Origin of the sequence: Pseudoalteromonas denitrificans DSM 6059, assembly GCF_900112265.1 — a bacterium.
Taxonomy (GTDB): Bacteria; Pseudomonadota; Gammaproteobacteria; order Enterobacterales; family Alteromonadaceae; genus Pseudoalteromonas; species Pseudoalteromonas denitrificans.
In genome coordinates this window covers 1-56,197 of record NZ_FOLO01000036.1, presented here as the reverse complement: position 1 = coordinate 56,197, position 56,197 = coordinate 1, and the positions used below count along the sequence as shown (strand labels likewise).

Genomic DNA, 56,197 nt, shown 5'->3' with positions numbered 1-56,197 from the left:
CTCTGTTACCGCTCGACTTGCATGTGTTAGGCCTGCCGCCAGCGTTCAATCTGAGCCATGATCAAACTCTTCAATTAAAAGTGTTTTTTGAATAACTTAACAAGTAAGTATTCAGCTCAATGAATTCTGTTTTTGATATTATTTATTGGATAGTTGAAACGTTTGCGTTTCGACATAATAAATAACGTCGCATATGACTGTGTAGTCACTCCATTGAAACTTTCGAAAAAGTTAAAATGTAAAACATAATTACAAATGAGACTCTAATTTTTTGTTACCGTCTAAACCGAAGTTAAGAAGGTAACTTAGAACTCAATCTGCAAGAGTGCCCACACAGATGATTACTTAAATTTTTAAAGAACGTTTCAAGCTTTTTGGCTAGCGCCGTTTCGCTTGGGGTGTGCATAATACACCGTGATTATTTTGAGTCAAGACTTAATTTAAATTCTTTTTGAAAAGTTTTCATTTCAAGTTTTAATCAACTCTACCAACCTAGCTAACTTGCTACATCCCTTTAAGAATGTTGCTTGCCGTCTGTGTCGGTGGAGGCGCAGTATAGAGAGATCTCGTTTTAGCGCAAGTGTTTTTTTGATAAAAATTGAAAAAACAAATTGTTTGCTCATATAACCAACGAAACGCCCTAAAATCAGACGTTTCATTGGCTAAAACCAGTAATAAGTAGTTTTTATTTAAATTGAGTTAACAACTAATGTTTATTTTACAAAAATTTCCATTTCTTCACCTATTTGTTTACGCATTTCCATTAAGCGCACAGCAGTATCATGCTGCTTGATATCAGCATCTGTTTCAGGGACCCACTTTGGTATCTCAATCTTTTGCCCTGTTTCATCTACTGCAACCATAATAACAATACAATGTGTTGTTATACGTCTATTAAGTGACTTTGGATCGCATGCTGTTACTTCTAATGCAATATGCATAGATGATGTACCGGTATAAATCACTTTTGCCTCAACCTCAACTAAACTACCAACATGTATAGGAGCAACAAAACGAATTCCACCAGCATAAGCAGTAACACAATAACGACCACTCCATCCAGCTGAACATGCATAAGCCGCTAAATCAATCCATTTCATTACAGCGCCACCATGCACTTTACCTCCAAAATTAACATCTTGCGGCTCGGCTAAAAATCTTAATGTGATATCTCTTTGTGGTTTTTTCATGAATGACTCTCTGTGATGCTTAATGAAATAAGCTATTTTTCAACTATATAAAGTATTATTTAATAATAGAACAAACTTAGTCAAAGCATAAAGCAATAAATCTGATATTATATAGGGTCGAAATGGCCTAAAAGTACAGCTTTGTGCTCAAGGTCTATTATATAACGATTGAAAAAGATCAATTATAGGAAAAGCACCTTGAGTCAAACCACCTTTACATCCGTCAAGTTACAACCTGCCCTTATTGAGAACCTAACTTCTCTGGGTTATAACAATATGACGCAAATCCAAGCCGAAAGTCTGCCCCATGTTTTAGCGGGTAAAGATGTAATAGCACAAGGAAAAACAGGCTCAGGGAAAACAGCCGCTTTTGGTTTAGGTATATTAGAAAAGTTAAAAGTAAAACAATTTCGCATTCAATCTTTAGTATTATGTCCAACCCGAGAATTAGCAGATCAAGTTGCAAAAGAAATTCGTAAACTGGCACGTAGTATCCACAACATTAAAGTCTTAACAATTTGCGGTGGTATGCCATTTGGACCTCAAGTTGGCTCTTTAGAACATGGTGCACATATAATAGTAGGCACACCAGGTAGAATTGAAGATCATTTATATCGCGGTACACTTAACTTAGATAATGTAACAACTCTGGTACTTGATGAAGCTGATCGTATGTTAGAAATGGGTTTTCAATCTGCTATTGATGCCATAACAGATGCAACGCCAAGTAACCGTCAAACATTGTTATTTAGTGCAACCTTCCCTGATTCAATCAAAACTGTTTCTGAACATATTATGGTTGATCCTGTGATGGTCAAAGTGGCCTCTTCCGATAACAATACGAATATTCGTCAATATTTTTATAAAGTTGAGAATAATAAACAACGCTTAGTCGCACTTCGCTTATTGCTTTTAAAGCATCGTCCCGAAAGCTGTGTTGTATTTTGTAATACAAAACTTGAAACACAAAGAGTATCTGATGAGCTCAATAACTTTGGTTTAAGTGCACTAGCATTAAATGGTGATTTAGAGCAAAGAGATAGAGATCAAACTTTAGTACGCTTCACCAATAAAAGTGTCTGTATTTTAGTCGCAACTGATGTTGCAGCTCGCGGTTTAGATGTAGATTCACTTGATATGGTGATCAACTTTGAAGTTGTCCGTGACCCAGAAGTACATGTACACCGAATTGGACGTACAGGCAGAGCAGGCAAAAAAGGCACCGCTCATTCTATATTCATTGAAACTGAAATGCATCGCTTTGAAAAAGTATCTGAATATATGGAAAAAGAGTTCGATATTTCAGTATTACCTCCATTTAGCATATTAGAAAAACCAGGTTACAAGCCTGATATGGTGACATTGCAAATTGATGGCGGTAAAAAGCAAAAAGTTCGCCCTGGTGATATTTTAGGTGCATTAACAGGTAAAAATGGCATTGCAGGTAAACAAGTTGGCAAAATAAATATGTTTGATAACTGGGCTTATGTTGCCGTACATAAAGATGCGTCTAAGCCAGCACTTGCAAAATTATCAGAAGGGAAATTGAAAGGTCGCTCTTTCAGAATAAGACGTATTAGATAATTACACATAATCAATTTTGTATTATCACCTTAAAAATTAGATATTCATTCAATACACAGAATTTAGGAAATAAAGCTCATGGCACAAGAAAAGAAATTTGATTACAAAGTTATTCAAGACGGTGAGAAATGGCATGCAGAAATAACACGTCGTGTTTCAGCTAGAAAAACAAGCGTTTCTAAACGTAAAAAGGGTTTTGAATCTCAAGAAGCTGCCCAGCAATGGGGCAAAGAACAATTAGAAGTCTTTTTACAAAATTTACAAGAGCGTAATAAACGTAAAGCAGATAAACGTGTTGTAAGAAATGAACTTGAAGCTAAAGCAGCAGAAAAAGAAGAAGAATATAAAGCAAAACGTTTAGCTGCTCGCCTAGCAGCTGAAGAAGATCAAGAACAAGACGAAGAATAATTAATCCGTGATTTGATAGGAAAAGGGCTTAAGTTTAAGCCCTTTTTTATTTCTGATTGTTAAGAAACTCATGAACTGATTTTTTAGGTGTTTTTATCAATTTCTTCACTAATGAAAATGATATATCCTTTAGACCATAATCTTGTTTTATATCTTCTAGCATAGTTAACCAAAGTTTAACTGTCATTTGAGAATCATATAAAGCACGGTGAAAACCACCATCAGAAGGAATATTTTTATAACGTATTAAATCTCCCAACTTATGAGTGGGCGCATTTTGGTAAATTCTTCGCGCCATCAGCATAGAGCAGGCAAATTGCCCAGAATAACTTTTTGATAATAATGCCAACTCTGCATCTAAAAAACGTTTATCAAAGGAAGCATTATGAGCCACCAAATTTGAATCGCCAATAAAGTCTGAAAATTCCCCCATCACTTGAGCGCATGAAGGCATCCCCTTAAGCATGTGATTACTTATTCCCGTATAGTCTTCAATAAAGCCAGTAATACGAAACCCCGGATCCATCAATTGGGAAAAAGATTCCGTTATTTCACCATTTTTAATTTTTACCGCACCAATTTCTATCGCCCTATCTCCCATATTTGGAGATAAACCTGTAGTTTCAAAATCAAGTACAACTAAAGAATTTGCCTGCATTGCTCAGTTACGTTCATAAAATTTTTGTTCATTTTACTTATTATTAGACCTTCATACTAGATTATTCACATTTACTTACGTTTGCCTTTTGTGGCAAGAAAGTAAAAAGTGTAATTTCTATCAGTGATATAAAATAATTTAATAAAGGAAGTTACCAATGAAATTCTCACGTATTTCTCTGGCCCTAATATTTGCAATTGCTGGAAATTGTTCTGCTTACGCCGCAGACAAAGACAAAAAAAAGAAAAAAGATAAAACACTCACGGAATTATTAGCTAATAAAATTGAAACCAAAGGGCTTTTAAACTTTTATCAAGATAAAAAAACAGGCAAAACTTTAATGTTACTCAATGAGAGTCAGCTCAATTCTCCTATTTTATATTTTGCCCATACAGTCAACGGTATTACAGATGCGGGCCATTTTAAAGGCGCATACAGAGAAACTAAAATAATTGAATTTAGACGCCACTTTGACCGCATAGATATCATAAGTAAAACTCCCATACATAAATTTGATCAAAATAGTCCAATCAGCAAAGCGCAAGATGCCAACATTAGTGAGGCAGTTTTAGCCAGTATTAAAATAGAGAAAGAAGAAAAAGGACAATTTGCACTTAAAATTGATAAATTATTTTTAAGTGAAGCGCTACACAAGGTATCTCCCTGGGCACGAGTTGACGATAAAAAAAGCAAAAAAACGATTTAAGCTAGGAAAGTTAAACGACAAAAAATCACGTATCGTAAATAAGCGTAGTTATGACAATAATGTAGATATCGTAGTTGATTATGTCTTTAATAATGCAAATCCAAGTATTTATGGTTCTAGTGCAGTGACAGATCCGCGTTCAGTATCTATAAAAATACAACATTCATTTGTTACCTTACCAAAAAACGATTTTAAACCTCGCCTTGATGACGCTCGTATAGGCTATTTTACCCAGCAATATGACCAAATGACTTCAAGTGAATGGGCTCCCTATCAAGATGTGATCAATCGCTGGGATCTAAAAAAGAAAGACGCTTCGGCAACATTATCTGAGCCAATCAAACCTATCGTTTGGTGGATAGAAAATACCACACCATATGAATGGCGCAATACGATCAAAGAAGCAGTTTTAAGTTGGAATAGTGCATTTGAAAAAGCCGGTTTTAAAAATGCAATGCAAGTTAAAGTACAGCCTGATGATGCAAAATGGGATGCTGGCGACATTAATTATAATGTTTTACGTTGGACCTCATCACCTAAACCACCATTTGGCGGTTATGGCCCCTCATTAGCCAACCCACTTACAGGTGAGATTATGGGTGCCGACATAATGTTGTAATTCGTATTTATGAAAAACCGTTGGGTTTACGACAAACTATATAGTCAAGGTGCCACCAGCTTAACTGATATTACAACTAAAATTGAAGGCCTTAACTGCAGTGCAGGTCACGCATTACAACAAGGGTTGATTTTAGGGAAAACCCTAGCAAGTGGTTCATCAATTCAAGAAAAAGCTTTATTAGATGAAGGGCTACGCATGTTAATTTTACATGAGGTAGGCCATACCTTAGGGCTGAACCATAATATGAAAGCCTCTATTTTATGGGACGAAAAAGACGTTCACAAAAAATCACTCACAAAAGGTATATTAACAGGCTCAGTAATGGATTATACACCCGCTAATATCGCACCGATAGGCATAACACAAGGCGATTATTTTCAGGTAAAATCCGGTCCTTATGACTTATGGGCGATTGAATACGGTTATTCAACTGCTTTAACGGATAAAATAGCAGAACAGCAAAGACTTAATAAAATATTATCTCATTCAGCAGACAAAGGCTTAGCATTTGGTAATGATGCCGATGATATGCGTCCCCAGGTCTTCATATTGATCCTAGAGTTATGATCGGAGATATGTCATCAAACCCAGTAGCTTATGCGACAGATCGTATGGCTCTTATAAACCATACTTTTGATGAGTTAAAACAAAAATCATTGACTGATGGAAATTCATACCAACAATTATTAATTTCAACGAATGTTTTATACGGCCAATATAAAAGGCAAGCAGAAATAATCTCCCGTCAAATTGGCGGGGTTTATGTTGAACGACATTTTATTAATAACAACTCTGCTAATAGGCAAACTAAAATACAACCCTATACACCAGTACCAAAAGCCACACAAAAAGCTGCAATGGACGCATTAGCTCAATATGTTTTTGCGCCAGATACATTAGCAGCAATAAAACCGCTTTATACTCATTTACAACATCAACGCCGTGGCTTTAGCCATTATGGTAAAAATGAAGACCCGAAAGCACATAAAATGGTATTAAATGTGCAAGTATCAGTATTAAATCAATTATTACATGCCAATGTATTACAACGTATTTCGGATACTAGCTTATATGGTAATGAATATGATTTAACAACTTATATGAAAGATTTAACTGCTGCTATTTTTATAGATGAAAAGTCGTAAATTCAATGAGTCAAAATTTGCAAATTGAATATGTGCAAAGATTAATAAAAATTGCAGGTATAGGGAAAAAGTCCAAGTATGATAATTTAGCTAAAACCTCGGCGCTTTATCAGTTACATACTATCACTCAACAAGATACCTCTTGGGGGGCTGATGAGGCAACTAAAGCACACAAAGCGTATTTAGATTTAATCATTAAAAAAGCGTTAGAGGCTTAAATTAATATAAAGATTGAATGTAGCTCATATTTTGATATACATTCAATCTTATTAAAGTACTTCATTTACGACCACAACAAGGCTGACCTGCTTGGGTCGGTGGGCAAGGCACTGAGCCATAAAAGCAAAATACACAACAATCATCTTCTAGCGGTTTTAGTCGTTTTTAAAAGCCCTGCATTCATAAAACCACTGACAATAATTTCTTGGCATTTCTAATAACACTTTAAACCACATTGTGGACAAATTAGTTTTGAATTTTTAATAATATGCATTTTTTATTTACTTAGCTTAAAACCAAACTCATGAGGCTTAACGATATAAGATAATAAAGGCTTTTTAATTTGAGTGATCACATTACCTAATACAACACACAATAAACCTAAGGTTGAAAATATCGTCCATTGGTAATTTTCAAATATGCTAGAAACAACTAATGCCACAATAGGTGTGATCACTAATAGATATGCAGCATTATTGGCACCTATTCTATCAACCAATAATAAGTATACTGTAAATCCTATCACAGTGGCTGGAACCGCCAAATATGCAAGGCTCGCTAAATAACGTAGCTCCAACATAATTTCAAAATTCAAATCTTTAAATAAAATGATCATAAATAAAGCGGCACAGCCATATAACATGGCATAACTTGTCGCAGTAAAAGGTTGCACATTATTTTTAGTATTGCGTATGCTGATCATATTGCCAATAGAAAAACACCAGGTACCCGCTAAAGCATAAAACAAGCCTAGCAAAACTTCTTTCGACCAATTGGTTTGCAATAAGTCTCCTGCAAATAAACTGCAAATCCCCATTAATCCAATAATGACACCTAACCAAAAATTGTTATTAGGTGGAGTTCCATAAAAAATTCGACCATGTATCGCATTAAATATAGGTGCTGTTGCCATTACAACTGCGGTTAAACCACTGGCAATATAAGCTGTAGAGCTATAAAAGAATAAAAAATTACAACAAAATAAACACAAACCTTGTAATGCAAAAAATTTTTGGTCTGCTTTATGTACTCGCTGTAATTTATTAAATAGCTTCCCAATAACAAACATCACTACGACAGCCAAAGAAAATCGATATAAAATAGAGACTTCCATTGGTACATTACCTTGTTGCCACTTTATGGCAATCCAAGAAAACCCCCAAACAAAAATCATCAAAGCATATAATATCGCCGACATTAGATTCTCACTTATCAAAATGCTAAAAATTTATTATCAATCAATATATATTTCATTTCTGTCATTATATTTTGAAAATTAACACGATATTGCGGTTATTATGATGCTAAACCTTGAGTGACTAATACTTAAACGTTAGGCTTATTTCATGAGCAAATTTATTAAAAAACCTATCAGCTTTGAGCTATCAAAAAAAACCTGTGTAAGACATAAATCTTTAACACAGGGGTTAACGTGGGCTCATTACCAAAATGAACATGAACACCTCACTTATGAAAATAATAAACAACATACTTTAAGCATGTATTTATCTGGTGGGCATGGCACTTTTAGAACCGACATAAATGCAAATAAAGGAGCTCCTGGTCGATTTTGCTTAATGCCTAAAGGGTGTGAGAGTGAATGGCAGGTAGGTGAAACGCAACAGTTCATGCATTTATATTTTGATGATACCTATATAAAACGTTTAGCATTAAGAGTATTTGATATAGACCCCAGAACAATTCAATTACCTGAACTCACTTTTACTCAAGATTTAGGGTTAGAAGCTTTATTTCGCCACAATATGGCAACAGCTAATTGGCACACATCTGACTCTCAGCTTGCAATAGAACAAGTCACAGATACTATTTTAATCTCTATGTTACAAAACATGAGTAATACAAAAATTAAATCTCCCTTAAAAGGAGGTCTATCACCAAAAATATGTGATCTTATTTGTGATTTTATGCATGCAAACTATCAAAGACAAATTTACTTATCCGAACTTGCTGATCTAGCGCAGTTGAGCGAGTTTCATTTTTGTAGAATGTTCAAGGAAAGCATGGCACAAACACCACAAGAGTATTTAACATCAGTCAGAATTGATCACGTAAAATATGAACTTGCCCACTCACGTTTAAATTTAGCTGACATTTCACTAAAAGTGGGCTTTTCAAATCAAAGCCACATGGGCCGGTATTTCAAAAAGCTAATAGGTATATCGCCGAGAGAATTTAGAAAACAGTTATAGTTTTCAGACAGTTAAAATAGTAGCTACCTCTTACATGGGTAACCACTATTTAATTCAAACAACTATAGCTAGCTAGAAACTTGATTACTAAGCCAAGTAGCATACACTTCTGAAGTTAAAAATCCGCTAGCCTCCTCTAACGTTTTAATTTCTTCTTCTGTCATTTTGAAATTAAACTTAGCATTTAAAACATCAATTACATCTAAACTAATAGCATAGTTTTTTGATATAAAACTGACTTGTAATAGAACTATAAAAGCTTCAGTATTATAAGGTTCTGCTATTATTGCATTAGTAGCAGCAGCATATGAACGCTCAAAAGACTTTTCATATGCATACAACAGAGCCAACTCACTTTGCATTTTACTATCTTGCAAAGCATGCTCGGGTAAGGTGAAAATTGATTTTATTGCTTTCATGTAATTTTTTTTCTCAAAATAATGACCTTCGAATGACAAAGAGTCTTTATTAATTTTTTCATAAAACTTAACCACTTCAGGCCAAAATAACTGAGCTTGTATTGCTGGCAGCTTACCCATCATTCGCAATAGAAATTCACCTATAACAAGTTCTTTTTTTAGACTGCTATCTAATTCTTTATAAATAGATTGAAAAGTATCAAAATCGCCTTTTTTTATCGCACTAAATAACTCTTTTAAAGATTTAACTTCGTGTTGTAACTCTTTATCTCTTGCAGTATTTAGCATTAACTCTGATATTTGGTAAACAAAATCAATAGCCGAATACTCAAAACTTAAAGAATGCTGGTCCACTATTTTAAAATCATCGTGTGTTAAATATATATCAAGGTAATTATACCCTTCATCACTATTCAAACGATAATGTGCAATATAATCACCATCAATATCAGTTGTTGAAAATAAATATTGCCAAGTAAATAAATTAGAAACCCCCATTAATGCACTCAAATAATTAGTCGCTAATGTATTACTTAATTTATAAGCTTTATTTTGTGTATTTAATAAATAAGGATGCTTTAAATGAATTTTTTTATTAATCGCCTTAATATTTAATTGCTGTTTTAAAAATTCAGTATCTTGTTCATTTAACGCCTTTTCTAATAATTGATTAAATTTAAATATCGTTAATTTTGGATCTTTTTTACTAAACGAATCGCTAACACTCGATAATGGCACTTCTTTAGTTGTGACACATGCTTGCAAATAAAAACACATAACTAATAAAGTTAGTTTAATAAATAGTTTCACTTTAAAGTCCTTGCTTTATAATTTTCGCTGATTGATATGTTTTTAATGTAGTCATTAGATTTTTCATAGACTTATAGCCAGGATCTTGAGTTACATTAGATATACCATTTGAATAGCTCATCTTATTACTTATTTTTTTCAATAAGCTAATATGTTGAGGCACATCTGAAACATGGACCGTATCATTTTTACTACGATAAATATTTTCCACGGTCAACTTCCTATTGTCATAAGACAAAGTAGACGAAAAATAAATATATTCATCTTCATGCTTGCTTGACAAATCTTCGACATTAAAATTTACATGTTCTGGTAATTGCAATGTTACTTTATGCTTGGATGAGATTGGCCCATAAACATAAAGTGGCTGCTTTCTTTTTATCATATGAGGTAGCACCACATATTGATTTGAGTTATCCGCAAATAAAGTAAACTCAGCTTGGTTATTTTTATTTAGAGCCCAAAATTCAGGAAGTAAGTATGATTCAAATAGCGTTATCACATTATTTACCTTATCGTCTTCAAATATCATTCCATCAAGCTGTTCAATGTCTGGATAAACTTTTGCGTAATAATTAAGATATTGATTTACTAGCTTTTGTTTTCCGTGAACTTTTATACGATAACGTAAATTATCGGCTTTATTGCCTTTAGCTACAGTTTTGATTTTCCATTGTACTGCAGAAAAATAATCAGGTGCAATTAAGTTTTCTGTTATAGAGATTTCACTTTCAGATCCCACCCGATCTTTAAATAATGTTATACCGCCAGCTTGATGATTAAGCAGTAAAGCCTCACCGTAGTTAGGTTGAAATTTACTTTCTAAATAATCACTTTGATGCGTAATTGTAGGATCAATCCAATAAACTTTATTTTTATATTCTATTTGAACAATAACATGGTCAAAGACCGCGTGAGTAGGTAAATAATCAGATACATGCCCCTTTGAAGTGCTTGAAACGAGAGCAGGGTAAGCTTTGACTCCTATTTGTTTTAGCAAAGTCACTAATAATAGAGTTTTATCTTTACAGTCACCATACCTCTTATCAAAAACATCATTTGGTGCATGTGGTTTATGTGAGTTTAAGCCAAACTCTAAACCTAAATACCTCACTTTATCCTGAGAAAAATGTATCGCTTTATTGATAGCCTCATCAACCTCTAAAGCCTTTAGTTCTGTGATAAACTGCTGTAAATCTTCTGAAAAATCACCTTTAACATCAAATAAGTCGTTGGCCCAATTAGATACTTGCTCCCAAGATTCGTACTCTGAAAATTGAATACTTGGATAAGGATCATACCAATCAGGTAAACTATCTTCTTCTACCACCGCTGGTGTATTAAACTGTGATATTTGGTAGCGTCGACGATCTGATGTTGAATCCTTTATAATTTCTGCCTCGACACCTTTTATCTCAAATTGCAAAACTCTATCAATTGGCATATCTACATTTACATGTATTAAATCCACTGCAATATTACTGGCTAATGAAGCAAACCAAGAGAATTTATCACCCAATATTGGGTTCTTACCTATTATTGTAAAACTGTAATCAACAACATCACCTTCTCTTATGTTATCAAGTAATATTAAAGCCTCAACATCTCCTGAATAAATATTTTGCTTCTGTTGGTTTTCTACATTAATAACTTGAATATCCTTCGATTTTAAAGTGTAAATATTCCTATTATCTCTTATTACTTTTATTTCATGGATATTCAATGTTTGATAAGCAGGACTAAAACGAATCCGAATATTTGACTGAGAAGCAATTGCTGAAGGATCTGTCAACGAAAAAACATAACGTGTATAAGCTTGTTGAGACTCTGTAGTTTTAACTTGAGAATCAATTAAATAATAATGGCTCGGTGCTCTTAAACCTTTAACATTTAATAAGTCAACATCTTGCGGAACTATCCAATCGGGAGTTTGAACAATGTGAACCTTTGGCTTAATACTATTGATCTGTCCTTGAGCAAGCCCTGTTGCTAGTAAACATACCAACCCCAACATTATAAAGTTCCAACTATCTTTAAACCTTAGCATCTCAACTTCCTTAAAATAAATTTCGCAGGAGTGTATATTTATTAGAAGACAATCGAAAGTACTATCTTACAGCCTAGTACTTTACTTCTTGTTCATCTAAAAAACCGTTCTGCATTTACCCCCTGTAATAAAGATAAAGTTGTTAATATTCCTGCCGTATACATTAGGATCATAGATAATTGGGAAACCTGCGGGAATCGACTTAAAAAGTTCTCCCCCCAAGTAATATTCGGTATCCAGATAAATGCTGTTCACTGTAAACTCTTGTGTTGAATATTTATTTTCCATTTGATTCATCCAAGGAAATAGTTTCGGCATGAATAATATCAAAGAATAACTTTACCTTAGATTTTCTAATTGCTTAACCAAACTCTTCAACTCTGAAATATTTTGATTACGATTAAATAAAGTGAAGAAATAAAACACTCATTAAAATAAAAAGTATTGACTAACACAAAGACCTAACTGATAATCATTATCATTGATTACCAACCTCCTGACTCCGGTGATCAATAACTCTATAAACTACTTGCTACATAAATTTTATCGGTGACGGTCGATATAATGCTCCAAAAAAGCCCTTTAGGGCTTTTTTATTTTCTAATATTGGAAAATAAAAATAACGTAGTTTCGTCAATGCTCACTATAGTTTATAGATGTTCCACTGATTCGTACTCTTATGTTTTCTTTAAAATATCATTTTCTAATTTTACTTCCATTACTTCAACTCATAGCCTGTGAGTCCGATAATAATAACCAGGAAAACAAGCGTTCAACTCCTTACTCCTACCAACAGCCAATCAATAATAATGACGGTTGGCAAACAGCAAGCCTAAATGAGCTTAATATTGACAGTGCACCTTTAGTTTCTCTGATGAAAAACATCAATAACAATGAAAACGGCTATCGATATATAGATTCTATTTTAATAGCAAAAAACAATCGTTTAATTTTCTATGAGCAAATTAGAGAACAATTGGATTTCACCGATAACTGGGGTAATAATAAAAATGTAAATTTGCACATCCTTAATTCTGTGACTAAAAGCTTTACCAGTGCATTAATTGGTATTGCAATAGACCAAGGTTTCATCCCAAATACAGAGGTAAAAGTATTCGATTATTTTCAACATAAGTCTTTGAATAATAATTGGGATAACCGTAAAAATGAAGTAACCCTGAAAAACTGGCTTACCATGCGCCACGGATTTTTATGGGACGAGTGGAATGTTTCTTATTTAGACTCTAACAACCTAAATAGTCAGATGAATAATAATAATGATCCCATTCAGTTTTTATTAGACAGACCTATGGGTACTAACCCCGGTGAAAGTTTTGCTTATTCAACTGGCATAAGCTTTGGCATAGGTCGAATTTTACAACTTGCTACAGGATTAAGCGTAACTGAGTTTATGCAACAAAACTTATTTGCTCCTTTGAATATCACAAATTTTGATACTTGGTCTTTAGATGACCAATTACACACGGGGAGTGGTTTATATTTAAATACCCGAGACATGGCTAAATTTGGTCAATTATTTCTGGATAAAGGAAAGTGGCAAGGTCAACAGGTAATATCTGAAGCTTGGGTTAATGAATCGACGACTCAAATCATCGACAAAGGTAATTGGGGATATGGTTATCAATGGTGGATGACATCCTATGATGTTAATGGAGAAAAGCTTGAGACTTTTTATGCTGATGGATTTGGCGGTCAATATATTTTTATATTTCCGAAAATTAATGTCGTAATAGCTATTACTGGTAGCGCTTATGAACCAGAGCAAAGATCACAAAGAAACTTAACCCAAGTTTTAGAGCAACATATTTTACCTGTATTAGTAAATTAAATAAGGTAAAATATATAAAAATAAATTGAGACACCTGATGAAAAATCATTCCACCAAAAGTGAACTGAAGATTATTCCACTCGTATTATTGGCTATTGTTTTAGTGGTTGCAGGACATTTTTTAATGAAACCTATTTTTCATAATACAGCCTGGGTTGAGTACTCTTTAGCATTGTTACCTTTTATTTTAATTGCCTTGGTTATTTGGGCCTTTAGAATTGCAATAAAAAATGAAAACAATAATGATGACCGGACTGATTAGTATTTATGCAATCTTTACCACAATCATCAGATCCGACACTATCCCCCGCCTAATTCACCTTTACAAGATGAAATACAAAGAAAAGTAACGATTTTAGCGATTGCTAATAATACAAAAAATGAAAATTTTAGTTGTGAAAATAAATCTCTAAAACTTGATACTGAATTCAAATCAGTAAATAACTAAACCTAAACAAGTCGATATCCACAAATTCAACTAACTCCCGATTTTAAGTGGCAATCAAATATAGATGAATATAAATCTCTAGGCGTAAAACAGTGCATGCGTTAGCATATGCAAAACTAATACGATGAAAAAAGTATGGATGTAGAAACAAAATGGCTAAGAGATTTTTTGATGTTAGCGCAAACAAAAAATTTTTCGCGCGCCGCGCAACTTAGGCATATAACACAACCTGCTTTTAGTCGTAGGATCAAAGCACTTGAAACACATCTTAATTGCAAATTAATAAACCGCTTATATCAACCAATAAAACTCACAAAAGAAGGTTTATTATTTGAGCAAAGCGCACTAAAAATAATAAACGAATTAGATTTTAGCTTAGATCAATTACATAAAGCTGATGATAAACAAGTAGATTTAACGATTTCGGCAACCCATACATTGTCATTGGGTGTATTTCCATTATTGGTTCAACATTTAAATCAATTAAATGATCAGATAAATACCAGCCTAAAAGTTGCAGATGCCGATGACTGCATTAATTTACTCAGTAATAAAAGTTGTGACTATTTATTAGCTTTTAGCGATCCATTGCTGGCAACGCATCAAGCAGACTCAATTTTACTTGGTACAATAAAACTACTTCCTGTATGTAAACCCGACGATAATGGAAAAGCACTCTATAGCTTAACAGACCATTCGCAAAAAGTGCCTTTCCTAGCATATCAATACAATATTTATTTAGGACGTGTAGTCAATCAGCTACTAAATAACAATCGACAAATACTTAAAATGCGCCAAATATTAGAAGCACCTATGGCTGACACTTTAAAAATGATGGCCATTCAAGGTTTAGGTATTGCATGGATCCCTGAATTTAGTATTTATGATGAACTAGCCAACGAACAACTTACTATTTGTGGTGAAAAAAAATGGCACCCCACTTTAGAAGTCAGGCTTTATCGGCATCATGATCAAAAAAAACTACTTGAACCTCTTTGGCAACATTTAATGGGGTTTCAGCTATAACTTAAGTTAAACCATCTTATGCTGATTCAGCATAACGTCATATCAAAAATGGCATTGGTCAAAATGAACATTAAAACCTACCTTAGCATCACATTCATATCCTAAGGTTCATCATGGCTCCAAACTCTCTTACAAAACGCTTAGAAACTGACTTACTTGGTAGCATGCAAATTTCTAACAATGCTTATTATGGCATTCAAACGCAACGTGCTATGAATAATTTTAAATTATCAGGTAAAAAATTAAAACAGTATCCAGAACTTATTCAAGCATTAGCACATGTGAAATCAGCCTGCGCAACAGCCAATAATAAACAAGGCTTATTAAATAATAATAAAACCAATGCCATCTTAAATGCAGCCAACAAGATCATTAATAAAGAATATGACAACCAATTTTTGATCGATATGATCCAAGGTGGTGCAGGCACTTCAAGTAATATGAATATTAACGAAGTCATCGCTAATATTGGTCTAGAGTATATGGGGCTTGAAAAAGGAAAGTATGAACAGCTACATCCCAATACAGATGTAAATATGTCGCAATCTACTAATGATATTTATCCAACAGCAGTGCGTTTATCTATTTTATTAAAACAAAAACAGCTACTGACAGAGGTTACTTTATTAGCAGATAGTTTTCTTAATAAGTCAGTACAATTTAACGACATTCTTAAGCTCGCCAGAACTCAGTTACAAGATGCGGTACCTATGACCTTAGGCCAAGAGTTTAAAAGTTTCGCTTCAACTTTACGTGAAGATGTAAAACTCATTACTAATACCTCAAGATTACTAACAGAAATAAACTTAGGCGGTACAGCTGTTGGTACAGGCATCAATACACAACTCGGTTACGGTCAATTAGCAATTGATGCTCTGTGTCAGTCAACTAATATTAGCTTTATCACAGCCAATGACTTAGTAGAAGCAAGCTCTGATATGGGTGCATTTGTAATATACTCCGCAACATTAAAACGTTTGGCGCTTAAACTTTCAAAAATAGCCAATGATTTACGTTTGTTAAGCATGGGACCTAGAGCTGGATTAAGTGAAATTAACTTACCCCCTCGCCAACCAGGAAGCTCAATTATGCCAGGCAAAGTGAACCCAGTTATTCCTGAAGCGGTGAGTCAATGTGCTTATCAAGTTCTAGGGAATGATTTAGCGATTTCAATGGCCGCAGAAGCTGGACAATTACAGTTAAATGCCATGGAACCTTTAATTGCGGTTAATATATTAGATTCTATTACATTATTAACCAATGCTATGCATATGTTTAGAACATTATGTATTGATGACATAACAGCAAACTCTGAACGTTGTCGTGATTTATTAGATAACAGCTTAGGTTTAGTGACGGCACTTAACCCCTATTTAGGCTACGAAGCCGCAACTAAAGTGGCTAAGCAAGCATTAATAAGCGGCGATTCTATTATTAATTTAATTAAACAACAAAACTTATTAACCCAGGCTCAATTAGATGACATTTTACAACCACACAAAATGACTCAACCAGCTTAAACCTATGATTAAACCCACAATACTACTTAAAATATTGTTGTGGGTTATACACAATTGAATTCTAACTCCCCTTTACATCACCACATTTAATTTTCTTTTGTGCAAAATGATAAACATTATTCACCAACACATAACTACCAGAAATAATGGCTGTTGTTGGAATTAATATAGGACTTAAGATCAACCCTGAAACCGAGTAATACGTGTTCGTTTCTTCTGCCACATTGGCAATGCGTAATGTTTTTTTATCGCTCGATAATTCACAATGCAGTTTATTTTCTTCAATATTTACGGGCATAACTGCACAACCAACAGCCCATAATAAAACACTAACTAAAATAAATAAGCGAATCATTTTATTCTCCTAATAATTATTATTAGTGAATATACAAGATCTAAAATAAGTTTCTGTAAGTATTTGTTATAATATTCTCTAGTAAAACCAGTCGCTAAAACTATTCTTAGTTGTAATAAAACGTAAGTCGATTTTGCATTTTCAAACATTTTTTTACGCAACAAAAGCAAACCTCAGTGATAGTATCTCCTTCAGATATTCAACGGGGATTTCACCATGAAAAAAATTATTTCTATTGCACTCTTAACTAGCTTATTAGGTGCCTGCGCACATCACGATGACGTTGTGCCAGATGCCAGTGGTACACATTACATCGCACTAAAAACGGCTTCAAAAGATGAAGCTACTCGTGAAGCTTTTAAACAAGCCAGTCATTTTTGTGAAGAAAAAAGTAAAAAAATGTTTGTTGTGAATCAACAGCAATCATATAAAGGTGAAACCGATGAACAAAGCTACATAGAATCAAAACATAACTTAAATATAGTGAGTGGCATTAGTACGGCTATGTGGGTTTTTGGTGATGGACATGTTGATGATGCAGGAGCATTAGTTGCGATAGGTAGCGCTATTGGGGAAGCATCTTTAGGAAAACCTTATTTAACTAACGTTACTTTCAAATGCTCTTAAGCATATAAAGTAAATTAATTTTGTATCTCAATACCATAATTAAAAGTTTCAAAAAATATCATGAATAGCTCTACAGCCTCTTACCCTTTTAAACCGTAGAGCTCATATATTTTTATTTCAAAATACCCGTCAGCATTATCGCTTTAAATCCTTGAACAATGAGAGCTCCCATGGTCTCATTGCCAATAATAATCCCACATGTTGACGCTTATTTAACGGTAATACGGCATCATCTTGATTTAAAATTGCAGCCTCTTTTGTCAATTGATTCAGTTTTCGTTGGATAATATCTATGGAAGATTGTGAATAGGTACCACGTAAATAAAAACGAAAACTATTAGTGGCATCAAATGTTGAAGACATAAATTTTGCGATCACATCTTTTTCCATAAAACGCTCAAGTGGGCCATTTTTTATCCATCTAAAATCTTGGGCAATAAGAAGCTTATAATTATTATCAGGCAGTAGTTGAATCATTTTAAGTTTATCTAATTTAGCCATTAAGCGAATGCACTGAAATTCATCTATTTTATAATGCGCAACGATCTCAGAAAATGTCCACGAATCTCGTACACAAGCAGCGACTAAAAATAATTTGGTATCTGCAACTAATTCTTGTTCTTGCTCTATGGTTAGTTGAGTCAGTTGATTATTTTGTTTTTGTGCAATTAAAAATAAATCAGACAAACTCATGCTAATTAGAGCACATATATCTTCTAGTCTTTCTAAGGTAAAACTATTCGTTGAGAAGATACGTTTTATATTTGCTTCGCTCATATCAAGATTTTTTGCAATATGCTTATATGTCACTTGCTGCTGTCTTAATAACTGTTTTAGGGTATTACTGATTTGAATTATTTGGCTCATAATTAATACACAGGCAATGAAGTAGCGTAATAATATACTTTAAGTTGCAAGTGAGTATACAAAAAACAACTAAGTTTACAGTTTTGCTACCAAAAACTATTATTCACCTCGTCAATAACAAGCGAGGTTTACAATATGAAATCACTTAAAACACTATTCTTATTTATTTTATCTTTAACAGCATCAAGTGTGATGGCTGATAATTCAGCACAGCATACGAGCAAAGCAAGTAAACATTCAGTACTGGCAGTGACACATGGGCTTGCATCAACAGCAAAAATAGCCAGTGCTACAATTGCTGTGCCTTTAGTGATAGTTGGCAGCGCAAGTTTATCCGTAGGCACGAGTATCGCTACGAGTGCTATAAGCCATGGCCCTTTAGAAATCACTGAAACAACAATTACAAAAGATCCAGCTCCAAATATGGCAATGCAATTAACTAAGGAGCAATAATGAATATTTTTAAGCAATTTATTTTCATCTTAATTCTATTACTGCCAGCATTAAGTTCAGCTGGTAGTGCTGGTAAGCAAAAAGCAATTTTAGAACCTGAAAAAATAATGACTTTTGCAAAAAAAGTAGAGAAATATGCAGCAAGTCAAGGTGCACGCGCTTTTATTATCGCCCGAGCAGGTAGGCCAGAAAAAGATTTACCAAAAGGCATTCAATTTACGCACACTGCTATTGCTGTTTATTCTCAGATCACTCTAAATAATAATGAGCAAGTTAAAGGTTATGCAATTCACAATCTGTATCAAAAAGTAAGTGAATTAGATAAAAGCACTTTAATTGTTGATTATCCAGTCGATTTTTTTTGGGGAGTACAATCCTTAAAAGCAGGTATTATTATTCCAAAACCTGAACTACAGAACAGGATAATCAATATAATTAGCAGTGGTAAAAATAAGCAATTACATAACAAAAACTATTCTGTCATTGCAAATCCATTTAATGATCAATTTCAAAACTGTACTGAACATACACTGGATATTATAAATGCATCTATTTATCAAACAACTGATATTAATAGATTAAAAAATAATGCTAAACATTATTTTAAACCGCAGAAAGTTAAAATAAACCCAATTAAACTGATGTTAGGAAAAGCCTTTATGGCTGATGTAACAACTCGAGACCATGAAAATAAAATTTATACTGCAACATTTACAAGTATCGGACGCTATTTAAGTGAAAATAACCTTCTAAGCCAAGCAATAATATTAGAAGCAAATAAACAAGTTCCTTTAATTTAAGTTTTACATTTATATAAAAGCAAAATAAAAAAGAACCTTTCCCTATAGGTTCTTTTCTCCTATTCTAAAATGTAAATATAAATGATTCATTAATACTTACATCATAAGTAAATGGGCAACAAGCTTATTTTTTAACAAAAGAGAGGTGAGGTGAAGTTAATATCGAATAAGCGCAAATCTTGGTTAATATATTTAATTTTAGCAATCTCTTATACGATATCAGGGTTGTTTCTCTCAAATATCGCCTCTCAAACTCAGGTGGTTTCTGTTTGGTTACCTGCAGGTATAGCCTTAGTTGGTTGTTATTTGTGGTGGTGGCGTTTTATACCTGCATTATTTATTGCTTCTGTATCCTTTAATTTTTTTACTCATGCCAATGCTAAATCTTTTAACTTAGTTTCAAACATGAGCCTTGAAATAACGATAATGGCCTTTGGCGCTTGCTTACAAGCTATTGTTGGTGCTTATATTTTACGATATAAAATCGGAAATCCACTCAAGCTACAGTCGGATTTTCGCGCCTTTGCTTTCATTTTTATAATAGGCATATTAGTCAGTTTAATCTCCCCCAATATAGGTGTATTTGCTTTAAGCCAATTTAATCCAAGCTACAATTATGACAATCATTGGCACAATGTTTTTTTATGGTGGCTAGGTGATTCACTGGGCGTATTACTTGCAACTCCGTTTTTATTAAGTTTTTTAAACTTATCAAAACTGAATGAACAAAAAAGAAAAGCACAATTCTTAGTACTCACAACTGCTTGCTTATTATTTATTTTTGTTACATTAACAGCGCTTTTATTCTCATCTAGCAATCGCGAAAATGCGAATCAACTTGCAAAGAAAGAACTTAAGGTGATTGAAAATAGCTTGTATAGACAGCTAAATAATAGTTTAGTAAGTATACAGACACTCGCTAATTTTATTCAAACATCGCCATCTATAGATAGACAGTCTTTTAAAGTTTTTGCGAATCAAATAATGAAAAATGAAACCAGCATTCAAGCTATGTCTTGGAATCCGATAATAGAGCAAGAACAAATCAGTCAATTTGAGAATACATTATCAGAATTATATTTAAAACCTATAAAGATCAAAGGGAAACAACTACGGCCAGAAGATCCTTTAGTTGTTGTTAAATTGATAACTCCAGAGTTTGAAAATAGAAATGCGATTGGCTTTAACGTTTATTCTAATCAAAAAAGAAAATCTGTTTTACTTAACGCACAATTGCGTCATCAACCTATGGCAACTCCAATTATTCAGCTTATTCAGTCAACCAAACCTGAAGCTGGATATTTACTATTTGCACCTGTATACCAAATTAATCCAGTTACAAAAAATAGAGAGTTAAGAGGATATGCAACAGGCATTTTTTTAGTAAAAAAAATTATAAATCATATATTTGGCTTATCACAAAATAAAATGTTTGATTATGAACTTTATGAAAAAGATGCAAAGAAAAGTTTTTTAACAAATACAAAAAATACTTATGTTAGCCTTGATAAAACAGGCGCAATGAAATCTTTAGTGTTTAATTTAGCGGGTCAGGTTTGGCATATGAATTTAGTACCAAATAAAGAGTTTTTAAGTCACTATCAAAGTCGCTTAGAAGTATTATTATTTATTTTTCAATTAGTCATAACATCATTTGTTATGTTACTAATTTTACTTATGAATAATCGTCAAACCATCTTAAATTCTCTAGTAAAAAAGAATACTAAAGCACTCAAAAAAGCAAAACTGCAATCCGAAAATACAAGCTTAGCTAAAAGTCGGTTTTTAACCAATATGAGCCATGAAATAAGGACACCCCTTAATACCGTAATTGGATTTACACAACTTTCAAAGCAAACCCATAATCATACTGAACTGATTCCTTTTATAGATAAAATTGAGTTTTCTGCAAAAAACCTATTAGACATAATAAATGACATATTAGACATAGCGAAAATGGAGTCTGGAAAGTTAACTTTAGAGCATAACCACTTTGATATGCACGCTTTATTAAATCGCATAAATTTTTCATTTGAATCAACTGCAAATGCAGCAGGAATTGGCTGGAAAATAAATGATAATTTACCTAAAAACTTATGGTATCAAGGAGATAATATTCGCATTGAACAAATACTCACAAACCTGTGCAATAATGCCATAAAATTCACACAGAAGGGTGAAATACTAGTGGAAGCACAATTAATCGAGTTAAATCTTACCGTTGCCCACTTAATTTTAACAATCACAGATACCAGCGAGGGCTTAAAACCCGAAGTTATAATTAATTTATTTAATTCGTTTACTCAGACTGATTTCAGTCCTTCAAAACGATTTGGCGCTACAGGGTTAGATTTAGCGATTGCAAAAAAACTAAGCCACCTAATGAATGGAGATATAACGATTCAAAATAAACCAAATCAAGGCTCGACCTTCACCTTCCACATGAAGTTAGAAACACAAAAACACCCTCCTGAATTAGCACAAAAAACAACATCAACAGACTTAACGAATTTAAAAGTATTAGTTGCAGAAGATGACCTAAGTAATCAAACTCTAATAAAAGCTATGCTTGAGTCTTTTCACATCATTCCAACATTGGTTGAAAATGGGCTAGAAGCAGTAAATATGGCAAAGACTAAAGAGTTTGATTTAATTTTAATGGATTGCCAAATGCCAATTTTAAATGGCTACCAAGCCACACAAAAAATAAGAGAATCCCCCAATACACAAAATATACCTATCATTGCATTAACAGCCGATGTCATGCCTGAGGATAAAACCCGAGCACTCGATGTGGGTTGCAATGCTCATTTATCTAAGCCTATTGATATAATAAAATTACAAACCTGTCTAAAAGAACATGCACCTTAAAACTTGTAAATATCATAGTTCACATCCTTAATGCTTTTCAGCTTGCAAAAAATAATTTGCAATACGCAAAAAGCTAATATCAATTTCCAATAAAACAAGTAGATGAAACTTGGTATCAAGTATGCACTCCTTTAATGTGCCTTTCTTATAGGAGAGATAAAATGGCTTATTTACCTTTAAAATTAAATTTTCCACAAAACCAAGACGCTACAATTAATATGTCTACACCGCCAAAATGTATTTTGGAAACCTTAACACTTTTAAAAAATGAACCAGAAAAAGATGACGTTTTAAACTTAGTCTTCGAAGGAGAAGAAAATTTTATTCTTGGATATAACTAATACCACTTCGAACTTAGGTTAAGCATTAGGGAAATAACTCCCTAATGTGTAATCTTTATACCTGAGATGTAAATTCTCTTATTTGAGATAAAGAGGCAGCTCCCACTTTAGTATCAACTACTTTTCCATGTTTCATTAATAAAAGTGTTGGAATTCCTCGAATACCAAACTTGACCATTAGTTCTTGAGCATTATCAGCATCCACTTTAACAACTTTTAAATCATCACGCTCCTGTGAAATTGTATTAACAATAGGCGCTATCATTTTACAAGGGCCACACCAAGGTGCATAAAAATCAACTAATACATTGCCATCATAAGCTTCTACTTCTTGTTCAAAATCATTTGCTAATACTTCATTTACTTGTGACATAGAGATACCTTTTTATAAGTGTATTGATTTAACTTGCTTGCAGTCTAATAAAATTAAATGGTTTTGATTAGTCACTATAAATTAAAAACATTGTCCTATTTATAGAACAATGCTTTAATTTACGTTTTAAATACAGCCAATGAGGTGGATGATGAAAGCAAGTCTAGATGATTTATATATGTTTGTAGTATTAGTCGAATCAGGATCATTTACCCATGCAGCACAAAAACTGAATATGCCAAAATCTAAATTGAGCCGCCATTTAGTGCAATTAGAAAAACAACTCTCGAGTCAGTTACTTATTCGTACCACCAGAAACCAAGAGTTAACCCAAAGTGGCCAATTGCTCTATCAAGCAAGTAAACCCCATATTGAAGCTTTAACTAAAGTTGAAGAGGAAATAGGCTCTTTTATTAATGAACCAAAAGGACAGCTCGACATATTATTACCTTTAGAATTTTTCAATAAAATCATTAGTGAATTAATTACAGATTTTGCTAAACAATACCCAAAAATCAACTTAACATGTTCTCATTATTCAGGTGAAACTCCTAAAATAAATCAATCACATGATCTCACTTTTGTTTTGCATGAAACACCACTACCAGCATCAAATTACATCGGAAAAACATTATTAAGCTTCCCTCAATCTCTATTTGCATCCCCTGACTATGATACTTCAAAATTAAGGTATCCCGAAGAGCTGATCAATGAATCATGCATTTTGTCTGCAGCCCATGAACAATGGTTATTTAGAGATAAAAACAACTTACAAGTCATACCTATAAATGGACGCATTGTTTTTTCTAGCCCAGAAATGCGCTTAGAAGCAATTCAAAGAGGCCTAGGCATCGCTAAATTACCTGATTACACTTGCCAAAATAATGTGAGACTTAATAGAGTTTCACTCAGTAAATCACCCGTAGCACAACAACTTAGTGTCTTGTATCAAAGTCGTAGCATGCCATTAAAAACACGTGTTTTTTTAGATTTTTTTCAAAATAATATTGGTCGATTGACTTAAAGTTTTTGAATTTTCAAAATTGAAATTTGCTCAACATCAAAACCTTAATCTTCTTGATCAAGCACCTAGGTCACTGTTAACATTAATTTCACAAAAAAAAAGAGTATCAAATGATAAAAAAAGCCTTCAAATGGATAGTGTTTTTATTTTTAACCTTGCTCATTATAGCGGGAGCATTTGCATCACATGAATGGTATGCAGACAAACCTGTTTTTTTAAGATCACTCCTTGATAGAAGCATGATCAAAGTGGCTTTTGAAAGCCCAGAAACACTTACTTCCTTAGGTTTTTTAGAGTCTGTTGGTATTAAAAACCATAATGCTAATCTTGATAATGATAGCCCAGAAAAAGCAGACGAATTATTTGCCTTAATGAAACAAGTTAAAACAGGCATCAAAAATTTTCCAAATGAAGAGCTAAATAAAGCGGATAAATTATCAAAAGAAATTGCATTATATTTATTAGATTTTGGTGATGAACTCGAACGTTTTAGGTACCACAATTATCCTGTTAATCAATTATTTGGCATTCAAAATGGTTACCCAAGTTTCATGGATGCACAACACCAAGTAAATACAGTTGAAGATGCAGAAAATTACATTTCACGATTATCTAAAGTAAAAACTAAATTTAAACAAAATCTACAAGGTTTAAAAATAAGAGAAAATAAAGGCATTATTCCACCAGCCTTTGTCATTGACCGTGTATTAAAAGAAATGACAACTTTCGTAGCACAACCCATTGAAGATAATATTTTATATTCATCTTTAAAATCAAAGATGGAAAAAGCACAAGAGATATCAGCCCAAGAACAAAGTCGTATTTTAGCTGACGTAAAAATACAAATGAAAAAATCCGTTCACCCTGCTTACCAAATATTAATAGACTATTTTATCGCGTTAAAGCCTAAAGCCAATACAGATGATGGTTTTTGGCGTTTACCTCAAGGTGAAGAAGCTTATGCATCATCACTTAAGTTTTTTACCACGACAGATTATACCCCAGATGAAATTCATGAAATGGGTTTAGCCGAAGTTGTTCGCATTCAGTCAGAAATACTCACAATACTATCAGAACAAAACATAGCAACAGAACAAGGGTTTACTCAGGCTATCGAAACTTTAAAAGAAAGAGAAGAGTTTTATTATCCGGATACAACAGCAGGTAGAGATCAAATACTTGCTGACTACCAAACTATTTTAGATGAGATAAACGCAGGATTAGATCTGGCTTTTCGTATTCGTCCAAAAGCAGGCATGAAAGTACGCAGGATCCCTGAATTTAAAGAAAAAACAGCCCCCGGAGCTTATTATCAACAACCTTCTATTGACGGTAGTCGTCCAGGCATGTTCTTTGCGAACCTTTATGATATAAAAGCAACCCCAAAATATAGCATGCGAACCTTAGCTTATCATGAAGGTATTCCAGGTCATCACTTTCAAATAGCGATAGCAATGGAACTAGAAGGAATGCCACTGTTTCGTCGTATGTCGCCTTTTACAGCTTATACTGAAGGTTGGGCATTATATGCTGAGTATTTAGCATGGGAATTAGGCTTTGAAAGTGACCCATTCGATAATATTGGTCGCTTACAAGCTGAATTATTTAGAGCTGTGCGTTTAGTTGTAGATACTGGATTACACCATAAACGCTGGACACGAGAAGAATCAATCCAATATATGCTTGCCAATACTGGTATGGCATTAACCGACGTAACCTCAGAGATTGAACGCTATATTGTAATGCCAGGGCAAGCAACCTCTTACAAAGTTGGCATGATGAAAATTTTAGCCCTGAGAGAAAAAGCCAAAAAGGCATTAGGAAAGCAATTTACTTTAAGAGATTTTCATGATGTTGTACTTAAAAATGGTGCAGTACCATTAAATATTTTAGAGCGATTAGTTAATCAATATATCGAACGATTACAAAAGATTGCCAAAAGTTAAATTAAACTCTTCTCAATATTGAGTACAAAATATATTGTACTCAATTTCATCCACACTAAAACTGATAACTCATACCAGTTGTGAATGTTGTAGTATCCAAATCACCCATATCAATAAATTGAATCCCAGCATTTAACCCTAATCCAAAATCCCAGCGATATTGCCAGCCCGCTTCCGCAAAAACACCAACGCCATTGTCATCATCTTTTAGTACATTTTTGTAGCTGAGCTCATAATCATAAAATTGCGCACCGAACTTAGCAAATAGGCTATTACGTTGACTAAGTTCAACATTTCCTTTGGCTGCAACAACATAATTAGTAAATTCAATCTCATCATCACTCCAAAACCAAGTAGAGTCACACCCCCAATCATCATCATCATCATCATCATCATCATTATCATCATTATCACAATCCCAATCCCAGTCAGCACCTCTATTAATACCCACCTCGACAGCGAACCGATTATTTATTCTGTAGTTATAATAACCATATATTTGAACTACGCCATCATCATCAAAATGAGCTTTATCATAATCAACACTTCCTAATGACCACTGAGCGCCAAAAGTATGTTTTTTACTTGGTTCAGTTGAACTTGCATCATTTTGAGCGTATGAAGAAATGCTTAACACAGTAGCAAAAAGGCTTGGTAATATAATTCTCGCTTTCATATAATCCCTTGAATATTTAAATTAATGCGCCCTAGTATATAAAAATTTCAAACAGTAAATTGTTTGAAATTGTAACCGTTTACAACCCTGAATCTATTAATAATTGAGAGAGTGCTTTTAGCCCTTTACCTTTATTACTTATTTTCCATGCTAAAAAGCATTCAGAGTCATCATTCCTCCCAATATTTAATTGTAACAACTGGCCACTTGATAAATAATATTCGATACGATGACGAGGTAAATAGCCAATACCTAAACCAGATAACAGAGCTGTTATTTTTTGATCTATATTTTGTACGTAAAGTGTTTTTTGACTATCAATCAAACCCGCAGAGCGCGTAATATTAATTTTAGCTGTATCATGTGTAACAATTCGCCTCATACTTTTAAGCTCTGCTTTTAAAGCGTGTTCATCATTGGCTAAATGAGATTTAGCATGACTTTTCGCTATAACAGGTATCATTTCTATCAATTTTAAAGGCACGGCCCTATATCCTTTTTGTAAAGGAACAGGGCTTGGCGCACCAACAATTAAGTCAACATCATCATGCTCTAACGCATCCCAGCCACCACTTAATACACACTCTCTAACATCAACTTCAATTGTTGGATGGCTATCTAAAAATTCAGATAAAACGATAAAAAATAACTTTTGATCAACAATCGACTCAACTGCAATTTTTAATTTAGCTTCCCAACCAGTCGCAACTTGCTTTGCTTTGTCAGCCAACTGATTAGCAGCCTGTAAAATTAAACGGCCATCCTCTAGTACCACTCTTCCTGCAGCAGTTAATACGGCCCGCCTTCCCTGACGTTCAAATAAAGTAATATTGAGCTGCTCTTCAAGTTTTTGTACCACATAAGATAAAGCTGATGTCGCTTTATTCAACTCTTCAGCTGCTTTTGCATAGCTTTCACGTCTATCTATGGCATCTAAAACAGTCAATGCCTCCATTGTGATTGGGTTTTTAGTCATTTTAAACCACCGAAAACTGTTCAAATATTTTGAACATTTTAGTCTAAAAAACACTGTTTGTTGATTTTTTATAATCAATATACTGGTCACATAAAATACACAGAGGAATAGAAGATGACACATTCAACAATAAAACAATCAATACACAACATTACAACATCTAACACAGGTTTAGATACCCTAGCATTAAGATTAGGCGCTGGTTCAATCTTTTTTGCTCACGGTGCACAAAAGTTATTCGCTTGGTTTGGTGGATATGGACTTGAAGGAACAGGGGGTTGGATGGAGTCTATAGGCATAACACCAGGTATATTAATGGCAGGCATGGCTGGTTCTGCTGAATTTATTGGCGGTCTATTACTTATATTTGGCCTATTAGTTCGCCCTGCTTCATTTGTTTTAGCAATTACAATGTTAGTCGCTATTTTCACTGTTCATATCGACAACGGGCTATTTATGAGCAAAAACGGATATGAATTTGCGTTAGCATTACTGATTATTAGTATTAGCTTAGCATTTAGAGGTGCAGGTAGCTTAAGTGTAGATAAATTATTAACTAAAAAACTAGGGGTATAGTCATGGGCTTAATACAGAATGGTCAATGGGTTGATACTTGGTATGAAACCAAACAAAACAAGGGTAACTTTCAACGCCAAGCAAGTAAATTTAGAAATTGGATCACACAAGATGGTAACCCAGGGCCAACTGGAAAATCCGGATTTAAAGCAGAAAAAGGACGCTACCACCTCTATGTTTCATTAGCCTGTCCTTGGGCACATCGCACCTTAATTTTTAGAACATTAAAACAACTAGAAAGCTATATAGATGTAACCGTTGTTGACGCGCTGATGGCTGAAAACGGATGGGAACTAAACGACCCACTTTATGATTTTAAATATTTATATCAATTATATTTAAAATCGGATGCTGACTATGAAGGCCGTGTGACGGTTCCTGTACTATGGGATAAAAAAACACAAACCATCGTTAGTAATGAATCAGCTGATATTATTCGTATGTTCAATACAGCGTTTAATCAGTTAACTCATAATAAAGGTGATTATTACCCAACAGCATTACATGGCGACATAAATCAAGTTAACGAACGTATTTATGAAGATATTAATAATGGCGTATACCGTAGTGGCTTTGCAACCACACAAGAAGCTTATGAAAATGCTTACCATCAACTTTTTGATGCACTCGATTGGGTAGAAAATATTTTATCAAAACAACGTTATTTAATTGGTGATACGATTACTGAAGCGGATTGGCGCCTATTTACAACCTTAATACGTTTCGATGCTGTTTATCATGGTCATTTTAAATGTAATAAACAAACACTAGCCGATTACCCTGAAATAAGTGGTTATATACGTGAGCTTTATCAAATTAAAGGAATAGAAGCGACTGTAGATATGACACATATTAAAAACCATTATTATATGAGCCATACCAGCATTAACCCTACTGGTGTAGTACCTATTGGCCCTGAACTTAACTTTTTGTTACCACATGAGAGAAATACCAAAACAGCACTAGGAGGTGAAAAATAATGCGAGAATTAAACCAAGTCATTAACGCCATTGCAGCACAAGATGGTGACGGCGTTAAAATTCATCGCGTAGGTGGGCAATACGCCCATCAATTTTTAAATCCTTTTTTAATGTTAGATGAAATAAATTCGGATGATGCCAGTGATTATATTGGTGGTTTCCCCTCTCATCCCCATAGAGGTTTTGAAACTATCACTTATATGAAAGCTGGAAAAATGCGCCATACAGATCATATGGGTAATAATGGTGTAATCGAAAGTGGTGACGTACAATGGATGACTGCAGGCAAAGGAGTCATACATTCTGAAATGCCAGAGCAGGAAGATGGTTTATTACACGGATTTCAAATTTGGTTAAATTTACCATCCAATGAAAAGTTAAAGCCTGCTGCATACAGAGATTTACGTAAAAAAGAGATCCCTTTGATAAAGTTTAATACAGGTGGTCAAATTAATGTTATTGCTGGAAACCTTGTTATAGGGGAGCAAAATATAACAGGGCCTTTACCTAAACTTTCAACTCAGCCAGTATTTTTAGATTTAGAATTAATATCAAATGAAGCGATAGATCTAAATTTTAATAACCAAAATCCTGCATTAGTTTTTATTTATCAAGGCGCCTCAACAGAATTAGAATATCGACAGATAGGCCGATATACATCAGGGGAAACCTTGTCTATACAAGCAAAAAGTAAAGGATTAAAAGCACTGATATTAAGCGGTACACCATTGAATGAACCAATTGTACAATACGGTCCATTTGTGATGAACTCCAGAGAAGGCATCAACCAAGCGATAACCGATTTCCAAAATGATAATTTTATATAACTTATAATACCGCCAGAGTTTTGATTTCAAAGTTTTTTATAGCGAGTTTATCGAGTATACTCAATTTGATATGTTCGCTTTTAAAAGGCCATTTAATGAAAGGCATTAAGGTAGCAGTGGAGCAATTGCAACCCGGTATTTTTATACAACTGCCATTAAAATGGTTTCAACACCCTTTTGTTTTAAGTCACTTTAAAATTAAATCTGCAGAACAAGTTAAAATTATTAAAAGCCTAGGCATTAAATATGTCATTGCTTTTCCAGCTAAAAGTGATGAAAAACCGCTTCCTACTCAAGATATTTCACTCGACCAAATAACTGATGATACTGAAGTTGAAGACCTAAAAGACGAACTGACTTTATTAAAAGAACAAAGAATTGAAAAGCTAAAAGTATTTCGAAGGGAGATCAATCGTACAGAAAAAAACTTTCAACGCTCTATGTCGCATGTAAAAACAATCATGAAAGATATTCGAAGCCGTCCTGTACAAGCAATTGAACAAGCAGGTCAATTAATTGATGAAATATCAGAACAATTACTTAGCAAAGGTGATGTTGTATTACATTTAATGAGCGAGTCCAAAGAAGACGAAGGACTTTATTATCACTCATTGAATGTTTCTATTCTAGCTATGTTATTAGCAAAAAAGAAAGGTTTAACTAAAGCGTCATTGTCTACTGTTGGCATGGCTGGGTTATTTCATGATATTGGAAAACTAAAAGTTCCAACTCAAATTTTAAGGAAAACGGAACCACTCACAGCTCCCGAAGAAAACTTTTTAAAATTACACCCTAAATATAGTGTTGAAATATTAGAACTAGCAGAATCTTTTGACGAAAAAGCCAAACTCATCATTGAACAACATCATGAGTTTTTTGATGGCAGTGGCCACCCAAAAGGCCTGAGTAAATCCCAACTAGATCCATTAACTCACATTTTAAGTGTGGTAAATAATTATGATAATTTATGCCATCCCCAAGATATAAAAAAAGCAAAAACCCCATACGCTTCTTTATCTCACTTATTTAAAAAAGATAAACATAAATATGAGCCAGAATCACTTGGACTTTTAGTTAAATTATTGGGTATTTACCCGCCAGGAACAGTTGTTGAACTAGATAACGGTCAGCGCGGATTAGTTATTTCCGTAAACCTAAATAAACTGCTATTTCCAAATGTTTTGCTCTATGATCCTGCAATCCCAAAAGAACAAGCAGTGATCATAGACTTAAACGAAATAGAAGATATAAAGATAATTAAAGCACTCAATTTAAATCAGTTAGAGCCAGAGATTTATGAATATTTAAGTCCCAGAACTCGGGTTAACTATTATATTGACCACACTGAAAACAAATAGTCTAAGGCTTTAAAAACTCTGTTGTTTTAACTACTTGCTCTCGCTCTGAAAAACTCAACATTTGGCTCGATAAAGCACCACTATTCCCTGTTTTATATATTTCAGCTAAGACACTTTTCATCCCAGCCATAGCAGCCCGTTGTAAATCAGATGGTATTATAATTAACTGATAGCCCATTTCCTTTAAGTGCTCAGTAGATACTAAGGGTGTTTTACCACTATGAAACATATTGATCAATTTAGGGCCGGGCACTTGTTTTGCTATTAACTCTATTTGCACTAAAGTTTCAGGAGCCTCAACAAAAATCATATCAGCACCCACTTCAACATATTGCTTGGCTCTATCTATAGCATCTTCAAAACCCGTTACAGCAATAGCATCTGTACGCGCAATGATCATCATATTACCAGCATGTTTTTTAGCTACAGCTATTTTTTGAATCATTTCTTCTATACTTATAAGTGATTTACCACCTAAGTGACCACAACGTTTCGGAAACTGCTGATCTTCTAAATGAAGTGCTGCTACACCTGCATTTTTAAATAACTCAACCGTACGTTTCACATTAATTTCATTACCAAAACCTGTATCTGCATCAGCTATTACAGGTAAATTTGTTGCACCGGTTATTTGACGTAATCTGTCACTTACCTCAGTTAAAGTGAGCAGACCAATATCAGGCACTCCTGTACTACGTGCTATTGCACCACCACTTGCATAAACAGCACTAAAACCAGCTTGCTCAGCCAAACGTGCCGACAATCCATCAAAAATACCAGGAGCTGTGACAAGCTCTTGCTTTTTAATTAAACTATATAACTCATTGTTATTCATAATCATTACCAATATGTTAGTTAGGTTAGCAAATATAAGTGTAATAATTGCTTTGTTTCATAAACAGAATATACTGACACCTAATGTCTTTCTTACTAACAAATGACTATTTATGTCTTCAAAAAGACAGCAGTGGCTGCTATTTAAACCTAGGTTAAGTATTTTTAGTACTCTTCCCTACCCTGTATTTATGAAAGCCAAAGATCTTCCTCCACTAGGTAAAATTATTGGTCATAAACACAACTGGGATCAATTGGTTTATGCTGTTTCAGGGTTATTAGAAGTGAATAGCATTAATGGAGATCACCTTATTCCTTCCGGCCAGGCGATTTGGATCCCTGCAAATCAGCTACATAGCATAGCGTCAATTCATGGTGCCCAATTACGTAGTGTGCATTTACAAAAAGGTTTAATAAAGCAACTAGATAAAGAAATTACAGTATTAAAAGTTGATAATTTAGTACGTGAACTCATAACAAAAGCGAGCGAATTTCCTTTTTCCGAAACGATCAATGCTACTTTTAGTAAACAGCAAATCAGACTGCTTAATGTATTGGTTGATGAAATAGCACAATTGGAAGCAGTGCCTTTATGCCTACCATTATCAAATGATGCTTTGTTATTGCCTATTTTAATATGGCAACAACAAAAACCCGAGAGCAATAAAACATTGCAAATGTGGTCTGAAGAACTCGGTGCAAGTACTAAAACAATCGCGAGGAGATTCGATTCAAAACTTGGCATTAGCTTTAGTAAGTGGCGAGAACAACTAAGATTACATAAAGCAATTCAATGGTTAAGTGAAAAACGTCCTGTAACCGATGTTGCACTAAGTTTAGGTTATGATTCTTTACCTGCCTTTATACAAATGTTTAAACGTCAAACGGGAACTACACCTGGTAAATTTATTAAAAATTAACTTTTAAAATCACTCAATGAATTATTAGCGACGTTTATGACTTAAATTATTGCAATATAAAAATAAACCTCCTTTCACTTAACGTCCTATTATTTTCAAACAACCACATCCTACAGAATAATAAACTCTCTTTGTCGTTTTTTCACTAAAACCTGTCGTTCCCTTACTAGGAATATTAACAATTAATTATCATCATTTAGATCGCGTTTATTTAATACAGCGCTATAAAACAATGATAACTAATAAATAAAGGGTAAATTAATGAAACTATTTACAAAGCTAGCAATTGCATTTACTGCAATAGTGAGTGTTTCTGCAAATGCAGCAAAACCACAACTTGAAGTTGATGTAGGTGTATTAACAACAGAAAATGGCAATGTTAATGCAACACTGACAATTACTAATAATGGTAATGGCCAACAAAAAATATTAGCTTGGTATACAGATCTTGAAGAAGAACATATCTTTAAAGTAGAAAGGGATGGTATTGAAGTCGACTTTTATGGTCCTCATTTTAAACGTCAGGCTCCCACAGAAAAAGATTTCATAAAATTAAAATCAGGTGAGAGTTTAAATAAAACATTTGAACTCTCATCTTTATATGACATGAGTGAAACAGGGAATTACCAAGTTACTTATGATGTTAAGTCATTTCATTTATTTACTAATAAAGGACAGTTAAACAAAGCTGAAAAAATGAATGTTGACACTTTAACTTCTAACTCTGTTTATTTATGGTTAGAAGGTATTACTTCAAAAGGTGCTTCAAATAAAGGGAAGCCTGGTGGTGGAAGCGATTCAGGGGATTGTATTGATGGCACTTGCTTTACAGGTCGTTGTGATAATGGCCAAAAAACTGAAATTTTGAGCGCTTTTAATGCTGCGGATCAGCTTACAAACAACTCTGTAGCTTATTTAAATTCACATTCTGCAAACAATACCTCAGCACGTTATGAAACCTGGTTTGGTGCAGCAACTTCATCTCGTTATAATACAGCGACGGCACATTTTAATGCTATAAATGATGCGATTGATACTAAACCTGTTACTTTCGATTGTAGCTGTAAAAAAACATATTATGCTTATGTTTACCCAACTCAACCTTACAAAGTATATTTATGTAAAGCATTTTGGAGTGCAAATGAAATTGGAACAGACTCACGTGCTGGTACTATCATTCATGAGTTAAGCCACTTTAATGCAGTTGCCGGTACTGACGACGTTGTATATGGTCATAGTGGCGCTCAAAATTTAGCAGATTCAAATCCAGTTCAAGCATTAAATAATGCCGATAGTCATGAATATTTTGCTGAAAATACACCAAATCAAAATTAACTTAAATATTTGATAAACGTCATGCAAATAATTCAACATAAAACGAAGTTGTCTTATTTGCTTTCTATTTATATACCCAAGCTACTTAAATATGCGAGTTTCAGTTGGAATTAAAAACGATTTAGGCAAGGCATTGATAGCAGAGAATGGTCACTCCCTTGTCAAAATCAATAACGCAGCATAAACCGTTTTTAAAGCAACCTTTTAGGCGTTTCACAGGAACTTACTCTCTGCGTTTCAACTTATTAAAAGGGAAAAACATTTCTGCAAAGTTGCGCCTTGATATTAAGTCCTTGTGAAACGCTGAATTCTGCATCTTGAAGTAGTTTGGGTATAAGTATTACAATAAAAAGTAATTTAATTTCAAATAGCTAACTAAAACATTGCGAACTATAAAATTGTGACTTAAAGTAGAATAATGAAATTTTTTCTATTCTGTCTGTTAATAATTAACTTCTCTTTAGCCTTCGCAAAAGAGGAGCTACTCGTTGTTACTGAAAATTGGCCTCCTTATAACTATTTAAATAAGCAAGGTAAGCTAATAGGTGATTCAACTAAGGTGATAAAAGAAATATTAGCCCAAACAGACATTACATATAAGACACATGTTTATCCATGGGCAAGAAGCTTTCAAATCGCCGCACATCGTAAAAATACGTTAATTTATTCCATATATAAAACAGATGAACGGGCCAATAAATTTTATTGGTATTGCCCAATCACCAGGCCGACTCCTATGCATTTTTATAAAATGTCAAAAAATACTTCAATTCAAGTTAACAACATAGAACAAGCAAAACAATTTGTAATTGGTTTAATAAGAGGAGATTGGAGCCAAGCATATCTACAAGACTTAGACTTTAAAGTTGGTGAACAGCTAGACCTAGCAGCTGAAATGTCAATAAATACCAATAAGTTGATAGCTGGGCGTATCGACCTAATTATTAATTCAGATCTAGGCATGGCATTAGAATTACAGAAAATGAATTTGCCAATAAATTCTGTAACTAAATTATTTACTATCGATTTATCAGGTCAAGCAGAGATATGCATGGCTATTAATAAAGACTCATCTAAAGATCTTATTCAAAAAATCACTTTAGCTTTTGAAAGTTTTAAAAATAGCCAAAAATAAAAACTACATTAACAGTATTACTCATCAAACTTTGCGAAATCGACTAAAGTTTGCCCTGACATTCTGTAACTAACCCACTCTTCTTGTGCCTTTGCCCCTAAAGAATCATAAAACGCTCTTGAAGGTGTATTCCAATCTAAACAACTCCACTCAAAACGACCACAGTCATTTTCAACTGCAATTGTAGCAAGCGCCTTTAATAGTTTTACTCCTGCGCCTTTGCCTCTATATTGTGGTGAAACATATAAATCTTCCAAATATAATCCAGACTTGGCCAGCCAAGTCGAATAATTATAAAAATAAATAGCTGAGCCAACAGCATGACCATCAAGTTCGCAAATTAAAGCTGCGACATTGCTATTGTGAGAAAATAAGCTGTTTTTTATTGTGTCTTCAGTGGCAAGTACTTCATGCTCTGCTTCTTCATAAACTGCGAGTTCTCGGATAAATTTCAATATTAATGCGGCATCCTCAACGGTTGCTTTTCTGATTGTTAATTCACTCATAACTTTTCCAATATCTTTATAAAATAATGATTAGTGATAATCATAAAATTTAAACCAACATGACACCAGTGCATATAAATCAGATGCAAATGCATAAATTTCACATCTAGAGCTGACTGATTATTATAAGTTATGCAATAATTTACTAGTTCTTAATCTTAATTTATCGTTAAATGAAATAAATAACGCATAGAAGCTCGAGTATGTCTCAAGAAAAAATTGATTATTGGCATAACCCTATCTTGCCAGATATGGAGCTTAGCCATGCCCGTTTTCAAAATTTTGAATTTGAGCAACATGTGCACCTTGATTATCATGTGGGAGTTGTAACACAAGGAGGTCAAAAATATTCTCATAAAGGTGAGAATTATCGTTTACATAAAGGTTATATATCAACTTTAAACCCTGATGAAAGTCATAATGGACAAAGTATAAATAACGAAGCGTATCAGGCTTATGTAATGTCGATACCTGTAGATTATGTAACTCAAATTGCAACTGAACTTAACCAAACAGAACATTTTTTTTCAACACCACTCAACCAAACGCAAGATTTATATAGTTATTTTTTAAAGTTGCATCATATACTTACACAACCACATACATCCTCTAATCAGTTACAAATAGAAACGAGTCTTATGGCTTTTTGTACTGAGCTTTTCATGCGTTATGGATCGCACAATTCACTTAACCCAATAGGGATTTCTTCATTACATAAAGATTTTAGCGACATTAAAGCAAGGTTTCATGATGAAATGCACCTTTCATTTGGATTAGAAGAATTATCAACATCAGTTGGTTTGAGTAAATTTCAGTTTTTGCGTCAATTTAAATCAGCAACAGGTATGACACCACATGCATATTTAAAACGTGTTCGGCTTGAATATGCGAAACGCGCATTAGCAAAAGGTAGCACTGTAACTGATATAGCACATAAAGTTGGTTTTTTTGATCAAAGCCATTTCAATAAAGCTTTTAAGAATGCATTTTTAATCACGCCTTCTCACTTTCAAAAACAAGTAAAATAGCGTTATTTTATGCAATTTTTTACAATCCTTAAAATGAACTATGATGCAAACTAGTATTCTATAACACAAAAAGACTCTTTGGATTTTTCAATGGAAATACAACTTTTACTCTCTTTAGCTGTGATCCACAGCGTTGCATTGGCAAGCCCCGGTCCTGACTTTGCGCTTGTTGTAAAGATAGCCAGTCAAGAACGTCGTACTACCGCTATTGCCGCAGCGATTGGAATTTCTGTTGCTATATTATTTCATACATTGCTGAGCTTGACTGGAGTGAGCTTACTAATAAAAAGCTCTGACGTTTTATTTGTTATTGTGCAATTGATTGGTGCAAGCTACTTAGGTTGGATGGGCATCAATGCCATTAGATCTGCGCTTAATAATTGGCGTAAAAGCCAAGTGACTATTATTAAGAATAATAAAACTTATCAATTATCCATAAAAAAAGGCTTTCTTTTAGGCTTGTATACTAATTTGTTAAATCCCAAAGCTTTTGTATTTTTTATTACACTATTTTCAACCTTGATCACGCCTGAGGTAAATCTAATAACTAAAATTTCTGCTACCATTATTTTACTTTCATTATCATTGCTTTGGTTTATATTAATTGCTTTTGTATTGTCTAAACCTAAAATACAGCAGCAAATGCAAAAAGCCACTCCTACAATTAACCTGATTACAGGTATTTTATTTTTAAGTGTGACGATTGTTATATTGTCAGGACTTAGTTAGCTTTTATTTTTAAAGTTAATACTCGCTATATACAAGATCAAATACTCCTAAAATAGCAGTTTTAGTGAATAGAAAATTAAACATATAACTTTTGGAATTTAAGAATGAACTTACATCAACTAGATTTAAATTTATTAGTTATATTTGATGCACTGTATCGGCATAAATCTGTATCTATGGCAGCCAATGAAATATGCCTTAGTCAATCAGCATTTAGCCATGGGCTTTCTAGATTGCGAAAACGCCTTAATGATGCGCTTTTTATTCGCATTAATAATGTAATGGAGCCCACTTATCGTGCTCAAGAAATGGCAATACATTTAAATAAAGCACTGCCTTTAATGTTTAATGCCATTAATGAAACAACACGCTTTGATCCAGCAACAGATACCTCTGAGTTTAAATTTTCAGCCACCGACTATACTGAATTTAGTTTATTGCCAAAATTAATCGGCAAAATAAATAAAATTGCTCCCAACATCAAAATCAATATTATTGCAGCAAAAGAGCAACATCCTCTTACCCAACTTGAAAGCTATGATGTAGATTTTGCCTTAGGTTATAGCCATAAAATTGAAGATTCAGCAATCATTGATAGCCTTACTTGGTTAAAAGACAGTTATTGCACCATAGCAAGAAGCAATCACCCAGCATTAAAAAATGGGCTCTCTTTAGATAACTTTTTACATTTAACTCATGTAAGAGTCTCTCCTTGGGGTGAAAAGCAAGGCGTTGTTGATCAGGTACTTGCACAACTAAAACTAAGCAGAAAAGTGGCACTTCAGCTACCCAGTGTATTAGTAGCACCTCACACTGTGTTACATTCAGATTTATTATTAACAATTCCAAGGGTAGTTGCTGAACAACTTGCAACTCAAATAAAAATACAAATATTTGAGCCACCAATTAGAATTCCTGATTATCATTTAAACATGTACTGGCATAAAATAAATTCAAACAAAGCAAGTTTCAAATGGATGCAACAACAAATTATAAGTACTAATAAAAACATTTAAATATTCAATCAACTTACCGGAGATTTCATGCTTAGGAAATTAGCGTTTTTATTCATATTATTGACACCCTTTTTCAGTCATTTAGCCATTGCCCAAAAAATAAGCTCACTCGCACAAAATACAGCAAACTATGCTGCTGAGATTTATCAACAAGATATGGTAAATAGCTTAAAAGCGTTAATAAAATACAATACAGTCGCAGTGGAGGGTATGCCTTCCACTGCTAATCCAATACATATCGCGTTTAAACAAGCCCTCAAAAATCAAGCTTTAGCTTTAGGGTTTGATTATCAAGATCATGGTTATGTCATGATTATCGGATTAGGCAATAGTAAACAAAGAGTTGGCATCATTACTCATGGTGATATACAACCCGTAAATGCAACTAAGTGGGCTAAATCACCATTTGAATTAGATTTAACATCTGAACCAGGTAAATTAATTGGGCGTGGTACAGAAGATGATAAAGGACCTATATCGAGTGCTTTATATGCAATGAAAGCAATTAAAGATAAAAAAATAAACCTAAAAAAGCGATTGGAACTTTATATTTATATGGCTGAAGAGTCAGATTGGGACCCTTTAAAAGAATTTATAAAAAATCATGATTTACCGCAAACAAATATTACTTTAGATGCAGAATACCCAGTTGTAACGGCCGAAAAAGGCTACGGTACAATTCAAATGACCTTTCCGACACATAAAATCAATGATAAAACGCTACATATAAGTGCTTTTACAGGTGGTTTTTTTGGTAGCCAAATTCCAGAAGATGCGCAAGTTATTATTGAGAATGCCAATCAAACTTTGCTAAATAATATTCAAACAATAGCGCTAAAACATCCTAAGATGAAATACACATATCAATGGAAAAATAAACAGTTAACAATAACGGCTTTAGGAAAGTCAGCACACTCATCTAAACCTGAAGCAGGTCTCAATGCCATTACTCATTTAGCTGAGTTACTTTCAATGCAGGATTGGCCTAACAACGCCAGTGGTGCATTAATTAATTTTGTTAACGAAAATTTAGGCACTAACCTTTATGGTGATAATTTTGGTGATATTAGCTACCAAGATGATTTTATGGGGAAAATGACTGTTTCCCCAACAGTTTTAAAACAATTAACGGATGGTATACAACTTAAAATAAATATTCGTCGTCCAAGAGGGAAATCAACAAAAATGCTTGAATTGCAAATAAATCAGGTAATTCAAAAATGGCAAACAAAACATAATATCAACTTATTAGATTTAAAAAATGATATTGAAGCGCCCTTCATTCAAACTAACGCACCACATATTAATACTTTATTAAATGTATTTTCACATTTCAGCGGCATCCAAAATGCGAAACCTATTGCAATTGGCGGAGGTACAAACTCACGATTATTCCCTAACGCGGTCAGTTTTGGCCCTTCAATGCCAAATACTGAATATACAGGTCATTCAGAACATGAATTTATTACGATGAAACAATTTGTACTCAATTTGAAAATGTATACAGCTGTAATGATTGAACTGGCCAAATAACGTTAACAGCCTGAATTGAGTTATTTCAAATCAGGCCAAACCACTTTAACTCTTTCTATTTTTTTCTTATTGCACCTGCGCTTAAATTGAATTGCTTTTTAAAAGCGCGAGAAAATGCAGATTCAGATTGATAGCCAATATTTAAAGCAGTTTTTGCCACGCTTTCTCCATTAATTAGCATTTTCCAAGCAAGTTGCATCCGCCACCAGCAAAGATATTGCATGGGTGTCCAACCACTAACTTGTTTAAAGTTTTGCGCAAACCCAGTTCTTGACTGGCACGCAATACTGGCTAACTGCTCTAAATTCCAATGCCTATCTGGTGCTAAGTGCATTGCTTTAATCGCAGCAGATAATTTAGCATGGGCATATAAGGCTAAAATTCCAACTTCCTTTTCATTATGATAAATGTAATGACGTATTGCATAAGTAAAAAGCAACTCAGATAGTTTATCTAAAATTACTTTAGAACCCATATTATTCTGATAACTTTCAACTTGAATTAAAGTTAATAAATGCCTTAACCAAGGTGTATCTACATCATTTTTTACTATTAAAACAGCAGGTAATGCATTAAGGAATTGTTGACTTGCTTGATGAGAAAAGTGGACTTTACCACATAACATTCCCACTCCAGGTAAATCTGATCGGAATGGTAAGTGTTGCTGCTCTCCAGCCAAAGCTTTTAAGGGCCTCATTGAATGTGGCATTTCACTGGGAAAGATAACTAAATCACCACAACTTAATTCATAAGAATCACACTCTGGTATCTCTAATAAACACCCAGACTCTGTTGCCATATGAAAGCAGGTCTGACCAATTTCATGTTCGTTGATCACCCAGTTACCGCATACCTTTGCATTATGATAAACCGAAACTTCTAACTGCATTAATCTAAGTAAATCGCCTAACGCTTCCATTTTTGTACTCTAAAGCATGATTTGTGAACTATATGTCATTCAGCGTACCAAATAAAAAGATTAAAGTATGGTCTGTTTACTAGAATTTATTTAATTACTTGGAGAAATATTATGACTGACTTTACTTTCCACACCCTTGAATCAAGTCAAGGCGAAACCAAAGAGCTTTTGTCTTCAATCCAACAAGGATACGGATTTTTACCTAACCTATTTGCTTACATGATAGAAGCTCCAACAAGTGTACAAGCTTATTTAATGTTGAATGACTTATTAGCCAAAACCAGTATCCCTATGCCACAATTGCAAGTTGCTTTATTAGCTGCAAGTATTGAAAATAAATGTGATTTCTGTACTGTTGCACATCGCGCTATTGGAAAACAAATGGGTGCTGAACCAGCATCATTAAACGCACTTAACAATGGCGATATAATTGAGAGTGATAAAGATCGAGCCATAGCTGAATTTACGATTTCTATGATTAAAAATAGAGGTTTCGTACCAGAGAAAGATACACAAGCATTTTTAAGTGCAGGATATACACAGCAGCAAATATTAGAAGTAATACTTATTGTAACAATTAAGACATTGTCAAATTACAGCAACCATTTTACTCAACCTAAACCTAACGCTGAACTTCTAAATATGCTTTAAGGCTGCCACTTTTAAAGCTCGTATTTTCTTCGAGCTTTAATATTCAAGCTTTCATTTACAAACATTTGCAATTTACTTTTATCTTTACCTGTTATGGGACATTCAGATATTCTTATTTAGTTTCAAACATTATATAGTCATTCCAAACATGACAAATACTATGATTGAATTATCAAGGAAACGTAATGCATATATCAAAAAAAACTAAGCTGGCAACAGCACTCACTTTCGCAATGATGACAACGGCTTGTGTATCAACAAATGACAGTTCAAATACTTCAAAAGCTCAACCCACATCAGTTTCCAACACCTCTAAAGACATTGTTAATTTATCATATAATGAATTTACACTTAAAAATGGTTTACGTGTAATAGTGCATGAAGACAAAAAAGCCCCCATTGTAACTCTAGGGGTTTGGTATCATGTGGGTTCTAAAAATGAACCCGCTGGGCGTACTGGTTTTGCTCACTTGTTTGAACATTTGATGTTTAATGGTTCAGAAAATTCCAATGAAGACTACTTCAAACCTTTACAAGAAATTGGTGCAACAGGATTAAATGGAACAACTTGGTTTGATCGTACTAATTATTATCAAACAGTACCAACTTCAGGGTTAGATGTTGCACTATGGATGGAGTCAGATCGCATGGGGCATCTCGAAGGTGCTATTTCTCAAGATAAATTAGATGAACAGCGTAAAGTTGTAAAAAATGAAAAACGCCAAGGTGATAGCGCACCTTATGGTATGTCTGAATATCGCATTTTAGAAGGTTTATTCCCTGCAGGTCACCCCTATAGACATTCAACAATAGGATCGATGGCTGATCTTGATGCTGCTTCTCTAGATGATGTAAAAAGCTGGTTTGCTAAGTATTATGGCGCGGCAAATACAGTTGTCGTTTTAGCTGGAGACATTGATCTTAAAACGGCTAAACAAAAAGTAGAAAAATATTTTGGTGATATCGCTGCAGGTGATCCTTTACACCATATGACCTCAATGATCCCTGAGCGCAGTATAAATACTTCTGAAGTCATGTTTGATAATGTATCGCAAACACGCATTACATGGAATTGGGCTGTACCTGGACGCACAACCAAACAAGCAACAGAACTTTCCTTGGCTGCAGCGATTTTAGGTCAAGGCAAAAATTCTCGCCTTTATAAAGCACTAATACACAATAATCAAGCTGCAACTGAAGTACATGCATCTCTTGAAGAGCATGAGCTTGCAAGTACCTTTTCTATTTCAGTGACCATAAAATCAGGTGGCAATATCACTAAAATAGAAGACATGGTTGATGATATTCTAAATCAGTATTTACAAAAAGGCCCTACTAAAGCTGAGCTTTCACGTATTAAAACCGTGATTAACGGCGGCGTAATTCGCTCTTTAGAATCCGTTAGTGGAAAAGCAAGTACACTGGCGCAAGGTGCACTATATGCTAACAACCCAAATTTTGTTAATACGCAACTTTCGTGGATTGAAAATGCAAACCCTAGTGATATACAAAAAACAGCCCAACAATGGCTTTCTGATGGCCATTATAAATTAACAGTAAAACCATTTGGTAAACATGAAGTAGCAAAAACAGGCGCAGATCGCAGTCAACGTCCAGTTATGGGCACAGCTAAAAAACTTTCTTTACCAGATGTACAAACAGCAACACTTTCAAATGGCATTGAAGTGTTTTTATCGGAACGTCACAGTGTACCAATTGTAGAAATGAGTATAATCTTTGATGGTGGTAATGCCGCTAATATAAAAAATAAAATGGGCTTAGCTTCTTTTACCTTAGGTATGATGAATGAAGGCACAAAAAGTCTATCTTCTTTAGAGTTAGCTGAGAAACAAGAACTTTTAGGTGCACGCATAGGCGCAAGTTCTTCTAAAGATATCTTTCAGGTTAATGCTTCAGTACTTAAGTCTAATTTAGCTGAATCAGCAAGTTTATGGGCTGACATTGTAATGAATCCAGCATTTAACAATGCTGATATGAAACGTGATCAACTTTTAACTATTGAGGATATAAAACGCAAACAAAACGATCCTCAGTCAATTGCTTTTAATGTTTTATTACCCGCACTATATGGTGACGAACATTCTTACGGTTTTCCAAGTTCAGGAACTGAATCTTCAGTAAGATCATTTAACATTAATGATATGGAGAAATTTCATAGCGCTTGGATAAGACCCGACAATGCAAAAATATTTGTAGCTGGTGATACTTCATTAACCGAAATTACAGCACAACTTGAAAAGTCATTTGGCGCTTGGTCTGCCCCTAAATCTATGAAAGGCAGTAAATCATTTAAAACTGTTTCACTTGCTAAAAAACCTAAAGTCATATTAATTGACCGTAAAAATTCACCACAAAGCATGATAGTAGCAGGCCATTTAATGCCCTCTTCCGGAGATTCTCAATATCTTGAGCTAGAAACTATGAATGGTTTGTTAGGTGGTACATTTACTGCTCGAATGAATATGAATTTACGTGAAGATAAAGGTTGGGCTTATGGTGCCTATACAGGTATAACAAGCGCTAGAGGGCAACGTATTTGGTATAACTATGCACCAGTGCAAAGCGACAAAACGGCTGATGCCATGAGTGAGATTATAGGCGAAATTACCCGTTATAGAAGCTCAAAGCCTGCAACCATAGAAGAACTAGACTTATTTGTAAAAAGCAAAACTTTAACGCTACCAGGTAAATTTGAACAAGCTAAAACCGTGCTTGGTCATATGGTGACTAATAATAACTTAAATCGCATGCAAAAATCCGCAGAATCACTACAAAATAAATATGACAATATGACGCCTGAAATGATGGCCCAGCTAGCAAAATCGGCTTTCAATCCAAGTGCTATGGTTTGGGTGGTAGTAGGAGATTTAAATAAAATTGAAGCTAACATTAGGCATTTAAATCTAGGAGATATTGAAGTTTGGGATACCAAAGGTAATAAATTACGCTAATCAACACTGAAAAAGGGGTCGGAGTCAATAAACATATTTATTAACTCCGACCCCTTTTTATTAGGTACTAGAGAGTGTGATAAAAAATGCCATCTCTAGTGCTTTTTCTTTAAGGCTTTTAAATCTGCCAGACGCACCACCATGACCCGCATCCATATCAGTTTTAAAAACTAAAATGTTATCGTCGGTTTTATATTCGCGCATTTTCGCAACCCACTTCATTGGCTCCCAATATTGAACTTGAGAATCATGTAGCCCAGTCGTCACTAAAATATTCGGATAAGCTTGATTTTTAATATTATCCATAGGTGAATACGCTAAAATGGTATCGTAATCCACCTTATCATTTGGATTACCCCATTCATCATATTCATTAGTCGTAAGAGGAATACTTTCATCTAACATCGTTGTCAAAACATCTAAAAATGGCACATGACAACCTATTCCTTTATACAGATCAGGCGCCTGATTAATAACAGCCCCCATTAACAAGCCGCCAGCACTCCCCCCAGAAGCAAATATATTATCTTTATCACCATAACCATGCTCAACTAAAAATTGAGTCACATCAACAAAGTCATCAAAAGTATTTTGTTTAAACTGTTTTTTACCATTTTCATACCAATCTCGACCTAGCATCTCTGAACCACGAATATGCGCAATGACGTATACAAAACCTCTATCTAATAAACTGAGTGTGCCACTTGAAAAATTAGGGTCTATAGTGATGCCATACGCACCATAACCATATTGAAATAATGGATTAGTACCATCTTTTTTAAATTTATCTTTATGATAAACAATTGATACGGGAACTTTTACACCATCTCTGGCAGTAATAAATAATCGTTCTGAACCATAGTTTTCAGCATTAAATTCACCTAATACTTTTTGCTGTTTTAATAATTTACGCTCACCTGTATTTAAATCAAATTCAAATAGAGAACCAGGTGTTGTTAGGCTTGAGTAATAAACTCTGGCAGTTTCACTGGTCGGCTCTGGATTATCACCAACAGCAGCATAATAACAAGGGTCGTTAAACTCTAACGGATATTTAGTACCATCTTGTTTATAAACAACAAACCTAATTTGACCTTGTTCACGCTCAGTTACCACCATAAAGTTATCAAATAATTCAACACCTTCAAACAATACTTTTTCCCTATGAGCGATGCATTCAACCCATAGTGATTTGTTATGTATTGTTTCTTTATTAGCAGTCATTAGCCTAAAGTTTTTTGCTTGCCAATTTGTCGTGATATAAAACACATCATTGAGTTTATTAACTTCAAACTCATGTTTATCTTCCCGCTCTACAAGCTGAACAAATTCACCATCAGGTGTATTTGCATCTAATATCCAAGCATCGCTACATTCCGTAGAAGCCATCTCTATAAAAATCAGACTTTCATCACGACTTTTCCCAAGCCCTATATAAAAGCTAGTATCTTTTTCTTGATAAACGAGCACATCATCAGTTTGCGCTGAACCTAATTTATGACGATAAACTTCAAAACCGAGCAAAGTTTTTAAATCTTTTTTTACGTAATACACAGTTTTATTATCATTAGACCAAATAGTTTGACCTTCGGTTTGCTCTAATACATCAGGTAAATACTCTCCCGTTGTAATATTTTTAAAGCGCACTGTATAAATACGACGACCATCTGTATCTTCACTATATGCTAATAACTCATCATTAGGACTAATCGATATATCACCTAACTCATAAAATTCAAATTTATTAGCAAGTTGATTCACATCTAATAATAATTGTCTATTAGCGCCTTCAAAAGTTGTTGCACGATAATGACAAGCAAATTCATCATTGCCACTTACTGTACTTTGATACCAAAAATCACCATCTTGCACAGGAACTGAACTGTCATCTTTTACAATTCGCCCTTTAAGTTCATCAAAAATTTTATTTTCTAGAGGTTTTTGAGGTTCCAAAACATGTTCACAATAATCATTTTCGGCTTTTAAATGAGCTAATACAGCTTCATTTTGACGTTTATCATCACGCATCCAATAATAGCTATCGTCTCTAGTATCGCTATGATGAGTCATTAAATATGGTGATTTTTTGGCTATAGGCGCTTTAATAGCTTTTGAAGTTGTAAATCCAGGAGTATGTTCAGACACTAAAAGTTAATCCATTGACAAAGTATTTATATTTTCAGTGTACCCCAATAAATAAAGATCCCCTAACTCCTTAGGCTGGTTTAACAAATGTTAATCGGAAAGCGCATCTGAACTTCCAAACCACTTCCAGGGCTTGAGAAACACTTTATTTCACCCTTTAATATTTGAGATACCAAGTTATACACAATATTCATACCTAAACCGCTCCCCCCCTGATTACGCTTACTGGTAACAAAAGGATCAAAAATATGTTGTAGCATATATATTTCCATACCAATGCCATTATCAAAATAATTCATACATATTTTTCCTTCTAATATGCTTATTTCAATGCGTAAAATTCCTTTATCAAGCCCTTCAAATCCATGTATCACTGAGTTATTAACTAAATTAGTAATAATTTGATATATAGGTCCTGGGTAGGTCGTTATTTTCAATAATTCCGGCCCATGGATCACAACAGATATATTTTTATTCGTAAATAAAGGTTTAACTGAATTCATAACCTCAGTGATATATTCAGTTAAATTAACTTCCCTTTGTGTTTCCGAATTTTGATCCACAGCTATTTGTTTAAAATTGGCGATAAGATGATTAGCGCGATCTAAATTTTTAAGAATTAAACGATAACTTTCCATTTGTGAAGAAATAGATTCGATTAAATCGGATTGAGTAAGTGTTTTATTATCAAGTTTTTTTTGTACTTCAACTAGATAATCTTGATTATGTGTTATTGCCGTTATAGCAATCCCCAAAGGAGTGTTAATTTCATGAGATATCCCAGCAACTAAATTACCCAAAGAAGCCATTTTTTCACTTTCAATCAGTTCATTTTGTGCCAGTTTTAATTGCGAAACGGCATGCTCTAAATCATCATTTTTTTTAGATATTTCTGCCGTTCTCGCAGCAACTTTGTGTTCTAGTTTTTCATTTAACTCTTGTAGAGAATCCTCATGAAGTTTAAGCTCGGCAATATCTCTAATTGAACCTGACATACGTGTTACATTACCATATTCATTTCTGTGAACGACTTTTCCGCGATCTAATACCCAACACCAATTACCAAAAAAATCTTTAATTCGTACTGAAACCTCATAGCTATTAATTCCCTCCTCTAAACACAGCCTTATTTTTTCAAGTAATAAAGGTCGGTCAAACAAATGAACAAACTCAGCCATATATTTACTATTTTTATGATTAACTTCTTTACCATAGTCAATTCGAGATTCAACAGCGTAACGATAAATTTTATTATTAATAACATCCCAATCCCATAATTCATCGCCACTTGCCCATAAAGAAAGCTCAAGCCTTTGTTTTAATTCAGACATCGCCAAGTTATCTTTTATCACGTTTTGGTAAACCCGATAACGATATACAAAAACCAAAACAAGCGTTGAAATAAATAATATACTATAAAGAAGCTTACTAAACTGACTCCACCACCAAGGTGCTAGTAGCTCAATATTTAATACATGTATTTTGGACTTATCACCATTTTGATCCACAGCATATGCTTCAAGTTGATAATCACCCGGAGCAGGTTTAATTAAATTAACTTGCCTGCTACCTTCTTCCATAGGGAGCCATTGTTCAGATAACCCTATCACTTTATAATAATAAGTTATTTCTTTATGATTAGAATAAGCTAAGGACACATACTTAAATGACATAATATCCTGCTCATGCTCTAGCGTTATTTTTTTAATAATTTCCGGCTGATACAGTATCGCTTTAGGTGAGTTCTGAGGAGTAATCGTTTTTCCTAGTATTGATATTTTACTTAGCCGCAATTGAGGAATGTTTTTTCCAGCAACAATGTGTTCGGGTTTAAATTGGTTGAATCCATTTGTGCCTCCCATAAAGACTCGACCTGAGGGAGATAACCATGCAGCCCCAAAATTAAACTCAGAACTTTGAGAACCATCCATAACATTAAAGTTTTCAATAGCATAATTATTTACATTAACTTTAACCAGGCCACCGCTTGTGCCTAACCAAACGCTATCAACTTCATCAAAAACCACACTCCAAATTGATTCATTTTTGAGCCCCCCTTTTTGATTAATCATATGCACTAATTGAAAGTCACTATTTAATACATTTACGCCAAAATCACTGGCTCCCCAAACTCTACCTTTATTATCGAGTGCGAGCGAAAAAATAATATTTGAAAGTAGCCCATTTTTGACCGTTAACTGTTCAAGTTTTCCATCATAATAACGAAATAACCCATAACCAATTGAGCCAAACCATAGCTCATTGTTTACAACCAATAGTCCTGTGATATTTTTTGGTAAAGGAGTGAAATGGGAAATAAAAGGTAAAAATACATTTTTTTGTTTATCAAAACGTAATAACCCATAATCTCTAGAGCTCACAATTATGCTATTTTGATATTCAATGATCGCATTACAAGATAATGATGGTGAATTTTTATTTGCTGGGGAATAAAACTCAACCTTTTTTGATTTAAAGTTAAAATAGGTGATCCCAGCGCCCCGACTTGTTAACCAAATACCGTCTTCTACAATTAACAAGCCTGTGATAAAAGCACTTTTTAACGGCTTTAACTGCTCAAATAAAGATTCCGCCTTTATAAATTTACCATGATCAAATATAGAAATGCCTTTTGAAGTTGCAAACCACATTCTCCCTTGATTATCTAAAGCAAAGCTACGCATATCTGCATGCTCTATAGGGCTATCTTGATAATTATATTGATTTATATGCCCTAATCTTTTTGCTTTTTGGGTTAAATAATTAATACCTCCAGAGTTACTACCGACCCAAATACTCTCTTCTTTATCAACAAAAAGAGACAAAACAATATCATCACTTAAACTATAAGACTGCGATGCATTATGTTTATATCTATCAACAATATTTCCGGTAAGGTCAATGATATAAACCCCTTCCATTGTTCCAACTAACACCTTGTCTTTATATTTAACTAATGCGTTGATTTTATTTTTAATTTTTTCAGATAATACGTTACTCCAACTTAATACAAGTTTGTTAGACAAAATATCGTACGCATTAAGTCCTCCATCGCTTAATCCGACAATCAGTTTATTATTTATTAATAATAAACTTTGGACGGAGTTTTGATTATTTTGAGTTAATTTAAATTCATCTTTAGTTAAGCTAAACAATCCTTTTTCGGCACCAAAATAAATATGATGTAATGTTTGTTGGATACTGCTAATTCTCATATTAGCAGTCTCTTCGATTACAGTAGCCTTATCGTTAGTTATATTTAAACTCCATAAACCATTTGCTTCTGTACCTATTAATACTGAACTTTTAAAACAGGATAAACTGGTGATATTATCGGAAGGAATTACATCATTAAAATCTTTGAAATAAGAACGAAATTCACCTGTGTTAACATTATATGAGCTTAAACCTGTACTAGTGCCTATCCATAAAAAATTATGAATACGGCACATAGCCCTGATAAAATTACCCGCTAACTGATTTTTCTTTAATGATTGAGCCTTAAATTGTGTGAATTCATAACTATCAAACCGATTTAAGCCTGTTTGAGTACCAAACCACATAAAACCCAAATCATCTTGTATTATTGCCGTAACTGTTAATTGACTTAGACCTGATTCAGGAGTGTAATTAATCATAGGTTGATTAACATCAGTAAAAACTGGCTCAGCCAGAGGTTTTATAGAAAATAAAATGAGAAACATTAAAAGAAACAATCTATGCAATGTAATTTCCACCATAGAAATAACACTATAAATTGTAGACTAAAACCTATTTTTTTCAGCTTCTCTTTATAAAATTTATTTTATTTTTCTTTAGTGGACATTTGTTCACGAAAACCTGAAAAATGCGACCAAAAAAGGTCAATTTGTTCTTTATTTTGTTGATAAAAAACTTGATTAAAAGGAGCATGCCAATAAGTTTTAATAACAGCAAATTGACTAGGCTTAATAAGCTTTTCTATTTGCATAGATTTAGCTATTTCAATGCCTATTCGCCGCTCAATCACATACCCATCAAGTTTATTATTTATTATCAAACTAAAACCTTGTTTTGGGGTTAAATTTACAGGAGTTAATATTTTATTTTTTCTCAAAAATTCATATGCTACATAACCAAATGGTGCAGACAAACCAAATTGACTGTAAATTTTATATTTGGTTAAATTCAAGCCTTCGGCGTCAACTAACAATGATTTTGAATCATCTAAATCAAATCGACCACCTACTTTCACAAATAATGCATATTCTGCTTGCATTAAAAAGTATGGCTCTAGATTATTTTGTTCAGGAAAAGCAAAGAGTTGACTACGTTCATCAGTTTGGATCATCGAAAATAAAGATTGCGCATCATTATTTCTAACTAACTTTTGGCATCTAAGCCAAGGGTTTCGAATAAATTTAGCTTCAATGCCAGCCTTTTTAGCCGAAAGCTTAATTAAATGTAATAACATCCCTCTTTCAGCTAAATTATTTTCATCTTGGTCAATAGCGTATGGCGGTAGATCAATATCCTCAAAACAAAACGTAACCTCAAGTGCCTCGCTAAAAAAACACATAAGAATTAACAAGGAAGATAGTGAATAGTGTGCCATTTTTACTCTAAATTTAATGGGCATTCGAACCCTAACCACTTTTTACTATCTTGTGAATATTTTTTTAACCACAATGAGACCGCTTTTTCTTCAGTATAACCATCAACAACAACTAAAGCCGCAGCCTCTGAAATCATATCGTTTGTAAAGTCGATATTTTTTAATAGTAAAAAAATACATGGATATTTTTTTTTAAGGCCAGGCCAAGCTGCTTTTTTTAAAATGGTGACTAATGAATTACCGCAGTCATATAACATATTTTTATTTACTCCCCAGCCAGGATCCGTTTCACACTCCTCCTCATATTTTGGAAAATTAACAAAGCGTCCTTTAATTCGTACATCTATCCAGTTAGGTGTCCAATTAAGTAAAATTATTGGTTTTTCTATTTTTTTAGCATTTCTTAATTTAGTCCATATTGCATTTGCATCTTTTAGTCTTTCGATCTTGAAATTTAACTTTAAAGAGCGAATTAAGTCCGCATCCCTATAATTCCATGGCCCAGTATAAAAAATACCTTTAGAAGACTTTGAATTATTACTAAAAATTGAAGAGCATTTATTTAGCGCCCTCCAGTCAGGCAACCCTTTGCAAATATTCTCTACATATTCTGGATACCACCAATCTTCACGCCCTTGGGCTGTATGGCGCCCAGCATCAATTACAAACCCTTTCTTAACAGCTTCAGTAAATGCATTTGTTTGATCACTTTGCCAAACCTCTATTTGTAGATGAATGATTCCTTTTCGCAAAGCTCCCCATTGATCTGTAGAGCCAATTTCAACAAATTCAACATTATATCCCAACTCTCTTACTTTTTTAGCAACAACTTTAGTGAGTACTCTTTGGCTTGCCCATGCATTTAATGGTAATAATATAGTATTTTGATCAGGCGCATTATATGCATTTATTTTAAGTACAAAAAATAAAAATAAAATACAAAAAGAATAATGCACTTAAAAATAGCCATTTATTAAAACTTAAAAGTAAGTATAGTTTAATAGCCAAAACCTGTTTTATTTTAGAGTAAAATAAAGTTTATAAATGAGTGGATTAATTTTAAAGGATGTAAACTGACGAAGTGAGTTGAAAAAATGAGTGTACTTTCCTAGAAAAGTAGTAATTTAATAAACTCATATAATATTTTTAAGGTGAGTACCTGTTAAAACTGAGATTTAAAATTAATTTATTTTTAATAAACGTATCACAATTCTGTGCAATATCTATCTTATACAAGACCAAATATTTTTAGATCAAAACTTAAAAGCATAAATATTATTAATGCCATAGCTTCACTATATATGAAAGTTGGAACTTTTTAATTAACATTGCAATATAGACCTAATAGCGATATTACTGACAATGTTATTATTATCTAATTTTTCCATCAGTCATATTTCGATAATATCATGATAAATTGTGCCAAAACTATACTGAGTAAGATCTACAAATTTATCTGTTTGGGCGAACCTAAATCTTATATAGTGGTCATACTTCATTAAAATAAATAGTAATATCAAAAATCACTTTTCAAGTGACTTTAAAAACAATGTTTTTTCATCTTCATTGGCTTGTTTCCACCAGAAATCTAACATATCTAATACCTTAGGCTCCTTGATTACTTGATCAGGTTTAATCTCAGATATTGAAACTTCAGGTTCAGAACTTTTTTCAATAATAGCTACATCTCCAGTCAACAACTGTTCAAGCATAACCAAAGGTGCTTTTGCAAAAATATGTGCTGCTTCTACATCTTGAGGTGCATCAAATATCAGGCGGTAATTACTTTTTGAAGATATATTCACTTTTATCCAAAACGGTTGCGACTCAACAACCTCATGATCATCAAAATCCAATTCAAATAAGTCTGAATATTTTAATTGGATTTTGTGCATACCTTGCGTTAATTTAATTTCATCAACTGGTGAAAATAAAGAATGCTCTATTTTATTGCTATCGACTTGTAATGGAATCAACTCTTCTGGAAATTTAATTTGTACAGCGAATACTGAACACGAAAAAAAAGATAAGAAAAACAAAAAATAGCGCATATAAAACAACCCCAATTGATAGACAAGTAATCGTAAACTGACATAATTAAGCCATAAATTGATAAGGAATAAAACCATGAGTAAAGAAACACTTTTCACAAAAATAATTAACCGAGAAATTTCCGCTGATATTGTTTACGAAGATGAACACACATTAGCTTTTAAAGATATTAATCCGCAAGCCCCTTACCATGTATTAATCATTCCCAAAAAACCAATCGCAACCATCAATGACATTGTAAAAGAGGATAGAGAATTGATTGGTCAACTTTATTGTGTTGCAGCTGAACTTGCTAAAACCAATGGTTTTGCTGACACAGGTTATAGAGTTGTGATGAATTGCAATGAAGATGGCGGGCAGACTGTCTATCATATCCATTTACATATGTTGGCAGGTCAAGAAATGGGTTGGCCACCATATACGAATAAAATGAAAGCTTAGACTAATACTTTTTTATTTAAAACCCTTAAAAGCAACCCAAAAGAAGTATAAATAAATAAAAAAGCAATACTAAAGGAGTTGTAGTTGTGCTAATATTGCCCAAAATATAGACCTAACACCTTTAAAAGGTAAAAAAGCCTATGGGCAAGGATAAATCAGCATGAAGAACTCTGCATTTATTTTACTGGAATCGAACCCTGTAAATAGTATCAGTTTAGATGTATTACAACCTTTGTTAAAAGCTCAAGGTTTGTTAGTACAAAGCAGTTTAAGTACAACAGATGTACCAGCTAATACTCGATTATTATTTATTGAGGCAGGCGAAGAAAATGCGTGGGAAAAATTACAACAAAAAGTATCAGACCTAACTGTTGAATGCGATATCATCTTATTTAATATTGGCCAAAACCCCGAACTTGCCAACCGAGCTCTATTAAGTGGCATCAGGGGGGTTTTTTATGCTAATGATAATACAGATGTTTTGATGAAAGGCATCAGGTTGTTATTAGAAAATCACTTGTGGTACAAAAGAGACATCATGTGTAGTGCTCTAAATCGCCTTTTACACTTCAATAAAGAAACGTTAGCTAAATTCACTGACGCCCCGAGTGAACCAGTTAGTTTAACTAAACGTGAAAAAGCAATTATTTCTCTCATGAGCACAGGTAGTAAAAATAAAGAAATTGCTGATAAATTGGATATTAGTCCCCATACTGTCAAAACGCATTTATATAGTGCATTTAGAAAAACGAAATGCCGAAACCGAATTGAGCTACTTTCTTGGGCTCAACACAACATTCCAAATGAATTACGCTAAGCACTTATACTAAATCTTATTTAAATGAAAAAGCCCAACTCAATGAGTTGGGCTTTTTAATGCCTTTATCTTGTCCTGAAATGTGTTTCCACATTTAGGCTTATTATAAACAACTCAAACACTGCACATACTAAACACACAGAACGCGATTATTCACGAGACTTTTAACTACAAGCTGTTACAACTGCAAGAAAAGGCGATAATACTTATAAACAAGCTCAAAAAACCTATGGAATTCAGGGTTACTCAACCGCACTTACACAACTAAAAAACCGGCCAGATGGATTAGACCCAATCACCTAAAGCAAAATATACATATACTTTTTAAAACACAAAAACGAAAAAACCCGACACATTGCTGTATCGGGTTTCTCTAATTAGGAGCCTGGCGATGTCCTACTTTCACATGGGAAACCCCACACTATCATCGGCGCTGTTTCGTTTCACTACTGAGTTCGGCATGGAGTCAGGTGGGTCCAAAACGCTATTGTCACCAAGCAAATTCTTTTCATCTTGCTTTGTTCTTGTTTTTGTCTTTAATAATTCGGTCTGCTGATACAGATTTCGTAAAATATATTCTACTTTAGTTAACACTAACTTCTTGCTTGTCACTATCACACAAACCACTTTGGCGTTGTATGGTTAAGCCTCACGGGTAA

General features: G+C 33.8%; 47 protein-coding genes, 2 rRNA genes and 3 pseudogenes. 31 read left to right on the top strand and 21 right to left on the bottom strand.

Going from position 1 to position 56,197, the window contains the following annotated elements; genetic code table 11:
• Positions 1–77, bottom strand: a 16S ribosomal RNA gene (locus tag BM088_RS18290); the annotation flags it as partial.
• 636 nt (positions 78–713) lie between these two features.
• A complete protein-coding gene (locus BM088_RS18285) occupies positions 714–1,190 on the bottom strand; it encodes an acyl-CoA thioesterase (protein WP_091987964.1) in 477 nt (158 codons plus the stop codon).
• 198 nt (positions 1,191–1,388) lie between these two features.
• Between BM088_RS18285 and dbpA the strand changes: the two genes are divergently transcribed.
• Together dbpA and BM088_RS18275 are read left to right on the top strand one after the other, a co-directional pair.
• Positions 1,389–2,774 (top strand): ATP-dependent RNA helicase DbpA, encoded by a 1,386-nt coding sequence (gene dbpA, locus BM088_RS18280; protein ID WP_091987960.1) that lies wholly within the window; start codon positions 1,389–1,391, stop codon positions 2,772–2,774.
• A gap of 78 nt (positions 2,775–2,852) precedes the next feature.
• Positions 2,853–3,182, top strand: a complete 330-nt coding sequence (locus BM088_RS18275) for a DUF3622 domain-containing protein (protein WP_091987957.1) — start codon at positions 2,853–2,855, stop codon at positions 3,180–3,182.
• 46 nt (positions 3,183–3,228) lie between these two features.
• Here the strand turns inward: BM088_RS18275 and BM088_RS18270 are convergent, their stop codons facing one another.
• Complete coding sequence (locus BM088_RS18270) at positions 3,229–3,840, bottom strand: 3'-5' exonuclease (RefSeq protein WP_091987953.1); 612 nt, start codon at positions 3,838–3,840, stop codon at positions 3,229–3,231.
• A gap of 157 nt (positions 3,841–3,997) precedes the next feature.
• Here BM088_RS18270 and BM088_RS18265 point away from each other — a divergent pair.
• Positions 3,998–6,531: pseudogene (locus BM088_RS18265) on the top strand (zinc-dependent metalloprotease).
• Between the two features lie 61 nt (positions 6,532–6,592).
• Here the strand turns inward: BM088_RS18265 and BM088_RS28020 are convergent.
• Positions 6,593–6,661 (bottom strand): annotated as a pseudogene (locus tag BM088_RS28020) (GDCCVxC domain-containing (seleno)protein); the annotation flags it as partial.
• Between the two features lie 148 nt (positions 6,662–6,809).
• Positions 6,810–7,730: a DMT family transporter gene (locus BM088_RS18260; RefSeq protein WP_091987950.1), complete on the bottom strand. Its 921-nt coding sequence runs from the start codon at positions 7,728–7,730 to the stop codon at positions 6,810–6,812.
• A gap of 148 nt (positions 7,731–7,878) precedes the next feature.
• Between BM088_RS18260 and BM088_RS18255 the strand changes: the two genes are divergently transcribed.
• Positions 7,879–8,742 (top strand): helix-turn-helix transcriptional regulator, encoded by an 864-nt coding sequence (locus BM088_RS18255; protein ID WP_091987946.1) that lies wholly within the window; start codon positions 7,879–7,881, stop codon positions 8,740–8,742.
• A 68-nt stretch (positions 8,743–8,810) separates the two neighbouring features.
• On the opposite strand, the gene BM088_RS18250 is transcribed toward BM088_RS18255, so the two are convergent.
• Together BM088_RS18250 and BM088_RS18245 are read right to left on the bottom strand one after the other, a co-directional pair.
• Entirely contained in the window at positions 8,811–9,971 is a 1,161-nt protein-coding gene (locus BM088_RS18250; protein WP_091987942.1) for a hypothetical protein, read from the bottom strand.
• Position 9,972: 1 nt separating this feature from the next.
• Complete coding sequence (locus tag BM088_RS18245; protein WP_091987938.1) at positions 9,973–12,018, bottom strand: DUF3857 domain-containing protein; 2,046 nt, start codon at positions 12,016–12,018, stop codon at positions 9,973–9,975.
• Between the two features lie 679 nt (positions 12,019–12,697).
• Here BM088_RS18245 and BM088_RS18235 point away from each other — a divergent pair.
• The 4 genes from BM088_RS18235 to BM088_RS18220 all read left to right on the top strand — a co-directional run bounded on the left by BM088_RS18235 (position 12,698) and on the right by BM088_RS18220 (position 16,861).
• The gene (locus tag BM088_RS18235) at positions 12,698–13,867 is read left to right on the top strand and encodes a serine hydrolase domain-containing protein (protein ID WP_091987930.1); all 1,170 of its coding nucleotides are present in this window, start codon (positions 12,698–12,700) and stop codon (positions 13,865–13,867) included.
• A 37-nt stretch (positions 13,868–13,904) separates the two neighbouring features.
• On the top strand, positions 13,905–14,129 hold the full coding sequence (locus BM088_RS18230; RefSeq protein WP_091987926.1) for a hypothetical protein: 225 nt from the start codon (positions 13,905–13,907) through the stop codon (positions 14,127–14,129).
• Between the two features lie 321 nt (positions 14,130–14,450).
• Complete coding sequence (locus tag BM088_RS18225) at positions 14,451–15,341, top strand: LysR substrate-binding domain-containing protein (protein ID WP_091987922.1); 891 nt, start codon at positions 14,451–14,453, stop codon at positions 15,339–15,341.
• Between the two features lie 113 nt (positions 15,342–15,454).
• Positions 15,455–16,861: an aspartate ammonia-lyase gene (locus tag BM088_RS18220; RefSeq protein WP_091987919.1), complete on the top strand. Its 1,407-nt coding sequence runs from the start codon at positions 15,455–15,457 to the stop codon at positions 16,859–16,861.
• A gap of 61 nt (positions 16,862–16,922) precedes the next feature.
• Here BM088_RS18220 and BM088_RS18215 read toward each other — a convergent pair whose 3' ends face one another.
• The gene (locus BM088_RS18215; RefSeq protein ID WP_245763862.1) at positions 16,923–17,216 is read right to left on the bottom strand and encodes a hypothetical protein; all 294 of its coding nucleotides are present in this window, start codon (positions 17,214–17,216) and stop codon (positions 16,923–16,925) included.
• Between the two features lie 216 nt (positions 17,217–17,432).
• Here BM088_RS18215 and BM088_RS18210 point away from each other — a divergent pair, with 216 nt between their 5' ends.
• Positions 17,433–17,843, top strand: a complete 411-nt coding sequence (locus tag BM088_RS18210; protein WP_091987916.1) for a hypothetical protein — start codon at positions 17,433–17,435, stop codon at positions 17,841–17,843.
• A gap of 135 nt (positions 17,844–17,978) precedes the next feature.
• On the opposite strand, the gene BM088_RS18205 is transcribed toward BM088_RS18210, so the two are convergent.
• Positions 17,979–18,710, bottom strand: a complete 732-nt coding sequence (locus BM088_RS18205) for a helix-turn-helix domain-containing protein (protein ID WP_091987912.1) — start codon at positions 18,708–18,710, stop codon at positions 17,979–17,981.
• A gap of 135 nt (positions 18,711–18,845) precedes the next feature.
• Here BM088_RS18205 and BM088_RS18200 point away from each other — a divergent pair, with 135 nt between their 5' ends.
• The 4 genes from BM088_RS18200 to BM088_RS18185 all read left to right on the top strand — a co-directional run bounded on the left by BM088_RS18200 (position 18,846) and on the right by BM088_RS18185 (position 23,175).
• Complete coding sequence (locus tag BM088_RS18200; RefSeq protein ID WP_091987908.1) at positions 18,846–19,163, top strand: hypothetical protein; 318 nt, start codon at positions 18,846–18,848, stop codon at positions 19,161–19,163.
• Positions 19,163–19,963, top strand: a complete 801-nt coding sequence (locus tag BM088_RS18195; protein ID WP_177208097.1) for a DUF2145 domain-containing protein — start codon at positions 19,163–19,165, stop codon at positions 19,961–19,963. Before BM088_RS18200 ends, BM088_RS18195 begins: the two co-directional genes overlap by 1 nt.
• Before the next feature lie 150 nt (positions 19,964–20,113).
• Positions 20,114–22,834, top strand: coding sequence for a CHASE domain-containing protein (locus tag BM088_RS18190; RefSeq protein ID WP_091987901.1), 2,721 nt, complete (start codon positions 20,114–20,116; stop codon positions 22,832–22,834).
• A gap of 161 nt (positions 22,835–22,995) precedes the next feature.
• On the top strand, positions 22,996–23,175 hold the full coding sequence (locus BM088_RS18185; RefSeq protein WP_091987897.1) for a hypothetical protein: 180 nt from the start codon (positions 22,996–22,998) through the stop codon (positions 23,173–23,175).
• Between the two features lie 55 nt (positions 23,176–23,230).
• On the opposite strand, the gene trxA is transcribed toward BM088_RS18185, so the two are convergent.
• Positions 23,231–23,548, bottom strand: coding sequence for a thioredoxin (trxA, locus tag BM088_RS18180; RefSeq protein ID WP_091987893.1), 318 nt, complete (start codon positions 23,546–23,548; stop codon positions 23,231–23,233).
• Between the two features lie 151 nt (positions 23,549–23,699).
• On the opposite strand from trxA, the gene BM088_RS18175 reads away from it, so the two are divergent.
• Together BM088_RS18175 and BM088_RS18170 are read left to right on the top strand one after the other, a co-directional pair.
• Complete coding sequence (locus BM088_RS18175) at positions 23,700–24,572, top strand: LysR family transcriptional regulator (RefSeq protein ID WP_245763861.1); 873 nt, start codon at positions 23,700–23,702, stop codon at positions 24,570–24,572.
• 110 nt (positions 24,573–24,682) lie between these two features.
• Entirely contained in the window at positions 24,683–26,518 is a 1,836-nt protein-coding gene (locus BM088_RS18170) for a DUF885 domain-containing protein (protein WP_091987886.1), read from the top strand.
• Between the two features lie 55 nt (positions 26,519–26,573).
• Here BM088_RS18170 and BM088_RS18165 read toward each other — a convergent pair whose 3' ends face one another.
• Both BM088_RS18165 and BM088_RS18160 read right to left on the bottom strand, forming a co-directional pair.
• Positions 26,574–27,194, bottom strand: coding sequence for an outer membrane beta-barrel protein (locus BM088_RS18165; protein WP_091987882.1), 621 nt, complete (start codon positions 27,192–27,194; stop codon positions 26,574–26,576).
• Positions 27,195–27,273: 79 nt separating this feature from the next.
• Complete coding sequence (locus BM088_RS18160; RefSeq protein WP_091987878.1) at positions 27,274–28,170, bottom strand: LysR family transcriptional regulator; 897 nt, start codon at positions 28,168–28,170, stop codon at positions 27,274–27,276.
• Between the two features lie 114 nt (positions 28,171–28,284).
• On the opposite strand from BM088_RS18160, the gene BM088_RS18155 reads away from it, so the two are divergent.
• The 4 genes from BM088_RS18155 (at position 28,285) to BM088_RS18140 (ending at position 31,911) form a co-directional block, all read left to right on the top strand.
• The gene (locus BM088_RS18155; RefSeq protein WP_091987874.1) at positions 28,285–28,746 is read left to right on the top strand and encodes a DoxX family protein; all 462 of its coding nucleotides are present in this window, start codon (positions 28,285–28,287) and stop codon (positions 28,744–28,746) included.
• 2 nt (positions 28,747–28,748) lie between these two features.
• Positions 28,749–29,726, top strand: a complete 978-nt coding sequence (locus BM088_RS18150) for a glutathione S-transferase family protein (RefSeq protein WP_091987870.1) — start codon at positions 28,749–28,751, stop codon at positions 29,724–29,726.
• On the top strand, positions 29,726–30,553 hold the full coding sequence (locus tag BM088_RS18145; RefSeq protein WP_091987866.1) for a pirin family protein: 828 nt from the start codon (positions 29,726–29,728) through the stop codon (positions 30,551–30,553). The genes BM088_RS18150 and BM088_RS18145 overlap by 1 nt, the downstream gene beginning before the upstream one ends.
• 95 nt (positions 30,554–30,648) lie before the next feature.
• Entirely contained in the window at positions 30,649–31,911 is a 1,263-nt protein-coding gene (locus tag BM088_RS18140) for a cyclic di-GMP phosphodiesterase (RefSeq protein WP_091987862.1), read from the top strand.
• Position 31,912: 1 nt separating this feature from the next.
• On the opposite strand, the gene BM088_RS18135 is transcribed toward BM088_RS18140, so the two are convergent.
• The gene (locus tag BM088_RS18135; protein WP_091987859.1) at positions 31,913–32,746 is read right to left on the bottom strand and encodes an isocitrate lyase/PEP mutase family protein; all 834 of its coding nucleotides are present in this window, start codon (positions 32,744–32,746) and stop codon (positions 31,913–31,915) included.
• A gap of 112 nt (positions 32,747–32,858) precedes the next feature.
• Between BM088_RS18135 and BM088_RS18130 the strand changes: the two genes are divergently transcribed.
• From BM088_RS18130 to BM088_RS18120, 3 genes are all read left to right on the top strand, one after another.
• Positions 32,859–33,665 carry an AraC family transcriptional regulator gene (locus BM088_RS18130; RefSeq protein WP_091987855.1) on the top strand — a complete coding sequence of 269 codons (807 nt, stop codon included), beginning with the start codon at positions 32,859–32,861 and terminating at the stop codon, positions 33,663–33,665.
• 261 nt (positions 33,666–33,926) lie between these two features.
• On the top strand, positions 33,927–35,000 hold the full coding sequence (locus BM088_RS18125) for a M35 family metalloendopeptidase (RefSeq protein WP_091987851.1): 1,074 nt from the start codon (positions 33,927–33,929) through the stop codon (positions 34,998–35,000).
• Between the two features lie 418 nt (positions 35,001–35,418).
• Positions 35,419–36,135, top strand: coding sequence for a substrate-binding periplasmic protein (locus BM088_RS18120; protein ID WP_091987848.1), 717 nt, complete (start codon positions 35,419–35,421; stop codon positions 36,133–36,135).
• Between the two features lie 17 nt (positions 36,136–36,152).
• On the opposite strand, the gene BM088_RS18115 is transcribed toward BM088_RS18120, so the two are convergent.
• Positions 36,153–36,641 carry a GNAT family N-acetyltransferase gene (locus BM088_RS18115; protein WP_091987844.1) on the bottom strand — a complete coding sequence of 163 codons (489 nt, stop codon included), beginning with the start codon at positions 36,639–36,641 and terminating at the stop codon, positions 36,153–36,155.
• Positions 36,642–36,844: 203 nt separating this feature from the next.
• On the opposite strand from BM088_RS18115, the gene BM088_RS18110 reads away from it, so the two are divergent.
• From BM088_RS18110 to BM088_RS18095, 4 genes are all read left to right on the top strand, one after another.
• Complete coding sequence (locus BM088_RS18110) at positions 36,845–37,669, top strand: AraC family transcriptional regulator (protein WP_091987841.1); 825 nt, start codon at positions 36,845–36,847, stop codon at positions 37,667–37,669.
• Positions 37,670–37,759: 90 nt separating this feature from the next.
• Positions 37,760–38,398 (top strand): LysE family translocator, encoded by a 639-nt coding sequence (locus BM088_RS18105; RefSeq protein ID WP_091987837.1) that lies wholly within the window; start codon positions 37,760–37,762, stop codon positions 38,396–38,398.
• A gap of 104 nt (positions 38,399–38,502) precedes the next feature.
• Positions 38,503–39,414, top strand: coding sequence for a LysR family transcriptional regulator (locus BM088_RS18100; protein ID WP_091987834.1), 912 nt, complete (start codon positions 38,503–38,505; stop codon positions 39,412–39,414).
• A gap of 27 nt (positions 39,415–39,441) precedes the next feature.
• On the top strand, positions 39,442–40,947 hold the full coding sequence (locus BM088_RS18095) for a dipeptidase (RefSeq protein WP_091987830.1): 1,506 nt from the start codon (positions 39,442–39,444) through the stop codon (positions 40,945–40,947).
• Positions 40,948–41,002: 55 nt separating this feature from the next.
• Here the strand turns inward: BM088_RS18095 and BM088_RS18090 are convergent, their stop codons facing one another.
• Complete coding sequence (locus tag BM088_RS18090; protein WP_091987826.1) at positions 41,003–41,866, bottom strand: AraC family transcriptional regulator; 864 nt, start codon at positions 41,864–41,866, stop codon at positions 41,003–41,005.
• Positions 41,867–41,977: 111 nt separating this feature from the next.
• On the opposite strand from BM088_RS18090, the gene BM088_RS18085 reads away from it, so the two are divergent.
• Together BM088_RS18085 and BM088_RS18080 are read left to right on the top strand one after the other, a co-directional pair.
• Complete coding sequence (locus tag BM088_RS18085) at positions 41,978–42,517, top strand: carboxymuconolactone decarboxylase family protein (RefSeq protein WP_091987822.1); 540 nt, start codon at positions 41,978–41,980, stop codon at positions 42,515–42,517.
• 185 nt (positions 42,518–42,702) lie between these two features.
• Positions 42,703–45,489 (top strand): M16 family metallopeptidase, encoded by a 2,787-nt coding sequence (locus BM088_RS18080; RefSeq protein WP_091987818.1) that lies wholly within the window; start codon positions 42,703–42,705, stop codon positions 45,487–45,489.
• Between the two features lie 60 nt (positions 45,490–45,549).
• Here BM088_RS18080 and BM088_RS18075 read toward each other — a convergent pair whose 3' ends face one another.
• The 5 genes from BM088_RS18075 to BM088_RS18055 all read right to left on the bottom strand — a co-directional run bounded on the left by BM088_RS18075 (position 45,550) and on the right by BM088_RS18055 (position 54,279).
• On the bottom strand, positions 45,550–47,634 hold the full coding sequence (locus tag BM088_RS18075; RefSeq protein WP_245763860.1) for a S9 family peptidase: 2,085 nt from the start codon (positions 47,632–47,634) through the stop codon (positions 45,550–45,552).
• Between the two features lie 80 nt (positions 47,635–47,714).
• On the bottom strand, positions 47,715–51,338 hold the full coding sequence (locus BM088_RS18070; RefSeq protein ID WP_177208096.1) for a sensor histidine kinase: 3,624 nt from the start codon (positions 51,336–51,338) through the stop codon (positions 47,715–47,717).
• Positions 51,339–51,439: 101 nt separating this feature from the next.
• Positions 51,440–52,228 (bottom strand): type 2 periplasmic-binding domain-containing protein, encoded by a 789-nt coding sequence (locus tag BM088_RS18065; RefSeq protein ID WP_218156539.1) that lies wholly within the window; start codon positions 52,226–52,228, stop codon positions 51,440–51,442.
• Positions 52,229–52,230: 2 nt separating this feature from the next.
• Entirely contained in the window at positions 52,231–53,184 is a 954-nt protein-coding gene (locus BM088_RS18060; protein ID WP_245763859.1) for an ABC transporter substrate-binding protein, read from the bottom strand.
• 567 nt (positions 53,185–53,751) lie between these two features.
• Positions 53,752–54,279: a DUF2057 family protein gene (locus BM088_RS18055; protein ID WP_177208095.1), complete on the bottom strand. Its 528-nt coding sequence runs from the start codon at positions 54,277–54,279 to the stop codon at positions 53,752–53,754.
• Positions 54,280–54,355: 76 nt separating this feature from the next.
• Between BM088_RS18055 and BM088_RS18050 the strand changes: the two genes are divergently transcribed.
• The 3 genes and pseudogenes from BM088_RS18050 to BM088_RS27755 form a co-directional block, all read left to right on the top strand.
• Positions 54,356–54,721: a histidine triad nucleotide-binding protein gene (locus BM088_RS18050; RefSeq protein ID WP_091987800.1), complete on the top strand. Its 366-nt coding sequence runs from the start codon at positions 54,356–54,358 to the stop codon at positions 54,719–54,721.
• Positions 54,722–54,881: 160 nt separating this feature from the next.
• A complete protein-coding gene (locus BM088_RS18045) occupies positions 54,882–55,538 on the top strand; it encodes a helix-turn-helix transcriptional regulator (protein ID WP_091987796.1) in 657 nt (218 codons plus the stop codon).
• 105 nt (positions 55,539–55,643) lie between these two features.
• A pseudogene (locus BM088_RS27755) lies at positions 55,644–55,808 on the top strand (IS3 family transposase); the annotation flags it as partial.
• 113 nt (positions 55,809–55,921) lie between these two features.
• Here the strand turns inward: BM088_RS27755 and rrf are convergent.
• A 5S ribosomal RNA gene (gene rrf / locus BM088_RS18040) occupies positions 55,922–56,036 on the bottom strand.
• Positions 56,037–56,197: the final 161 nt, after the last annotated feature.

Excerpts from the sequence above, each read along its gene's own strand:
- BM088_RS18170 (WP_091987886.1), top strand. The coding sequence starts at position 24,683 with ATGATAAAAAAAGCCTTCAAATGGATAGTGTTTTTATTTTTAACCTTG.
- BM088_RS18070 (WP_177208096.1), bottom strand. The coding sequence starts at position 51,338 with ATGTTTCTCATTTTATTTTCTATAAAACCTCTGGCTGAGCCAGTTTTT.
- BM088_RS18235 (WP_091987930.1), top strand. The coding sequence starts at position 12,698 with ATGTTTTCTTTAAAATATCATTTTCTAATTTTACTTCCATTACTTCAA.
- BM088_RS18090 (WP_091987826.1), bottom strand. The coding sequence starts at position 41,866 with ATGGAAGCGTTAGGCGATTTACTTAGATTAATGCAGTTAGAAGTTTCG.
- BM088_RS18185 (WP_091987897.1), top strand. The coding sequence starts at position 22,996 with ATGGCTTATTTACCTTTAAAATTAAATTTTCCACAAAACCAAGACGCT.
- BM088_RS18205 (WP_091987912.1), bottom strand. The coding sequence starts at position 18,710 with ATGAGCCAAATAATTCAAATCAGTAATACCCTAAAACAGTTATTAAGA.
- BM088_RS18110 (WP_091987841.1), top strand. The coding sequence starts at position 36,845 with ATGTCTCAAGAAAAAATTGATTATTGGCATAACCCTATCTTGCCAGAT.
- BM088_RS18140 (WP_091987862.1), top strand. The coding sequence starts at position 30,649 with ATGAAAGGCATTAAGGTAGCAGTGGAGCAATTGCAACCCGGTATTTTT.
- BM088_RS18145 (WP_091987866.1), top strand. The coding sequence starts at position 29,726 with ATGCGAGAATTAAACCAAGTCATTAACGCCATTGCAGCACAAGATGGT.
- trxA (WP_091987893.1), bottom strand. The coding sequence starts at position 23,548 with ATGTCACAAGTAAATGAAGTATTAGCAAATGATTTTGAACAAGAAGTA.
- BM088_RS18160 (WP_091987878.1), bottom strand. The coding sequence starts at position 28,170 with ATGACTAAAAACCCAATCACAATGGAGGCATTGACTGTTTTAGATGCC.
- BM088_RS18195 (WP_177208097.1), top strand. The coding sequence starts at position 19,163 with ATGAATATTTTTAAGCAATTTATTTTCATCTTAATTCTATTACTGCCA.
- BM088_RS18225 (WP_091987922.1), top strand. The coding sequence starts at position 14,451 with ATGGATGTAGAAACAAAATGGCTAAGAGATTTTTTGATGTTAGCGCAA.
- BM088_RS18080 (WP_091987818.1), top strand. The coding sequence starts at position 42,703 with ATGCATATATCAAAAAAAACTAAGCTGGCAACAGCACTCACTTTCGCA.
- BM088_RS18115 (WP_091987844.1), bottom strand. The coding sequence starts at position 36,641 with ATGAGTGAATTAACAATCAGAAAAGCAACCGTTGAGGATGCCGCATTA.
- BM088_RS18105 (WP_091987837.1), top strand. The coding sequence starts at position 37,760 with ATGGAAATACAACTTTTACTCTCTTTAGCTGTGATCCACAGCGTTGCA.
- BM088_RS18055 (WP_177208095.1), bottom strand. The coding sequence starts at position 54,279 with ATGCGCTATTTTTTGTTTTTCTTATCTTTTTTTTCGTGTTCAGTATTC.
- BM088_RS18245 (WP_091987938.1), bottom strand. The coding sequence starts at position 12,018 with ATGCTAAGGTTTAAAGATAGTTGGAACTTTATAATGTTGGGGTTGGTA.
- BM088_RS18210 (WP_091987916.1), top strand. The coding sequence starts at position 17,433 with ATGAAAAAAATTATTTCTATTGCACTCTTAACTAGCTTATTAGGTGCC.
- BM088_RS18220 (WP_091987919.1), top strand. The coding sequence starts at position 15,455 with ATGGCTCCAAACTCTCTTACAAAACGCTTAGAAACTGACTTACTTGGT.
- BM088_RS18150 (WP_091987870.1), top strand. The coding sequence starts at position 28,749 with ATGGGCTTAATACAGAATGGTCAATGGGTTGATACTTGGTATGAAACC.
- BM088_RS18045 (WP_091987796.1), top strand. The coding sequence starts at position 54,882 with ATGAAGAACTCTGCATTTATTTTACTGGAATCGAACCCTGTAAATAGT.
- BM088_RS18285 (WP_091987964.1), bottom strand. The coding sequence starts at position 1,190 with ATGAAAAAACCACAAAGAGATATCACATTAAGATTTTTAGCCGAGCCG.
- BM088_RS18275 (WP_091987957.1), top strand. The coding sequence starts at position 2,853 with ATGGCACAAGAAAAGAAATTTGATTACAAAGTTATTCAAGACGGTGAG.
- BM088_RS18165 (WP_091987882.1), bottom strand. The coding sequence starts at position 27,194 with ATGAAAGCGAGAATTATATTACCAAGCCTTTTTGCTACTGTGTTAAGC.
- BM088_RS18100 (WP_091987834.1), top strand. The coding sequence starts at position 38,503 with ATGAACTTACATCAACTAGATTTAAATTTATTAGTTATATTTGATGCA.
- BM088_RS18270 (WP_091987953.1), bottom strand. The coding sequence starts at position 3,840 with ATGCAGGCAAATTCTTTAGTTGTACTTGATTTTGAAACTACAGGTTTA.
- BM088_RS18155 (WP_091987874.1), top strand. The coding sequence starts at position 28,285 with ATGACACATTCAACAATAAAACAATCAATACACAACATTACAACATCT.
- BM088_RS18065 (WP_218156539.1), bottom strand. The coding sequence starts at position 52,228 with ATGGCACACTATTCACTATCTTCCTTGTTAATTCTTATGTGTTTTTTT.
- BM088_RS18125 (WP_091987851.1), top strand. The coding sequence starts at position 33,927 with ATGAAACTATTTACAAAGCTAGCAATTGCATTTACTGCAATAGTGAGT.
- BM088_RS18095 (WP_091987830.1), top strand. The coding sequence starts at position 39,442 with ATGCTTAGGAAATTAGCGTTTTTATTCATATTATTGACACCCTTTTTC.
- BM088_RS18085 (WP_091987822.1), top strand. The coding sequence starts at position 41,978 with ATGACTGACTTTACTTTCCACACCCTTGAATCAAGTCAAGGCGAAACC.
- BM088_RS18200 (WP_091987908.1), top strand. The coding sequence starts at position 18,846 with ATGAAATCACTTAAAACACTATTCTTATTTATTTTATCTTTAACAGCA.
- BM088_RS18255 (WP_091987946.1), top strand. The coding sequence starts at position 7,879 with ATGAGCAAATTTATTAAAAAACCTATCAGCTTTGAGCTATCAAAAAAA.
- BM088_RS18175 (WP_245763861.1), top strand. The coding sequence starts at position 23,700 with ATGAAAGCAAGTCTAGATGATTTATATATGTTTGTAGTATTAGTCGAA.
- BM088_RS18130 (WP_091987855.1), top strand. The coding sequence starts at position 32,859 with ATGTCTTCAAAAAGACAGCAGTGGCTGCTATTTAAACCTAGGTTAAGT.
- BM088_RS18050 (WP_091987800.1), top strand. The coding sequence starts at position 54,356 with ATGAGTAAAGAAACACTTTTCACAAAAATAATTAACCGAGAAATTTCC.
- BM088_RS18120 (WP_091987848.1), top strand. The coding sequence starts at position 35,419 with ATGAAATTTTTTCTATTCTGTCTGTTAATAATTAACTTCTCTTTAGCC.
- BM088_RS18135 (WP_091987859.1), bottom strand. The coding sequence starts at position 32,746 with ATGAATAACAATGAGTTATATAGTTTAATTAAAAAGCAAGAGCTTGTC.
- BM088_RS18230 (WP_091987926.1), top strand. The coding sequence starts at position 13,905 with ATGAAAAATCATTCCACCAAAAGTGAACTGAAGATTATTCCACTCGTA.
- BM088_RS18260 (WP_091987950.1), bottom strand. The coding sequence starts at position 7,730 with ATGTCGGCGATATTATATGCTTTGATGATTTTTGTTTGGGGGTTTTCT.
- BM088_RS18215 (WP_245763862.1), bottom strand. The coding sequence starts at position 17,216 with ATGATTCGCTTATTTATTTTAGTTAGTGTTTTATTATGGGCTGTTGGT.